Source organism: Nostoc sp. (assembly GCF_036917975.1).
Classification (GTDB): domain Bacteria; phylum Cyanobacteriota; class Cyanobacteriia; order Cyanobacteriales; family Nostocaceae; genus Nostoc.
Window position 1 is genome coordinate 1 of record NZ_JBALEJ010000097.1, and the last position, 57,671, is coordinate 57,671.

Genomic DNA, 57,671 nt, shown 5'->3' on the forward strand with positions numbered 1-57,671 from the left:
TAAGGGCACATCCGGTATTAGCCACCGTTTCCAGTGGTTGTCCCAGACCTGATGGTAGATTCTCACGCGTTACTCACCCGTCCGCCACTAAATCCGAAGATTCCGTTCGACTTGCATGTGTTAAGCATACCGCCAGCGTTCATCCTGAGCCAGGATCAAACTCTCCGTTTTGTTGTGTTTCGAGTTTGTGGCTCTGAAAAAAATATTTTCCAGAATCCTAGTTACAATTTCGATTATCTTTTTGGGAAATCCCAAAACTAAAATCTTTTGACGAGGATTGGTTTTTTTCTTAAGCTTTCAAAGTATTATGTTTTTTAGGTTCAGCGGTCGTTTGCGTCTTTCGCTTCCCGACTTAACTAGAGTAACTAGTCATCCCCTAGTTTGTCAAGGGGTAAATTTATTTTTTTTCTAAAAGGGCAAATCGCTTGACTGGCAGTACTTTCAGATGAATTGCTTCAGCAACGAGAGGGAGGCGAAAACAAAGTGGCTAAACTTGGCTGTGTGAATAATGCGAGTTGAGTGATTATCGAAAAAGGCAGGAGATAGTATTGCTAGAGGATTTATCCTGAATTCTCATGCCTGAACTAGCTATATATAAGTAAGAGCAGAATTGTTGTGGAGCTTGTGGTTTAAGACTCCTATTCTATAAGTAACGCATTTACGCGATCGCCCGCCACCCCTGCATTTCTGGAGCGTTGGGAATGGAAGATAGGCGTTACAGTGAGTCTAGCGCTGTAGAGGGGCTTCAAAATTTATAATGATTTTTTGAGAAAAAGCTAAAAACTAGACTAGGCAATAAATACAGATGATCCGACCGCGCAAGGTCTTTGCTCAACATTGGCTCAAAAGTGAAAAGGCGCTCAACGCAATTATAAAAGCAGCAGAGTGTACGGAAAGCGATCGCTCGGCCAACGCCGAAGGCGATCGCATCCTGGAAATTGGCCCTGGAACCGGGATTCTGACTCGTCGTTTATTACCTTTGGTGCAATCTCTGATTGCAGTTGAAATAGACCGCGACTTATGCCAACTGCTATCAAAGCAGCTTGGTAAGACTGAAAATTTTTTACTGCTGCAAGGCGATTTTCTCACTCTAGATTTACCATCTTATCTGGCAGCCTTTCCCAATTTCCACAAGCCAAATAAGGTAGTAGCCAATATTCCCTACAACATTACAGGGCCAATCATTGAGAAACTACTGGGTACGATCGCTAACCCCAATCCCGAACCATTTGACTCTATAGTGTTGCTGGTACAAAAAGAAGTAGCAGAAAGGTTATATGCTAAATCAGGCTCAAAAGCATTTGGAGCGTTGAGTGTGCGGGTACAGTATTTGGCTGAGTGTGAGTTAATCTGCACAGTCCCAGCAGCCGCATTCCAGCCACCGCCAAAAGTGGATTCAGCAGTGGTGCGATTGCGTCCCCGAAAAATCGAAATACCAGCGCTTAATCCCCGACAGTTGGAGAATTTCTTAAAGTTGGGATTTGGTGCCAAGCGAAAAATGTTACGAAATAATTTGCAATCAGTTATAGAACGCGATCGCTTGAGCCAATTACTGGAACAATTAAAAATAAATCCCCAAGCTAGAGCCGAAGACCTCAGCGTTCAGCAATGGGTAATTTTAGCAAATGAGTTGGGAGTGGGGAGTGGGGAGTGGGGAGTGGGGAGTTAGGAGAATTCCCAATGCCCAATGCCCAATGCCCAATGCCCAATATCCAATTCCCCACTCTCAGAAAATGCGTTCTTACAGCCTAATTGCTCCTGCTAAAATCAACTTGTATCTGGAAATCATTGGCGACCGCTCCGATGGCTATCACGAGTTAGCCATGATACTTCAAAGTATTGGACTTGCAGACGAAATTGATGTGCGTTCTATTAGCACTGAAAATATCCGTGTTCACTGCAATCACCCACAAGTACCGACAGATAAAAGTAATCTGGCATACCGCGCGGCAGAATTAATGGTGAGGCAATTTCCCGAAGCCTTTGCTAAAAATGGAGGCGTGGAGATTAGTATCAACAAACAAATTCCTGTTGCTGCTGGGTTGGCTGGGGGTTCGACAAATGCAGCAGCGGTGTTGGTAGGGATAGATTTACTGTGGAAGTTGGGATTAACTCAGTCAGAATTAGAGGAGTTAGGAGGTACACTGGGTTCAGATGTACCATTTTGTGTGGCGGGTGGAACTGCGATCGCTACAGGTAGAGGTGAGCAACTTTCTCCACTGCCAAGTTTGGATAGTATATACATAGTGTTGGCAAAATACCGCAGTCTGGAAGTTTCTACCGCTTGGGCATACAAAACCTATCGACAGCAGTTTGGTCATTCTTATATTAGAGATAGTGACAACTTAGCAGCACGTGCTAATGCAGTTCACTCAGGAGCAATAGTAAAAGCTATTTTGAATAAAGATGCGGGAGAAATTGCCCAAAAACTGCACAATGATTTAGAACGCGTAGTATTGCCAGCCTATCCCCAAGTCTTGCAACTGCGGGAAATTTTTGCAAATCAGGAAGGCGTTTTAGGAACAATGATGTCTGGTTCTGGGCCAACAGTATTTGCTCTTTTTGAGTCTCAACAGCAGGCAGAAAAAATTAAGCTGCAAGTTCGGGAAGCAATTGTTGATGAAGACTTAGAATTGTTTGTGACTCGGACAATTACACATGGTATTCAGGTGGCATCTTCAGTTTAAATAAATTTTTATAGCGGTTCCCATTCAGATGAGGTACAACATTATACCGCAAGGTGTAGGGGCACGGCACTGCCGTGCCCCTACGGGTGTACCTTACTAGGTAGGGAAATGCTATATGCTTAATTCAAATGGCTAGTAAAGACGCAGAGATGCAATTTTAAGGACGATTAGCTAAGGATAATAATTATTTCCTAATCCTCCAATCGAAAATCTCAAACCTAAAATCCCAAAGATTATGAATGACCAAAACCTCACGCCACAAACAGATGCTAAAGAACAAGTTACAGCGAGTCCGTTACGCTGTTTTACGGGGGCGGTGATTTCTGGAGGAATGGGATTTGCAGCATATTCGCTGATGATTGCGATCGCTACAAATTTTGCAGCTAAACCTGTCCATTCAATTAATCCCTTGGTGGTGAAGATTTCTTCTGCTGTTCGTACTCTGGTTGTTGGTGTAGTTGCTCTAGGAAGTGGGATATTTAGTCTAGTGGCAATTGGTTTGTTGGCTTTGGGAGTGCAATTATTAGTGCAGCAATTGACTAAGCAAAAAAGTAGTGAAAACTAGTAATTTGCTTTAGAGTAAGTAACCTCAAGGCGCAACTAGCAAACCACTAGCGGCTAGGGAACTCCAAGAAATTAAATTATCCAATATTGTGGGGCGGGCGAGACGCCCACCCCACAAGAGTAAATTGGATATTTTTTATTTGGAAGTCCCTTAGGCGATCGCAACTGCAAAGCTTGGGCATTATCCTCATCAGTAGCCTGGATTATTTATACCTTTTAGTTACAGCTAGTAGAGATATCGTTATACTTGGTGAGTCTCTGTATGTAGTGCGATTCTTGACTTTAACAGATTTTGAGTTGACACTTTGTAGACTGGCTCAATATTCAGAAATTTATACGGAATTGATACCAGCGACACTGAAATGGGTAGCAGCAACATTATTTATAAGCAAAGATTATGAACACAAGCCAGAGATATTTTTTACCCTTTATTTTTGTGGCGATGGTCATCAGCCTCAGCAGTTGTAGTTCTAACCCCACTGCTCAGAATATTGACAGTGTGAAGCCATCCCCTAGCGTAGCGGCAACCAATAGCCTGCCGTCTAAGACTCCCAGTCAAATTCCTAGCGTAACTCAGTTGAGAGAAAAATCTCCTAATCAAGAACCTCCTAAAAAAAATACACCTCCCTCATCAACTTCTAAAACTGCCATTAAAACTACCAACGTCACACTATACACAAGTGATGCTCAATGTCAAAAGCTAGTTCCAGAAAAGGTTTCAGTGCCAGCCGAGGAACCAGTGAAAAATGTCGTAAATAAAATCTTAGAAAAACGAGATACAAGCGACTTTAGCTTGTCTGGGTATCGTGTCAACCTCAAAAATGGCATTGCTACAGTTGATTTGCGAATATCCCCTGAGTCAAAGCGGCAAATAGCTTCTCTTTCTAGTTGTGAACAGTTTGCTCTGTTTGGTAGTCTCCGCAAAACCTTAACGAGTAATGCCCAATGGAATATTAAAGAGGTTCGTTTCACTGAGCGAGGTGAGGATATTGTTCTTTAGTTCAATATGGTAGCAAGTACCGTCGTTAGCTAATTAAAAAGATTTTTCAATCTGAACAGCCACAGGAATTATACATCAGCATCTACTAAAACAGTGTATGTTCTAGCTAATTGAAAACAGCTGTAAATAGTGGTATGCTTAAGTTTAGCTCTAAATTTGTAGGAGCAATTCGCGGGTGTAATTCAGTGGTAGAATGTCATCTTCCCATGGTGAACGTCGTGGGTTCGAGTCCCATCGCCCGCTTTAGAAAAAAGCCTTATTTAACAAGCGTTTCAAGGATTTGCTCTGTAAACTCTTGCGTTGAGGAATGAGCGCATTATCCTTGAACTACTCTAGTCCTGATATAAATCCTTGCCCTTCTACTGTCTTGCTCTTGCGCTTGCTTGTGCGATCGCTTTTTGGTTTGCCGTTGTTTAATTTTTCTCGTTCGGCTCGGATTCGTTCTAGTAAGACTGATGCAGGTTCATCATCAGGGTCTTGGGGGACGAGTTCACCCATGAAGGCTTTGGCGAGAATAGATTGATTGAGTTGATTTAGTTTTCCTTTTGCTTGTTGGTATTGTTGTTCAACATTAGTAATAAGCTCTAAGAAAGACCGCACAATTTCTACTATTTTTTGCTGTTCAACTAAGGGTGGTAAAGGAATAGGAGCTTCAGTGATAGCTGTCATTGATATTCGTTGATGTCCTGCTGTTGATTTAGCATGGTCTGTTATTAAGCTACGTAATAATGGAGTTGCAAACCATAACTCGCTATAAGTTGAAAACTCTCTATCTATAAGTTTTGCTCTAAAAAGACGGTCAGGATATTGAATACGACGATTCGCTAAGTCTCTAACAAGCGCACAATTTGCCACATATTCAATACTTCCACTCAACCTAGTAAATAATAAATCTCCATCATTTAGAAAGTTATCCTCATTTTCATTTTCACTTTTAGTGAGATATCGAATATCTGTAAGGTCAACGGAACAAGACCTTACACTACTTGAACGCAAAATGGGATAACTTGAAACTTCATCTTGAGGAACTGCTGTAGAACCACTACGAATTGAAGTTATTAATTCCCCAAAGCTTACCCATTGCCATGTATTTGGAATTGGTGTAATTTTATCCATTTCCAAAACAATAGAACTAGGTGTTGCATTTGATTTACGTTTATGTGTTTGTTTATTTTTTGCCCTTATCCTCTGCAATAACATCGAAGCAGGTTCAACGTCTGGGTTTTGTTCGCGCCAGTCAGCTGTTAAATCGCCTCGGAAGGCTGCGGCGAGGACGGATTGGCGGAAGCGATCGCACAACTGAGGTATACTGTCTAGTGCTTTCTTGGCTTTTTGGGTGCGATCGTTCAACTCCTCAATTTTGGTAACAATCCGCTTTTGTTCGTTAAGGGGTGGAAGTGGAATTAAAAATTGCTTTAGACTTTGAGGAGACAAGTTAGGCTGTAGTGTTTCAGATAAATTTGTATTAACCTGATTTCTAAAAAAGTCTGATTTGCTAAAAAATAATAAAAGTTTTTGGGAATATATCTTATATGGCTTTATTAAAGCTACTCGCTGATTTAATAAACCTATTGGTGCATACTCTGGATAAAGACAGGCTTTAACAGTGTTATTAGTTATTGGACGGGTAAGAGCAATAAGAAGAGTTTTAGGTATTACTTGAAATTCCGAATATTTGTCCAAAAAGTCTTTCGGCAAGTACTCTTGTTGTTTATATAAAAATGTACCATAACTGATGTTGGCAATTTTAATAGCAGGAACACCTTCATCACAAAAATCAGTACTCTTGAAAGCATATCCTGAAATAATTTGACATAAATTGTCTGCCTGTACCCACTCCCAACCTTCAGGCAATTCAGTTAATTCTTCACTCATTCCAATCAATTCCATTAATCCTCATCCTGTCCTAAAAACAAACCTTCTAAATCCTGATACCCACTAACAACACGTAAAATTTAAACATCTTCCTCAATTACAAGACTTTAAGCTTACAAATCTTAATCATTCACCAGCTTGAGTGCGTTTTTGTTGCAGCTTTTCACGCAACCTTTCAAATACCTCTTTTCCATGCAGCACCTCACCCCGTTCAGCCGACTCAATTCCCACCTGAATTTTCTACTGTAATTCCTTAAACCTGCCTTTATATAAATGTTCCCACTCGTCATCTAGCGAGTTTATTTTCTTGCTCAACTTTCTTACTCCCAATCTTCAATTTGTAACCCATTGACTCGACTAAACTCCCTTACATTATGCGTCACTAAAATTAAATTATTAGCCATTGCAATAGCCGCAATTTGTAAATCATAAGGGCCAATGGGTGTCCCATTAGCTGCTAACTCAGCCCGAATTCTTCCAAAAATCGTAGCTGCTGCATCATCAAAAGGTAAAGATATAAAATTATTGAGAAATGCTTCCTGTAAAGCCAAAGTCCTTACAGGATTATTACTACGCATTGCACCGTATAATAGTTCACCTTTCACAACTGAACACACAGCAACATCTTGCGGAGATAGCATTGTCAATCGTTGCCGCACACCAGAGATATGACGATTTAGATAAACAATGCAAGCATTAGTATCTAATAAATAAATCAATCTAACTGCTCCCTTTGTTCATACTCTCCTTGGGGATATCTTTGAATAGGGTCATCAGCTAAACAACCAGCTGTCTGTTCAAAAAAACCTGGAGGCCAGCCTTTACCTTTAGGCGTAGGATGTTGAATTTTGTCTTTCTCTTGGGACTTGATTCTGAAGTGAAGAAACTCCACAAAATCTAAAACTTCCTCTTGTTTATCTTGGGGAAGAGAACGCCAGTATGTTAATAATTCTTGTTCTGCACTCATTACTATTCACTCACTAAGATTACTCATGTTTCTATTCTAAAGTTGGCATCCCCACAGAAGAACTAACAGCCTCCGCCGCTTCTTCCCCTTCCAGCAATATCATTAAAGCTTCCATCTCCTTGGTTGCAATTCGCAATTTCTCCATAATCTCAGCAGCTATCACCTCTGGCTCAGGTAAATTATCCCCTGATTGCAAACTTTCATCGCGTAACCAAGAAATATCAAGGTTTTCATTACGTTTTTCAATATAATCCCGTGTAAAACACCGAAAACGTTCATTCTCTCCTAAATCTACACGAGGATGATTGCCATTGGGGTCATCTCCATAGCATTGCTTAAACTCAGCGAAATGCTCACGAGTTAAAGGATAACGCTTACCAAAACTGGGCATATTGGTTCGCATATCATAGAACCAAACTGCTTTGGTGTTGTCTTTCTCGGTTGTGCCACGTTGGAAAAATAAAACATTCGTCTTCACACCCTGAGCATAAAATATCCCAGTGGGCAACCGTAAGATTGTATGCAAATTGCACTTATTCATCAAGTCAGCCCGAATTGCTCGTCCCTGTCCATCCTCAAACAGTACGTTATCGGGTAAAACCACAGCCGCCCGTCCCCCTGGTTTGAGCGATCTGTATATGTGCTGCAAAAACGCCAATTGCTTATTTGAAGTGGGATAGGTGAAATCATCTCTCGAAGGTAAACCACCCCCCTTTTTTGTGCCAAAGGGCGGATTAGTGAGAATTACATCTGCTTTCGCTAGTCGCTGTCCTTGTGACGAAAGGGTATCACCTAAATCTACAGCACCCTCGATTCCGTGTAACATCATATTCATCAACAGCAAGCGGTGAGCATCCTGCACCAACTCCATGCCATAAAACGCCTGATGCTGCTGGAATGATTGCTGGGCTTCTGTCCATTCAAAAGGGTCATGGTGTTGACGAATATAGCGATCGCCTGCAATCAAAAACCCCCCAGTACCCGCAGCAGGGTCTTGTATCAATTCTCCTGGTTGTGGCTTGATGAGGGCAACCATGCAATCAATCAAAGGTCTAGGGGTGAAATATTGTCCCGCACCAGATTTCTTCTCATCCGCGTTTTTCTGGAGTAGCCCTTCATATAAATCGCCAAACTCATCTCGATGCTCGGAAAACCAGTCCAATTCATCAATACTGGTAACAAGCTTTTTAAGGATGCGCGGTATTTTGAGAGAAGTTTGAGCATTAACAAAAATTGCCTGTACCCGTTGAGAGGAATTTTCAGAACCCAACATCAGTAAGAGCGATCTATAAAATATTAGTTGCTCCGTCTCACCCTTATTAACCAAATCACCCCAACGATATCCCTCTGATAATTGCTTTTCAGTCCCCGTCTCCTGTGCCATCTTCAAAAATAGCAGATAGGTTAACTCTGTAACATATTGTAGATATGTAACACCATCATCTCGGAGAACGTGGCAAAGGTTCCAAAGCTTTTGAACAATATCGGAGGTAGCTACCATAATTTAATTCGTAATTCGTAATTCGTAATTTTGGAGAAAGTTCATCGGAGTTCAAGGGTAAGTAGGATAGTCCACAAGATTCATCCCGCTTGAATATCTTAGTTGCCTTTGCGTCTTTGTATGAGATATTTAATTAGCAACATCCCAAATATTTTTGTGAATCTGGATCACAATATTTTCTAAATCTCCGCCAAAAACCTTATTGAGTCTTTCAAATCCGCCACCTTGGGTTTTAAATTCCCCTTTATCCAAAGCTTCCCGATCGACGATTGTTTCCGCTTTCATCTGTTTGCCAATGCGTTCTAACCACTTGCGTTGAGGAGAAGTCCAAGGCTGACTGGCCAGAATTTTTTTCATAGCCCGATCTACCCGTTCTGCGTAGGGAATCAAAGCATCACCCAAGGTAGCCTGACGGATAAAGCCAATGATCGAAGCAGCAATATCTTCATTGGTAATTTCTCGCCATGCAGTTTTTAGGTTAATTTCTGTATATCCTGCCGTATATAGTCCTATTTGTAGTTCCTTGAGTTGCGCTCTAGTCAACTCACGGGGACGCTGTGTAACAATCATTAAAGCGGGAATCTTGTTCATGTTCTCTAACAAGAAAGCTCTAAAGCTATCTAAATAATCTTCTGGACGTTCGGCATTGCCATAACCCCGTTCAATAGCCACTAACTCATCAGTATGGCGAGAAACCAGCATTGGCACAGTTCCACCATCTCGAAGATCCAGAATTTGAGTGATCGCTTTTCTTTGTTCCCACCATTCCCTTACTTGCTGTGGTGTACTTTGCTTGAGATAAGAAACCATATTTGATAATGGCATTCCGGCGATCGCTTCTAACTGTTCTTGATTGTTAGGACTCAAATGCCTGCGTTTGCGCTGAATTTTCACCAGTAGTTGGTTAATGACTGTTTCTAAAGCATCAGGATTTTTGACTGTTTCCAACTCCTCCACCAATTGAGTAAAGGAAATATTGGGGTTAACCACCACAGGTTTCATACTGGAGACAGGAGCGATCGCTTCATATAATCGCACTGCATCAAAAATCCGAAAGACCTCTTTGTTGATTTCATTACAAAGACGGGTTGCCCTTCCCAACATCTGCTCGTAGAGAATGCGGGAATTGACGCGACGAATAAACACTAAATTACAAATCGCGGGAATATCAATTCCTGTGGTAAGTAAGTCTACGGTAACAGCTACCTTGGGATTAACTTCATTGCGGAACTTGCGAATCAACTCTAATGGCTTATCTGCATTGCCTGTAATTTTGACAATTGCATCATCTTCCACACTGCCATAGATAGCCTGAAACGCTTGTTTAAGTTGGTTAACCACAATATCTGCATGAGCGTCGGTAGCACAGAAAATCAGCGTTTTTTCTGGCAGCGATGGGTCAATATGCTGGGCTAAGGCTTCACAAACAACTCGGTTAAAATCTTCTGTAATTACTTTGCGGTTAAACTGTTCTACCTCAATTTTTACCTCATCAGGCGCATGAACTAAGTCAAGTTGCCCAGTTTGGGGATTGAAAAATTCCATTTGCTCACCAGGATTCCAAACCATCCCCTCGTCAGATAACTTTGTCCTAATCTTGAAAGGTACTTCATGGTCAATTAACCAGCCATCTATGACAGCTTCTCGATAGCTGTAGATGTAAACAGGTTCACCAAAAATTTGGGTGGTATGCAGTGCAGGAGTTGCAGTTAAACCAATTTTTACAGCGTCGAAATGCTCCAACACTCGACGGTATTTTGAGACGTAATCGTTAAAATCCCGAAACTCTAGTTCGCGATCGCTTAATTCTCGATCTAGTAAATAGCCCCGGTGACACTCATCCACAACAATGCAATCATACTGGTCTGGTGTAATTACAGATGCACTATCGGAGGGGTAGAGAACTCGTTTAACCATACCTTGCACCGTGGCAATATGCACTTTGGTATCCCGATCGAGTTCAATATCTTTGAGATCCTTAATCTCGAAGATATCAGCAAAACTTTGTAGGTTCTCCATGCGGGAATCTTTAAAGGCATTGGAGGTTTGTTCTCCTAGTGCAGTGCGATCGACCAGAAATAAAATGCGCCGAAATCGCTTGGTTTTGAGTAACCGATACACTAAGGCAATACAAGTTTTAGTTTTGCCTGTACCTGTTGCCATTGCTAACAGTAATATCCGTTGTTCCCTGGCTAGGGCAGACTCTACAGCTTGAATGGCACGAATTTGATAATCACGCAACTCTAGCCCATAGTTAAAGCCTTCCTGGGTTAAACGAGTATTTGCCTGGTCAATATCTTGAGCTAAGGCATCTAATAATCCTTGAGGACTGTGCCATGTGGCAAGGCATACCCGCAGATTAGTTGGACGGCGCAAATCACAGAACCAAATCCCACTCTTGGTCTGAAGCTGCTGCAAATACGGTCTACCATTGGTAGCAAATACAAAGGGCACTTTGTAGTTTTGCCAAGACCTACTAGCCAAAAATTCCTCACCTAAAACTTGGAAACCTTCACTGTAGCGTTTGGCTTGGTTCAATGCTCCTTCAGAGACATCTTTACTCTGACGCTTGGCTTCTACTACTGCGACAATTTGCAAGCCACAGAATAAGGCATAGTCGGCTCGTCCATTAGCGGTGGGATATTCTGCGATCGCTAAATTTCTTCCCTTGTGAGGATGTACACCATTTTGATAAGTCAATTCTTCTGAATCTGCTTCCCATCCAGCCGCACGTAATTGAATATCAATCAGTCGGCGTGTCTCCCTCTCATCCAGCAGCACTCCACTTTCAGCGACTTGGGCTTGAGTAATTGTCTGCTGAATTGTTTGCTGTGACTGGTTTTGAGCTTGGGCTTGAATTTCTGCTAAATGTTGTAATACCTCTTGCACTTTGGCTTGGGCTTCCCGTGCTAAATCTTCAGCAGAGGTGCGTCGTTGTGCTTCAGTTTCTGCAATTACTAAATGCCTTTGCGCTTCTTCTCGCAAGCGTGCTAATTCTGCTTTGAGTGTCTCTGTCTCTATTTTTGGGTCAGGTGGAGGAATAAACCCACCTGGATCAAAATTGCGACCTCCACCAAAAGCGCGATGAAACCAAATCCCCAACGCACGAGCATATTTCAGCCCACTTAATGCTGTGCGGTGATTGCCAGAAAGCTCATGAGTCGCCTGATTACCAATTTTTCGCAACTCATGAAACAGACGATCTACTTCACCTTTGATTAAACCGCGATCGCGCAACCGATTGAGTAAATCAATCTGCCGTTCATCTGCTACCTCATAAAGCCCAATATTGGCTGCTGCTAATTGCGCCAGCAATTCACCAAACTGCCGCAACTTAATCAAACAAGTATTGGGGTCATCGGCAAAATATCGCTCTGCTAAAGCACCCAAGCGCACAAGTTGTTGATCGTGGACTGCAAGAAATGAGAAGTTTAACGACTCTGGCATATCGGCTTATAGAAAAGCACCCTGATTTTTGTGTTTAGAGTTACTTAAAAAATCTCAGTAATTCTAATCCGGTCTTATCAACTAAGTTATAACCCAATACAGTTCAGTTAAGCATTTCTTTCTTCTCTTTGCGTCCTTGGCGGTAGCCTCCGGCAAGCTGCTCCGCGTCTACGTTAAAAAAATTGACTTTGACAAAGAGTTTTAGTCTTAACCCAAGCGTATTGGGCTTTGGCGTTAAGTTGACGCCAATAGACAGATGTGCCCCCCGACAAAGTATCCACCCAATTGAAATCTGAGGAATTTATAGAAACACATCTATCCTATGAGGTATTTTATACAAAAAATAAATAAATATTCACATAGTTATTTAAAGATGATGTAATCTCAGCGTTCAAAATCAAGGCTGTAAAGCTGAGAACTCAACGCCTTACCGTCTATTGGAGGTAACAAAAGTAAAGGAGAAATGTCAGGATTAGAAGATGTACCTTTGGGTAATGATGTCAAGTGGGTGAAATATTTATTAATATTATTAATAGGAAGTGTAAATTCGGCGACAAGAGTCCGAAAAGATTTCTCATGGCGTTATTTCGCACCAATCACCAGATTCTTCACCAACGGAGCAGAAGATCATGAACGACCAGCAACCATCAGACTCTAAGCAATTCGTCGGGAATCTCAAGAATGGTATTTGGCTGTTTGGCCTATCGTCCTGGGTATTTGGCATTACCGATCGCAGTATTGCTTCATTTGCAGATGGCTATCTATCTGCTTTGGATTTGACGCAACTATTCACAGCTGCGACGTTTTTTGTAGCGTGGCTATTTTTAAAACCGACATCCAGAGTTTAAATTAAGCAACTGATTGAATATCCAGTCACTCTTGATGCCAGTCTGATCAAGATGCCTAAGTTGCCGATTTTGCTTCATCCTACCTCTGCATCCAAGAAAAGCGTAGTTAGATTGCGTCTTTTTTTTGCGAAGTCAGAGTTATAGCTCCTGTGATTTTGATGTATCTAGAAAAATTTTTCTAATTTTCTGGAATTGATTACGCTCATGTAGTAGTCTCTATCAGATTACCGATTTATACTGAAACTCTATAACGAACTTTCGGGGAATATAACCCCATTTCGGATTAAAAGCCCAGTCTTCATGGCTGGGCTTTTGACAAGTAATTAAAAAAATTGGGGTAACTCTGGAAAATCCCAGAATTACCCCGAATTTTAACAGTGATGAATTAAAAACAGTTTTTAACTCATCACTTCTCATGAAATTAGGCAAAGGCGGCGGTTGTCACGTCGTTATTTGACAGAATTTCTTGCAACTCTTCAGCGTCTACGGTTTCTTTATCAACCAGCATTTCCGCTATCTGATCTAAAATGTGGCGGTTACGCACCAACACTTCTTTAGCGCGTGTATAGGCTACATCTACAAGTTTGCGGACTTCTTCATCAATGGCGGCGGCGGTTTCTTCAGAAAAATCGCGCTCTGACATGATATCTCGTCCGAGGAACATGTTACCTTGTTGACGACCAAGGGCAACAGGGCCTAAGCGATCGCTCATCCCAAATCGGGTAATCATCTGACGAGCAACACGGGCTACCTGTTGTAAGTCGTTAGAAGCACCAGTGGTAACTTCTTCTTCACCAAAGATTAATTCTTCAGCAATCCGACCACCCAAAGCCACAGCCATCTGATTTTCTAGATAAGCGCGGCTGTATAAACCAGTGTCCATCCGGTCTTCGCTGGGGGTAAACCAAGTTAAACCACCTGCACGACCACGAGGGATGATGCTAATCTTTTGCACTGGGTCATAATCTGGCATCAAAGCACCAACTAAAGCATGACCAGCTTCGTGATATGCCACCAAGGTTTTGCGCTTTTCGCTCATTACTCGGTCTTTCTTCTCTGGCCCAGCTAATACGCGATCAATCGCGTCGTTGATTTCATCCATCGAAATCTCAGTCAAATTCCGGCGTGCTGCCAGAATTGCGGCTTCATTCAACAGGTTGGATAAATCTGCGCCAGTAAATCCAGGGGTACGACGGGCGATTTTATCCAAATCCACATCTTTCGCCAAGGTCTTACCACGGGCGTGTACCTTGAGAATTTCGCTGCGTCCGGCGTAGTCGGGACGGTCTACCACAACTTGACGGTCAAAGCGACCAGGACGCAATAGGGCTGCATCTAGGACATCAGGGCGGTTGGTAGCGGCAATAATGATAATGCCTGTGTTGCCTTCAAAGCCGTCCATTTCTGTAAGCAACTGGTTGAGGGTTTGTTCCCGCTCATCGTTACCACCACCTAAGCCTGCACCGCGTTGACGACCTACGGCGTCAATTTCATCGATGAAGACGATACAAGGAGCATTGGTTTTAGCTTGTTCAAATAAATCGCGGACGCGGGATGCACCCACACCGACGAACATTTCCACAAATTCTGAACCAGAGATTGAGAAGAAAGGTACACCTGCTTCACCAGCTACGGCGCGAGCTAGGAGGGTTTTACCAGTACCAGGAGGGCCAACTAACAACACACCTTTAGGAATTTTTGCACCAACGGCGGTAAAGCGATCGGCGTTTTTGAGAAAGTCTACGACTTCGTTTAATTCCAACTTGGCTTGGTCAATACCAGCGACATCGCCAAATGTCACCTGAGTTTGGGGTTCCATTTGCACTCTGGCTTTGGATTTGCCAAAGTTCATTGCTTGGCTGCCTGGGCCACTTTGAGCGCGACGTAGCAAGAAGAATAAGCCAACCAAAAGCAATACAGGGAAAAATAAGCTGCTCAGTGCCTTAAACCAAAATCCTTCGTCGGTTTGGGGCAAAACAGAAATATCAACACCTTTAGAAGTCAGAGTATTAATCAAGTCTGGATCGTTGACTAAGGTAACAATCCGTTTCGCTGGGTCATATTTGGGTGTAACCAGTGCTGTGGAGCGGTCTGCACTCAAACTGACTTTTTCTACTCTGCCTTGCTGAACTTCTTGAATAAAGCGACTGTATCGCCATGTCTCTCTGCTTTGGGGTTGTTTGTCAAAAAATGCTGTTCCCAGCGCAATGACGACAATAAACAGCAGCGCGTACAGCCCTGCATTTCTCCATCTTTTATTCACTAAGGTCTATCCTCCGGTATTTTTCGCGCCTTACCTCTCAGTGGCCGCTTTGCGCGATCGCCTAGCGTCTCTGATCACAAAGGTGATTATTAAGAATTATGTTAACTTATCTTAAGATATAACAAATTTGGCGTGACTGTCATGCTGAAAAAAGCTCCCTTATTAGCTGAAAACTTTGATGGTAGGGATTATATTGTAGCGACCCTGAAGGCTGATGAACGGTATGAATGGGAATAATTTCTACCACACTATTAGTGTAGGCGATCGCTTCAAATCTCTGGACTAACTCGACGCTCCAAGTTTCTTCTCGCACTTGCTGCTGGTGGTTTTGCAACCAGTTTACAAGTTGCGATCGCCCAATTCCTGGTAAAATTCCGGCCTTTATTGGTGGCGTGTACCAACTGCGATCGCACCATCCCCAAAGGTTGCCTGTACTGGTTTCTAGCCAATTTCCTAGAGTATCGATTAATATTGCTTCTTGAGCATCTGAGCTAGTTTTTGCTAACCAAGCGCTCAAATAGTTGCCAGTTTTATGAGAGGGGAGAGAGCGAGAAAATTCTGAACTAGCAACGGCACACACAATTCCAGTTTTTTGTTTTTCTGTCAAATTTTGTGGTAATAATCTACCAGTTATCCATTCCCGTCCATCGGGAAAGAGGGTAATTCTGAGAATGGGGAAGTGCGTGAGTAGAATTTGAGCGCCTTTGCGTAGACGGTTCCAATCTGGTTGCTGCCAACCAAAGGTTTGTAGTGAGAAAAGTAAGCGATCGCAGTGTGCTTGCCAATTGGTTAAATTACTATCTAGCGAGTTCTGATAAACTCGCAATGTTGTAAAAACAGTCGCCCCATAAAGTAAACCCGGATCGTTAATGTTTATTTCTAGGGTTTGAGAGTGAACTAATTTGCCGTCATACCAAAAAATATTATTTGTCACAACCAGATTATTTATCGCTACAACTCCATTGAAAAGTGATGACTTGTAATGCTCATACGCTGCATGAGATAAAATCTGTGGGCTGCAAATCGCTGAACGCCAGAATCCAGACTCAGATGTTTACAGTCATGATTTCTGGCATATTCAATTATCCACTGAAATAACTGTTGACCATAGCTATGCGATCGCTTCAACTCATCAACAACTAAATCATCAATGTATAAAATTTTTCCCGATGATAAACAACTATAAATCCGAAATCCAGCGATCGCTACAGCTTGCTTTTCTACTTCCAAAAATGCAAGTTTATATCCTTCTTGCATTTGATATCTAACTTGTTCTACAAACTTAGTCGGCTCTTGGTGAGGGCGCAACTGGGAAATCACAGCAAAACACCCTAATATGTGAAAGTCAGATTCAGCCAATTGTATTGATATCATTATTATCCTACTAAATCATGTGTGAGAAAAATTCAACAGATTGCGTTATGACTAATAATTTAATCTTTAGGGGGAAATATAATTTGATGAGTACCTTCAGGAGTTGTAATTACTTTACCTCCCAAAACTTCAATTTCGCTAATTGCACGTTTTTGAGTCCTCTCATCAGCCTGATTGTTTAAAACCATTGCCCAGGTAGAAATTTGAGCATATTTACTGTTAGGATTTCGACTCAAAAATTCAGCAGTTCTTTGAGAAGTATTAGCGATCATCTGACTTTCTGCATCTGAAAATTTGCTCGCCCATTTTGCCGCCGTTGCAAAAGACTTTTGGGCAGCTTTAGCATCTCCCAAAAATAATAACTCATCAATTCCTTTATAACGCCACACGTAATAAGACTTTTCGGGAACCGATGGAGATAGTGATTTTAAGCCTTTCTCTGATATTGCGATCGCGCGTTCTGGCATGGCAGCATACAATGAAGTACTGACAGAAAGGCTGCGATACGCTGCTAAAAATCGCGGGTCATATTTTAGAATGATTTCAAAATATTCTGGACTTAAACTATAACCTGTTTTATCCCGAACTTCATCATCTCCAAAATATTGTAGAAAGTTGAGATATACTAAGTCTGCAATGAAGTTATCATAACTAAAACTAGGCATTTTTTGGAGAAATTTCAGACGGAGATTTTCAGATTTTATTTCTTTTTCTAGAGTTTCTAAAGAGGCGGATTGTTTGCGATTTATTAGTTTTTGCAATTCGGGAAATTGAATCAAGCCAACTCCTAAAATACACGCACAAATTACAACAGGTGTAATAATAGCTTTACGCGATAACAACAACATATCTTTCTTGTTTTCCCAGGCATAAACAACTTATTGTATATAACTTACAGCGCTTCCGGCTATTATGCAATACAGTTTTTCTCCTTGCCCTCTCCTATCAAAGCTTTCAGATTTGGGGATGTACCTCATAGCTGCCGTAAGTGCTGTAATTTTATATAATATGCTTTATGTAAAATTACTCAGTGATAGAGTAATTAGAATAACATTTACGATCAAACAGATAAAATAAGTATATTATCGAACTCAGTATAAAATACTAAGTGTTTACTGGAAATTTAATACTCAATACTTCAAAGTATAAATTTTGCCTGCTAACTGCCAGTATTTGGAACAACAAGTTCTGAAAATTTTAAAGCTTCTTTGCTTTTACTTAGTTTTATTAAGCAAAGCTGGTAAAATTTTCAACATCATATAAAATGAGGTTTTGTTGAAATTTAAACCTTTTCCCTCTAGAAGATTATGGTAAATACTGTAATTACAGATAACTTGGAAAGTAACGGACTAGCTGTTAGTGTAAAAAATAGTGATTTTAAAACAATAGTTACTAATCTTAATGCTGATAAAAAGGGACTGGATGTTGACGAAATTATTAATGCTATCAAAACAGTAATCGTTGAAGTTATTGATTTAAAAATAACTACTTGGGTTGCAGAGTCATCAGAACAGTCACAAAATGAGATAACATCGGCATCGGCTAAACCAGGAAATCGAATATATACTCGAATTAATCTTGTTAATGGGGATATCGAAAATGAAATTGGGAGTCAATTTACTGATAGCGGCCCCTATAAAGAAATTCGCGAATTTCATTTAACTCAAGTTAAAGACAGTCGGGAGATTATTCACAAGAATATAGAAAGCGTGGAAAAATTGTATGGATTTTTGATGGAAATAGTTAAATCTCACAAAAAACCACAACTGTAAGCATTATTTGTTAACTACTCATTCAAACTAAAGCATCGACAGCAACCTAGTGCAAGAAGGCAAAAGTAAAAAGGCAAAAGTAAAAAGAAAGAATGCTTATTTTGTAAGCTTTCTGGCTATTTTAAATGGGTGGTTTATTTACGCCGTGCTGTACTAGCAACATCTTTAGGTTCATTTGCGTATATCTAGCTATCAACACAAAGCTACAGCCAGATTAGTCATAACTATAAGAGGATGAGACATTATGTCTAATGAGATTAAAATTAAAGACCGAAATGTTATTCAGGCTGACAACCGAAATGGTACTCGATCTGAAGATATTCAAAACAAAGCTAGAGGCTTGTTAAACAATTTAGTATCGTCTGTACAGACATTAGTTTCTGACATTACAGCTTTAGAAGTGAATACGATGATTGTGGATAAGATTAATGCCTCAAAGTTTAATGCTTGGGAGGCATATCAAGAGATTTATTCTATACATGACCCAGATTATTTTGATGCCAAAGGGGTTCCAAAAGAAGGTTCTCAAGCTCAAGAACTGCGTAAGCGCTATAAAAGTCTATTTGACCAACTTGAAAGAGAATATTTTTACCTTCTGCTTGAGGAGAATTCTGGTTTTTATAATCCGCAGGATGATAGAGTAAAACGATATCGTCAGAGGCTTGAATACGCGAAAAAATATCAACAAAACTTTGTTGAAGCCGATGAAAAGAATGTGAAGCTAGCTGAACCAATACTACCTGCTCCAACTCCCGTTCTTGATGATAAAGATGGAAACAACCAAGAAGATTGGATTGAAAATTTTAAAGAAATTCAAAGACTTTTAAATAATGCTAGATTTGTTCGGACTCTACGTAAAATGACTGAACTAAAAGCTGCACTTGATAGTAGTAATGTTACAAGTACCAAAATTGATATTATTTATGCTCAAACTGTCATGCAGATAGATGGAGATATTATCACTCGTTATCATAAAGAACTGTTTAGTTTATCTGAAGACGCTAAAAACTTAATCATTAATACACATAATCAAGGAGTAGTTTCTGGTGAGAAGCAGTGGCGTGGAACATTTAGTTTTTTGATTAATTTGGTACAAAGTATCGCAAATTTCTCTCGATAATGAACGCTGATATAGCAAAAATAGATCGCCAAACTGATGTTGCACTCTCTCTTTCTCTACAAGTTCCTCAAGGCGATCGCTTTGAAGTTAAAGTCGATCGAGGACAGTGTAGTTTTTACCTAAATGAGAGAGTTGTAGAACAGATTCAGCAAGCGCAAAAAATTGGTATTTCTCTATATATTCCACCAAAGCTGATAATTTCTCTCTGGTATTACGCCTGCTTCAGTAAAAATATTGTAATTGAAAACAAAAAACAAATTACTGAAAAACAGTTTAATAAAGTTTTTTACTTTATTGTGATAGTTAATCTTTTGAAACTATTTTTGAGTAAAACGGCACGGGACAAAATAGCGTTACAGCCTGGAGTCACCTTTAATTCTTACTATCAGCAGCCTCAATCAAATTCAGATACTTATAAAGAAGAAGACATCATTTTACAAAGCACCATTCTTCTTCATGGTGATATATTTAACAAAATTAAGTGGAATTTTATGCAAAATTCCAACTGCTCAATAATTATCTCGGCTCATTATTGGCTGACTGAACAAGTATTAAGTTCCTTTCGGACTAAATTAAATCTGCTAGTTTGGGAGGTAGCTTCGCTGTTTCCTGCTGCGTTAGTAGTCTACAATCTGTATCCAGCAAATTTGATGATATCAATATTTGCTTGGATAGGCTTCACTATATTATTTGCAACTACCCGCTATGTACTTGTCAGTCAATTGCAAAGACATACTTCTATCCACTCTAAATTTATAACTTGGTGGGCATGGTCGCTAATTTGTCTTATCCCTAGTATTTTTATTGGTGCTGCTAGCGGCTTTAAAAATGTTAATGCATTATTATTACCCCTTTTGTCACTTATCGCTCCAAAACTTGCGGAGTATATTTTAAATTTTACCGGGCCACGAGTTGGGAAACTACTCATCCGTCGGTTCCTATCATTTTGAGTATATAGCAATCCGATTTGATTTCTGAATCACTCGTAGAGGTAAGGGACTGGGGACTGGGAAGAAGGAATAAAGGTGTACTGAGTTTTGTTCAAAAATCAAATATGAGTCCTATATAAATAATAAATTTAATAATTCTTTTTTTACTGTTTCAAAATTTGCCAACATTGTTGAGCGATCGCCCAATCTTCTTGAGTATGAATAACCAACACCCGCACTGCTGAATCAGGTGTAGCGATATCCTCATCCACAGGCTGCTGTTGATTTTTTTCAAGGTCTATTTTTAGTCCAATAAATCCAAAGGCTTCACAGGCGGCTTGGCGAATTTCTGGAGAGTGTTCACCCACACCTGCTGTAAACACTAAAGCATCTAATCCACCTAAACTAGTAAGCATTGCGCCCATGCTAGAACGCAAGCGATGCACGTAGATATCCCAGGCCAGTTGAGCGCGGGAATTACCTTGAGCAATCGCTTCTCTCACCTCGCGCATATCACTAGATACACCCGAAATTCCCTTTAACCCAGAATCTTTATTTAATACATCATTCAACCCTTCTACAGTGTAATTACAGTACTGCAACAAGTAAATCAGAATCCCCGGATCAATTGAACCAGAACGACTACCCATCATTAATCCTTCTAGGGGCGTGAATCCCATCGTAGTATCAATACTGCGACCGTTTTTAATCGCCGCTAAAGAGCAACCATTACCCAGATGGCAGGTAATTAACCGCTCAGATGCAACATCTCGACCGAGAATTTGGACAGCACGTTGAGAACAGTATTGGTGACTAATACCATGAAACCCATAGCGACGGATACCTTGCTCTACCCACTGATATGGGCCAGGATAGATTACTGCTGCATCGGGTAAAGTGCCATGAAATCCGGTATCAAATGCTGCTACTTGGGTGACATCTCCTAAGATTTTTTCAATTACTTCGATGCCTTCCAAACTCACTGGATTATGTGCTGGAGCAAGCTTAGATAAATTTGCGATCGCCTTTTTGACATCCTCCGTAATTACTACACTATCTCGATAATCTTCTCCACCATGTACGATCCGATGCCCCACCACATCGATTTCTGACAAGCGATCGATTACCTTGGTAGCATCACGATCAAGTGTATTGAGCATATAGGTGAGATGCGCTTGAGGAGAATCACCAGAGATTGATTTTTGCAGCGTTCCACCGGTAGCAGTTTTCACCTCAATTTCTGCCACAGCCCGATCTTGAGTCCAGGTGATTTTCCCTTCCCAAAGGGGTTGGGGTGCTTGGCTGGGGAGAGCTTCATCTGCAATTTCATACAGGCAACTCTTTTGGCTACTCGATCCGGCATTCAGTACCAATATCTTCATAGTGACAACAAAAAAAGACGATCTCCTTTAATCGTGTCACTAATTCTAGCTTTATGCTTAGTATAGTTTTGCGTAAAAGCGTAGCATTTTTAATGCAGGAGAACACATTAACAATGCGTCCAAAGTGGTTCATCATTTCTTTTGCCTTTTTACTTTTTACTACCCCTTCGGGGCGGGAGTAGGGAGTAGGGGAAGAAATTAGCCCTCGATTTAGGTTTAAAGCCTCGCCCCTTGTGAGCGGTCTTTTAACTCTAAGCCGAGGCACGGGCTAAACGCCCCGCTACCGCTAACGGAACTCAGCACTCTTCATCCACCTGCATGGGTTTCAAATTCTTTGAGTCCGCGTAGGCGGACTAACCTCCGGGTTCTCCAAAGGAGTAGGTTTGTGTAGCCGCAATTTCTATATTTGCTTGTTCTATGTCTTTGAGCATAGATAACTAAACTTTTCTAGCTTTAATTTACATTCAACTAACAGCTAGGATGCTTACTAGCATTACTTTTCCTCATTTTAAATTTTGAATTTTGAATTTTGAATTTTGAATTATTTAATATGCCTTGTGGTGGAAGGCTTTAGCAAAAACTTTAAGCTACTGTGTAAAAGTAATCATAAAGGATTTGTTTCAAAGTAATTTATACAGCTTTGAAATGAACTTTCCATTAAATCAGGAGTACAAAATGAGCCTTGAAGATCGCGCAAAAGCTGCCGCTAAAAATGTTGAAGGTAAAGCCCAAGAAGCATTAGGAAATATCACTGGAGATCCAGAAGATAAAGCAAAGGGTAAAGCAAAACAAGCTGAAAGCGAAGTACGTAATGGGATTGAAGACGTAAAAGATAATGTGAAGAAAAATATTGACTAAGAATTCATAATTTTTTTGCAGAAACTCTAGGAATATAAATGGGGTGGATTCCATTTTTGCAGAAAAATATGAGTTGTTTGAGAACCAAGCAAAACTTTTTTGATATTCCCTGAGCAAGGAGTAGAGAATAAAGTAGTAGCTTGATTAGCAGAATTTTTGTAGAGGCGTAATTTATCACGTCTCTACACTTTCCAAAAATTTTAAAATTTAGTTATGCTTGACAAGATACAAGATACCCGACTTCCTGAAGAAGTCGGGTATTTGAGCTTTTTGGTGTTCTGCTCTAAAGTATCATGGTTATTGAACCGGGGGATTTAAACCCACGGTACTCGGTTAAAGCACAAATTCTGCGATCGCAATTTCCTCTGCATCTAAAATATGCTTCACTTGATAATGGCTTAAGGTCTATTCCTCCTGACCAGGGACACACCATTTATTTTTCTTCACTCCCCAGTTTCGTGAAGGAAGACTGCTGCAATCCGACTTGATGATAGTAGTTGCTTAGTAGCCAGCCATATAAAGAGTGGAATAGTCTTAGCATAACGACTGAAAAGGCGGCGTGGTTCTTGAATACATCGATACAGCCATTCAAGCCCTAAGTCTCTAACTATGCGGGGTGCCCGCTTGTAAATTCCTGCATAAACAGGGAAAACTCCACCCAGTCCAATCATTACAGCTTGTATCTTGCCCTTATGTTGAGCTATCCAATTTTCTTGTTTAGGACATCCCAGAGACACTAAGACGGCACTAGCACCACTAGAATTAATCTTTTTCACCAAAGCTTCGTCTTCAGTTTCAGTCAAGGGACGAAAAGGTAGGGGTTCCATCGCCGCAATCTTCACCTGCGGAAATTCCTCCTCTAACCTTTTTCGCATCTTAGAAAGAATTTCTGTTTGGGAACCTAAAAAGAAAATACTAATATTTTGTGTTTGAGTTAGCTGACACAATGCTAAGAAAATATCCATCCCTGCTACTCGGTCTTGGTAAATAGCTCCCATTTTCCGCATCATCCATACCAGAGGCATACCATCAGGAGTAACTATATCTGCATTTCGCAATATGGTAGCAAACTCTGGATTCCAATGAGCTTCAATGAGCATGTGTACATTTGCTACATATACACTTTTACTCTCACGCCTACTCGCCCACTTCAGTATTGTTTCTATCTGGTCGTCAAAGCGTAAAGCAGTAATAGAAAAATCAAGCACTTTTTTAGTAGGTAGAAGCACTCTCGCCACAATCAATAACTCCTGTGTCCAAGAAAAAAATCCATAGATTACATAGACCATTCCGAATATTGAATAATTCGCATCGGATCACTCCTGACTTTTTGTAGGCTTGTGTCATCGTTGGAAATTAACACATGGAGATGCAATTGCCTTCTTAGTATACTTTTGACTCAATCAGTAATATTGTAATTATTTCCTGCTGTGTCCTAGCTTACTGTTTTAAGTTAGGGATTTTAGACGCAGTGTGACAAATTCATACTTCCTTCATAATTAATTTTTGATTAGTTCATACAAACATTATAATTGCGATAAATTTCTATAGATATGTATTTTATTTAGTAATATTTACTACATACAATGCTTGCGTCGCCAAGCAAAATGCCAGACAAATCTACCGATTTTGATACGTAAGTATGCGCTTAAGAGGTTTAATTGAAATTTAGTATATTTTAAGCAATGTAAAATAATTTTTTCTTATAGATTTCCAAATCTATTACAGATTGAATTTATTCTCTATGTTAAAAAATACCTTGCCTAAATTTTATTTTTTTCCTAAATAAAAGCCCAAAAAACAAGGGGAAGATAAACTTATCTCCCCCTGCTCTCTCGTTTTTGTTATTGTCTGGTTTGTTACTTTCCTTAAGTCTTTGCCGTAGCATTTGCCTTTGTTTTTTGAGTTGCCGCTTTCTGGCAGAACCGCCTCTACCTTTATCATTCCTACCTTCTTTCCGGGGAGATTCCCATCTTTTCAGGCGCATAAGTTTTTTAACCTCTTTAGCACTTGCTTGGTAGTGGGCAGGAGGAGAATCGAACTCCTATGACCGTAAGGCCGCCACATTTTGAGTGTGGTGCGTCTACCAATTCCGCCACCCGCCCTTATATCCAACCTTAACTAGTATACACTCATTAAGTGATTTTTTAATAAATCTAAAAAAAATTATTTCTCAAAGTTTTGCTGGAATAACAAACAGTTTTAATAATTTTCCCGCTTAAGACTTGGCAAGCTCAATAAACTAGGGTCGATATCCTGTAGTTTGGCACAGCCGCTAAGTGCCATTCCCACATTTAACTCATCTTGCAGCAATGAGATGATATGAGATACGCCGATTTGTCCTGCTACCGCTAGTCCCCACAAAATAGGTCGTCCGATTAGTACTGCTTTTGCCCCTAATGCCAGAGCTTTAAGAATGTCTGTGCCCCTACGAATGCCTCCATCCAACAGCACTTCTACTTTACCATCTACTGCTGCTACTATTTCAGCTAGGGCTTCTATTGAAGCGATCGCACCATCAAGTTGTCTACCGCCATGATTGGAAACAACAATTGCTTTGGCTCCATATTCTACAGCCCGCACAGCATCATCTCCCCGTAAAACTCCTTTGATGACTAAAGGTAACGGAGACAAGGACTGTAACCATTCCAAATCGTGCCAAGTGACTGCTGGATTTAGCTGTTGGGCAAAATAGGTAAATAACCCAGATTCGCCTTTTTCATGGGAAATATCTAATCCTGAGATGGTGGCAAGATTAGCCAGATGTAAGTCTTGGGGTAAAGCAAACTCATTACGTCTATCTCTCTCACGCTGTCCGAGAACGGGTGCATCTACAGTTAGACAAAGTGCTTTGTAGCCTGCTTTATAGGCTTTTTCTACCAAAGCACGAGTCAATCCTCGGTCTTTATGAATGTAAAGCTGGAACCATCGCAGAGAATCTGGAAACTGATTACATGCAGTCGCCACTTCTTCAATGCTCTTTGTTGCCATTGTACTTAATACCATGCCTACACCAGCTGATGCGGCAGCTAGGGCCGTAGCAACTTCTCCGTCTGGATGGGCTAGACATTGAAAAGCCATCGGCGCAATTAACAAAGGTAGTTGCAGGGGTTGTCCTAAAATGGAGGTAGTTAGATTGCGATCGCTCACATCGACCAATATTCGAGGTCGCAGCTTGACTCGTTCAAAGGCAGCACGATTATCTCGCAATGTGATTTCGTCCCAAGCGCCACTGCTATAGTAATCAAGTGTCGTTTGAGACAGATGCTCTTTTGCTAGCTTTTCGTATTCAAAGAGGTTGATGGGTTGAAAGCGATCGTTGTTGGAAAAGTAGGTAGACATTATTAAATTTAAGCATAACTTTTGTTCGTAGTCGGCGATTTATCGCTCTGCATAAGATTTTAAATGGCTAGAGTCACTTTCTACGAGCTTTAATTTAATTAAGCCCTTCTACTTACTTACAACTTTCAAGGTAGCGGTTGTGAGTTCATAAATGGGATATTTTTTAATCCGAGATTTATTTAGTCAAGTGGAAAACCTAGTATTTCTGCCTGAATTATTCTAAAGGAACCTATTTAGTAATTCGTCTCTGGATAATTGCAGCAATAAAGGAGTAAATTCTTCTGGAGATAATACCAATAAAGGTTCAACGATTACTCTGAGTTCTGCATCCAAAGAACCAAAGCGAACTCGCAATAAATTTTCTATAACATTACGACGTTCTGCTCGGATTCCTTCTTGGATTCCCTCTTGGATTCCTTCTTGGATTCCTTCTTGGATTCCTTCTTGCTTAACTTCTGCTAGTTTTTGCTCGTAAATAGGTGATAAGCGCATAATTAAATCTCTGTCTTCCTCGTCTATATTTTGATTGAATTCTAAGGTAGTCTTTAAATTCAATAATAAATCAATAGCTTTGGAACGTAAGGGATTATTTTGAGGAAGCGCTTCTAGTTCATCTATGGCTTGTTGCTGGACTCTTCCCTTACCTAAAATTCTCAACCATAGTGTTTCTTGTGTACATGGTAATTGGTGAATCGCCACAATTGTTGTTCTCAAATAATCGCCTAAAAAATGTACTCCATCTCCCCAATTTTCTTCATTTAGCTGAGTTCTAAAACCATCCAATATGGATTTAGAAGCTGTAGGTGAAAAAATCCATAGGCGTGGTAAATCTGATTCTGTAATCCGACTTGTATCACCTTTACTCTGACGCTTTACTTCAGCGAAAATATCAAATAGCTTATTCATACAGCTACGAATTTCCGCAATTGTAGCCGCATTTCTAAATGGTTCAATTAATGCAGGTTCAGCCGCAAATTTTCCTAGCAGTCCTAATTCTATTGTATCGCTTGCCGATTCGAGTGAAGGGACAAAATAAACATCAACCTCTCGGATTTCCGCCGGAACTTTCCGACTTGTTTCAACTTCACCCAATGGTTGTAACAATTCTTTAAGATAGTCTTTTGCGAACTGGTCGTAGGGAAACCTGGTCATTAGCTGATTTTTTGGCTGTACCAATATTTTATCTGAGTGCGTAGACACATACTTCCAGAACAGCTTGTTGCCAGACATCAAATTTATAATGCCTTAAGACTACTACTAAAGCTTTACTAAATATTCTGCATTTCTGGTGAAAAAGAATTGTTTTGACGTAGCACTGCTACGTCTCTACAAGGATTCTGGGTAAAGCATATTTAATTTCTGGAAATGTCTAGTAGATGAGAAGGATCTCGCCTTACCCTGCACAAAGCATAAAAGTGGTTGTGATTAGTAACTCTACCAATTGCGCCATCCGCCTTTGGGTGCAACTTCATTATTAGTAGACTTCAGTCCGTGAGTTTGCAAAAGAGTTTGATATTCTGTGGTGCTTGCCCAACGGTCAATTTCTCGCGCCCGTAGCACTGGCACTGGATGGGTTAATTGGGCTGTACGGGCAGCTTTAACCATTTCACCTAGTTCGGTCTTACTAATATCATCGTAAGCGCGGGCTTGAGCAACAAAGGCATCGAGATTCAGTTGTGGCGCTAAGGTGGGGGAACCACCTGCCAACTTCATCAACACTGACATGACAACTTTGGGATCTTGGGTTGCTAGTAATGCGGCGCGATCGCAGGTAAACTCAGCACAACGTACCCATTCTAAAAGCTGTGCCTGTATGGCTTGGGCAACGAAAGTGCCAACATTGGGCACAATTGCCGCAGCTAATATTAATAAATTTACAGGAGTCAAGTAAACGCTATGATCGCACTTGAGATGCCCCAACTCATGAGCAATTACTGCCTGTATTTCCTCTGGTGTGAGCATATCAATCAGGGAAGTATGTAGCACCACAAAGGGCTGTTTACCCCGTACAGCAAAAGTATAGGCGTTGGGAGCCGGATGTTGCCGGACGTACAACTGGGGAGGATCTATATCCAGGATTTTACAGGCATCTAACAACAATTTGTATAAATCAGGCAGTTGCTTTTCACCCACCAGAATACTGGAGGCAATATTTTCCACGTAGAAAACCTGCTCTGCCATTGGCCCAAGCCAATTTCGCACTAACATATCTATGCCTGGTATCTGCTTGAGCGCTCTGGTAGCTTCCAGGTCTAATGGATGACGAAATGAGTCAGCTTTTAAACCAATCAGCGGGGTTTTGAAGAAGGACATAGTGCAACAAGCTATAAAAAACACAACTATGGAATCTGGCTGGATAGATAAACAGCCTCCCACAGTTAGTATAACGATTTCAGTAGGGGGTTTCCTTTCCTGCATACTCGTAACTTTCGGTATCACCCCTTTGCTGCATACGCCTACCGAGCAAACTCTATCCTTTAGTGTTCGTTGCAGTTAATCTTGATTGGACACACTAATTCACGCTCGGAAAATTCAATGCGCTTTGGTTTTTTTACTTTATGTGTTCTCGCACTAGCAACAACAAGTGGGCAAGCCGCTCAGTCTCCCAAGATCCCAGCACTGGTGATGACCAGCCCGGATTCTGCTTCTGCCAACTACGAAGATAAATGCAGCAACGGCAGCAACCAAGACCAGTTTAATCGCGATCGGTTTCTTAAACTTATGCTTGCTGATAAAAAATCAAAGCTATCTCAACTGAAAGTAGCTCTCCTCAATGAAATTAAACAAAGTGGTGATGAGCCACGAGGCGAGGGTGTCCATATTGGTGAATGGAATCAAACCTTCCATGACCGAAGTGGTTGTGGCACAAACACTAACAGTTACTCAGCATTTGTTGTCACCGTAACTGGTGGAAATGCAAACCATACGGTCGTGAAATACCTGGTCACGATTGATGACGACGATAACGCAGGCAAAAGAACCCTCAAAATCCGCGACATCCGCCCAATCAACCTACGAAATGATAACTGACCGAACAAGGCAAAAGTAAAAAATGAAAGGGAGTGGAGAGTAGGGAGTGGGGAGTAGGGCATTAGTGTCAACTTAACGCGAAACCGCTTGTCCGCCGGGAATTGAAATTCCCGCATAATAGCGAAAGTCATCTGAAGATGACTAAATATCGCCAAAAATCTCCAGTCTACTTCAGTAGACTTAAGCTAAAAGCCCGAGAATTTATTTTTGAAGTAATAAGTAATAAATAATGAGTAATGAGTATTACTTATTACTTATTACTCATTTATTTATTCCCTGGCGGGCATGGAAGCCAACAGATATTTCCAGCTTAAGTTGACACCAATGAATCTCTACTCTCGACTCTATTAACTAAAAAACCCAGTTGCTATATGAAACTGGGTTAATCAAGTTATGGGGATATTTTTTGTCTAATCTAGAAAACCCATTAGGCTTTCAGAATTGTCAATCTCATTTGGTGCTATGGGACGATTCCCAAAGGTGGAATAACTGTCAGAAATTGCCAATGAACTTGAGGCAATTGGACGAATCCCAGAGAGATTTATACTTTCAACAACTTGGAATGTATTAGCACCAATTGGACGAATACCCATTGCGTTATAGGTTTCAACTACTTCCAAGGTACTGGTGCTAACGGGACGCACCCCAGCAATTGAGAGGTGTTCAGCAACTTCTAAGTCGCTAGCGCCTATAGGACGAATTCCAGAAATGGCGAGTGTTCCAGAAGCTCCTACTGGCAGTTCAGTAACTTCCTCGACTTGATCTGCATTCAAGCTCTGGTCTTGTTGATTTTCAACTCCCTCTGTAGTTTCCCCTGGGGACTTGGCAGGCTTTTGCCGAGAACTGATTGCTTTGCCAGCGCTGCTAATAGTCATAAACGAAGACCTCTGGTTTGTTAATTGAATTTTACAATAATTAAGGAAAGATGAAATTTTTTTCCCATATATCCTAGAGTTTAACCTTAAAAAACCTCATATAGATATAAGAATCTTTAAAACAGATACATAAGTAAATTTAAATTAATAAGTTTTATAAAAATTTATTACTAATTTTTTAGTCTAACAAGCCAGCTACAATGGATACAGGGCGGAATCATCACCATGAGATAGGGTATTTACAGCAAAACTGTATGACAGAATTTTGTCTTCAAGCTCCCTTTAGTCCCACAGGCGATCAACCACAAGCGATCGCTAAACTTTCTGCTAGTATCCAATCAGGCAATCGTTACCAAACTTTATTAGGAGCCACTGGAACTGGTAAGACATTTTCAGTAGCAGCAGTTATTGAGAAAATTGGCAAGCCTACTTTAGTTCTGGCCCATAATAAAACCCTGGCTGCACAGCTTTGTAACGAGTTGCGGGATTTCTTTCCCAACAACGCAGTCGAGTATTTTGTCAGCTACTACGATTATTATCAGCCAGAAGCGTATATTCCCGTTACCGATACTTATATTGAGAAAACGGCAGCGATTAATGATGAAATAGATATGTTGCGGCATTCAGCGACGCGATCGCTGTTTGAACGCCGTGATGTCATTGTGGTTGCTTCCATCAGTTGCATCTACGGTTTGGGAATGCCAGCAGAATATCTGAAAGCTGCCATCCCCCTTCAGATAGGTATGGAAGTAAATCAGCGTCAAATTTTACGAGATTTGGCAAATGTTCAATATAGCCGCAACGACATAGAAATGGGTCGGGGAAAATTTCGCGTCCGAGGCGATGTTTTAGAAATTGGCCCAGCTTATGAAGACCGAATTATTCGCGTCGAATTCTTTGGTGATGAAATTGACGCAATTCGCTATATTGATCCGGTGACAGGGGAAATTCTCAAAAGTTTGGAAGCGGTAAATATCTACCCTGCGCGTCACTTTGTCACCCCAGAAGAACGACTAGAAGTAGCTTGTCATGACATTGCAGCCGAGTTAAAACAGCAAAAACTAGACTTAGAACAAGCTGGGAAATTATTAGAAGCGCAACGCATAGATCAACGTACACGCTATGACCTAGAAATGCTGCGCGAAGTCGGTTATTGCAACGGCGTTGAGAACTATTCCCGTCACTTAGCAGGAAGACAAGCTGGAGATCCACCAGAATGTTTAATTGATTATTTTCCGAAAGATTGGCTATTAGTTATCGATGAATCTCACGTTACCGTACCACAAATTCGTGGTATGTATAACGGCGATCAAGCGAGAAAAAAAGTTTTAATCGATCATGGATTTCGGCTTCCTAGTGCTGCTGATAACCGTCCTTTGAAAGCTGAAGAATTTTGGCAAAAGGTTAATCAGTGTATTTTTGTTTCTGCAACTCCCGGAAATTGGGAATTAGAAATTTCTGAAGATCATGTAGTTGAGCAAGTGATTCGACCAACTGGAGTGGTCGATCCAGAAATTTCTGTGCGTCCCACAGAAGGACAAATTGATGATTTATTGGGAGAAATTAAAGATAGAGCCGATCGCCATGAACGAGTGTTAATCACCACATTAACTAAGCGCATGGCGGAAGATTTAACCGAATATTTACAAGACCACGGTATCAGGGTACGGTATTTACATTCCGAGATTACTTCTATTGAGCGCATTGAGATTTTGCAGAATTTGCGCGAGGGAAAATTTGATGTTTTGGTTGGTGTGAACTTGCTGCGGGAAGGCTTAGATTTACCGGAAGTTTCCTTAGTAGCAATTATGGATGCAGATAAAGAAGGTTTCCTGCGAACCGAGCGTTCCTTAATTCAAACTATTGGTAGAGCTGCGCGTCACGTCCAGGGACAAGCGATTTTGTATGCCGATAATATGACAGGTAGCATGATTAAAGCTATTGATGAAACAGATAGGCGGCGGGGGATTCAAACGGCACATAATCGACTGCATGGAATTACACCACAACCGATTGTGAAAAAATCAAGTAATGCGATTTTGGCTTTTTTAGATGTATCTCGGCGATTAAATGCAACCGACTTGAAAGTTGTCGATGAACATATAGATGAACTGCCATTAGAACAGATTCCAGGGTTGATTACTCTGTTGGAAGCGCAGATGAAAGAAGCGGCGAAGAAACTGGAATTTGAAGAGGCTGGGAAATTGCGCGATCGCATTAAGCATCTGCGGGATAAAATGTTGGGACGTTAACAAAAAAGAGTAATTATGCTTGATAAGGCTTAGTGAAGGAATCGCCCTTCTTTTTTGATTTTTTATTTATGTAGGTTGGGTGGAGTGAAACGCAACCCAACATTACCACCAAATTTTATGTTAGGTTACGCTATCGCTGCACCCAACCTACAAAACTGAGCGACAAAGTGGAATTTGTGATGATTCCCAACACAGCGCATTTCCCCATGTTGGAAGATGTACCAACTTATCTGCAACGGGTACAAGAGTTTTTGCAAATTCATACCCCACAAGCACAAGTGGGATAACTGATAGCAGTTTTTTAAACAGTTAAGTGAACCTGTGTGATACCTTGACGCATTTTATATTGTCGCCTTAACCAAGACTTTTTAATTATTTTACGGAGTAAGGGAGCAAGTTGAATCAACAGCGAACGCAGCAGTGCATTTTTTCGCAGTTGTTCGCCTTGTTTAGCTTCCGCTAACTGGAGTTGCTGGGCACGGATAATTTCTGGCTCACGTTCCGCTTGGATTTGCGATAGTGCAATGTCAATATCCTGGTGTCCACTTTCTTTGTAGAACAGTGGCACAAGATGATTAGCAGCGACAATTACATCACGCAATGCGAGATTAATTCCTTGAGCGCGGACAGGAGACATTGGGTGTGCAGCGTCACCTAGAAGCAGTACCCCTGGTGCGTGCCATTTGGGACAATAACCAACGACAACAGAAAGCCGAATGGGCGATTCGATGGTGTCTGCATGATTACGGAAATGCTCTGCTAGCCATGAGGGTGATAGGGAGGCAAAAATCTCTGCCCAGTTGGTTTGTTTCCAGTCAGTGTTTTCAGTTGCGGACATCACCCAAGCCAGATGCAGTTTTCCTGACTCTGCTCCGTGAAAGATGCTAAATACGCGATCGCCATTTACAATTGTACGAAACACATTATCGGCTGCAAACTCAGGGCTGGCGGCAAGTTTAAACCAAAGAATATCAATATTTTTAGGCTGGCGTACCAATTCCAATCTTACACGTTGTCGCACAAGGGAATTTCGACCATCTGCCCCAATCACTAAGTCAGCAGCAAATTCTCTCCCATCGGTAAGTAATACACCTGCTACACGTTGGTTACTCCACAGCAAATCCTTTATAGGAACACCCTGAATGAATTCAAACTCATCATTGGTTTGAGCTTCCGAAATCAGTGCTTTGAGCAGTGGTGGTTGTGAAACCAGTGTACAGGGTCGGGTTGCCCCCATTGGTTCATCAACTCGAAACAACTGCTTATCCTGTATAAAGAATTCCCACGCGTCAAGTTTTCGATGGGGAATATGCTCTAACAATGCCGATAGACCCATTTGCTCTAGTGCATCTAAGCCACTGGGCATTAATCCTTCACCGCGAAATACACGATGAAAATCTTTTGCTGCTTCAATTAACGTTACAGCAGTACCACGTTTTGCAAAGAGCAGTGCAAGGGTTGCACCTGTTGGCCCTGCGCCCACAATTACAATCTGCACTATCCCATCCCTCCTATATCAATTGCTCTTAAAGATGTTGGTCGAATTATCTTGAGATTAACTCAAACCCAGTTCTCGTTTTAGCAAGTTAATTGAGTTAGCACCGATATAATTTTCAACCTTAATCAGCTTTGGTGGACGAATAATATCTTCATCAGATGCTTGCACAGCTGCTTGCACAGCCGCAAAACTGGCTTGGTCACTGATGATTACCTCAGCCCGTTTAACCATTGCCTGAAGTTTATAAGCATCTTTTGGTTGCGAAGTCATCACTAATAGCTCATCCCCCCGCAAACCGTGGAGAATGACTTCTGCTGCTCGTGCAATCCCGGAACTGAGGCTGACTATGCCTACACAGTTTTCTTTTGGTAGGGTTTTCAAGATGCTGAGTTCCTTGCTGTAGTCGTAGATATCGAGAGGAATTACCCGTGCAGCTTTTGGAGCTGCGATCGCTTCCACATTACTGATAAAATACCGACTGGTGACGACTGTCGCAGAGGTAGTTTTATCTAGCACAGCTGTTAATTCTTCCATTGCTACCAACTGCACTGGTATTTTTAGCGATCGCTCTAATTCATACACCATCAATTCACCAGCACCCATATCATAAGATGGCACTGCAACCAGTACCCGCGCACTACAACGCAAGCGCCAGTCAATTTCTGCTAAAAATAGCTCTCTAGCTTGATTCAGTGAACATCCTTGTGAGAGTAATTCGTCAAGTGCTTGCTGGACAACTTGATATGTATTAGGATTTTGTTTGAGAATTGGTGATTGCAGCCTACTACCGCCCTCATGACCTTGGGCACGAACATAAATACCCGAACCAGCCATACTTTCAACAAATCCATCTTCTTCTAGTTGACGGTAAACCTTACTTATGGTATTACGGTGTAACCCCGTTTGCATTGCTAACGCCCGTGTGCTTGGCAATTTGTAAGCAGGGGGATATTGTCGAGAAGCGATCGCAAATCGGATTTGATTAAACAGCTGGGTTGATGCGGGAATTTCGCTGTCTGGCTGAATACGGAATTGAATCATCACCAAACCTCCTGAATACTAAGTGGGGAGTGGGGAGTGGGGAGTGGGGAGTGGGGAGTATTTGTTATTTTTATACTTAACACTTTTAACTCAGCCTCCTTTTGTGACCAGCTACATTTGCTACATCTCAAATATATTTATTTACATATAAAGTTTTTCTGATACAAATTTTTAATGCGCTCACTATTGGTAATTGATAATTTAATTAGAAAAAAGCTAGGCATACTGGCATAGTTATATCAAATAAACACACGGCTAATCACACGGCACTGGTAAAAATTATTATGACAGAGCAAGCAATAATTACCACAACAGTTAATCTTTTGCAAGATAGTATTCAAGTGTCTGCTTATTTGGCGGAACCAAAAGAATCTGGTTCTTACCCAGGAGTGGTGGTATTACAAGAGATTTTTGGTGTCAATGTTCACATTCGGGAAGTTACAGAACGGATTGCCCAACTTGGGTATGTAGCGATCGCGCCTGCACTTTTTCAACGTATTGCTCCTGGTTTTGAAACCGGATACACACCCGGAGATATTGAAACGGGTAGAAACTACGCTATGCAAACTCAAGCCTCAGAGTTATTGAGCGATATTCAACTAGCAATTGACTACCTCAAAAATCTGCCCCAAGTGAAAAAAGATGGTTTTGGCTGTATTGGCTTCTGCTTTGGCGGTCATGTCGCATATCTTGCAGCCACCTTGCCAGATATTAAAGCTACAGCTTCTTTCTATGGTGCTGGAGTTACCACCCGCACGCCGGGAGGTGTAGCTCCTACTGTCACCCGTACCAGAGAAATCACAGGTACTCTCTATGCCTTTTTTGGTACAGAAGATGCCAGTATCCCAGCCGAACAAGTAGACGAGATTGCAGCAGAGTTAGAAAAATATAAAATTCCTCATCGTGTGTTTCGCTACGATGGAGCTGATCACGGATTTTTCTGTAACCACCGTGCCAGTTATAATCCTAAAGCTGCGGACGATGCTTGGGAGCAAGTAAAACAACTCTTTGGTCAACTAAACTGAAGCATACGCAGCCAAGTTCGTCATTGGTCATTGGTCATTGGTCATTGGTGAATAACAAAGGACAAATGACAAATGACAAATGACAATCTAAACTTCAGTTGCACCATATCAAATAACAACTAATCTTCAAAAGTCATGAATTCCGAATCGAAACTTTCTCAAACAGCCAATTCGCCCTTTACAATGGACGATTTTGCCAAAGCACTAGAAAAACACGACTACCAATTTCAAAAGGGACAGGTTGTACATGGCAAAGTGTTCCAACTTGACCATGATGGCGCTTATGTTGATATTGGTGGCAAGTCGTCAGCTTTTCTGCCACGCGATGAGGCTTCTTTGAGAGCAGTTACCGATTTATCGGAGGTGCTGCCATTGCAAGAGGAAATGCAGTTTTTGATTATCCGAGATCAGGATGCAGAAGGTCAAGTCACCCTTTCTCGAAAGCAGTTGGAAATTCAGCACATCTGGGAACGACTGGCCGAAATGCAGGAGAATGCTCAAACTGTACAAGTACGGGTTACGGGTGTGAATAAAGGTGGTGTCACCGTCGATATTCTTTCTTTGCGGGGATTTATCCCGCGATCGCACCTAGCAGAGCGTGATAATTTAGAAGCACTCAAAGGTCAAAATCTGACTGTGGGTTTTTTGGAAATTAATCGTAACACCAACAAACTCATCCTTTCCCAGCGTTTAGCAACCCGTTCTAGCAACTTCAGCTTATTAGAACTAGGTCAATTGGTGGAAGGTAAAGTTACTGGCATCAAACCTTTTGGTGTATTTGTCGATTTAAGTGGAATGAGTGCCTTGCTTCATATCAAGCAGGTAAGCCAGAAATTCATTGATTCTTTAGAAAAAGTATTTCAAGTTGGCCAGCCAATTAAAGCTGTAATTATCGACTTGGATGAGGGTAAAGGGCGAGTTGCTCTTTCTACCAGAGTTTTGGAAAACTTCCCTGGCGAAGTGCTAGAGAATTTCGATGAGGTCATGGCTTCGGCTGAAGCGCGTGCTAATAGAGCTAATAATAAAGCCTCTGAATAGTTTTGAGGTGGGCTGCTTGCACAAAGCGTTTAAATCCCTCTGCATTTACAAAGATGTGGGGGGATTTTAAATTGTGAAAAGTTTTCCCAGACTTATTTCTACCTCTGGCTGGAAATGCGGGTAAAACAAGAATTTTAGTCAGCTTTAGATGACTTTCGCTATTAGCCGCAGAATTTATTCTGAGGCGGATGTGTGTGCAATACCAACATTCTGCAATGATGCAAATACCTGAGTTCAGAATCTTACATTTGAACCCATCACCCGCCATAGGTTGGAAACCTACGGCTAATAGCGAAAGTCCTCTGAAGAGGACTAAACAAGAATTTACCTAACTGTTATGACTCGTTCACCCCGAAATCTTCAACCTGGATTTTGCTATCACATCACCACTCGCAATACGGTTCGGTTAAAGCAAGAGACGCGATAAATCGCCGTCTTTACAATAATCAGTCCTTTGTAGAGACGGCGATTTATCGCGTCTTTGCGATTTAGGGCGTGTCATCAAAAAACCTTATCCGAACCGTATTGCATCTAAAAAATGGATCAAGTCGAATTTAATAAGCAAAATAGCATTTGACTTACTCAAAAGGAGCTTTTACTTTCTCAAACCCCAGTTTACTTTCTCATTTTGGTGTTTTCCGCAAGCAAAATAAGCTTTTACTTTCTCAAACTCCAGTTTGCTTTCTCATTTTGGTGTTTTCCGCAAGTAATCAAGCGCATTGAGAAAGCAATATGCTTGATTGCTGACTCATCTCAGTAATTCACACACTTGTGACAACTATCCCTTTGAGATTACTTCTCTTTATCTTTATCTAATGCTTCTTGGATTGCACGACGGCAAAATTCTGGAGAATCATCCTTTGTTGATAGTTCTTCCTTCATTGTTTTTGTGACACGTAAGTTAAGACGCTCACTTAAAGGTTCTTCCCTCTCTGATTTAAATGGTTTTAAATTTTCTGAATGACCTTTAGGGTTAGGCATTTTCTTTATCTTTATCTAATGCTTCCTGGATTGCACGACGGCAAAATTCTGGAGGATCATCCTTGGTGGATAGTTCTTCCTTCATAGTCTTGGTAATGCGTAGATTAATCCTCTCTGTTAATGATTCTTCTCTATTTGATTTAATTGGTTGTAAATTTTGTGGGTTCCCTTTAGGATTAGGCATTATTGAGAAATATAAATAAGACTTGATTTACTTGGTGCCAAAACAATAGATTGTTTTTTGGTGGTTGCTACAACTTGCCGGAAGTACAACCACCAATATCCAATATCAAAAATGGACACTACTATTTTATGTTCACGCGTTCCGAACTTGAAATCAAGACTATTAAAGAATTACGCGATTTGTGTCGTAGATACGGCATCAAACCAACTGGGAATGCAGGATACAAAACCTCATACATCGTAACTCTGATGGCATTTCCACTTTTAGCGCTGCAACAAATGAAGCAAGGTAGAGGGTTAAAATTTCCTAACTTTAACGCTATCCAGATAATCAGTTCTGCTATAGATGAGATGAATTCACCTACAGATGAGCAAGCAGCACTAATTCGGATAACGCTGGAGGGCAGGAAAATGAGCTATCCTGACCGATACGACCAAGAGAACCTGCTCAATTTGCACAAGGCTAAGATGTCGCTTGAACAAGCTATAAACTTGTTGAGCCAGTAAAACTAATCTCATTAACCTATCCCCTGCATCTACATAAGATATGGGGGATAATTTTTAGAGTATTAAAATAAATAAGGTGTGACTTATTGGTGTGAAAATATCTTGAGCATGGTAACAAAGTATAAAAATATGCTCATATCTCTATTTAAGTATTGCTCAATAAATTTTGAGCATATATCGAGCATTTTGACAACTATAAACGCTGTAATTATTCAATTTAGGTATTTATATGTTTTTGGTAACTGGAGCAACCGGAGGAATTGGTCGCAGAGTTGTGCGACTCTTACGACAACGAGAACATTCTGTACGGGCATTTGCCCGCCTTAACTCACGCTACAGCGAGTTAGAACACCGTGGTGCAGAAATTTTCATTGGTGACTTGCTAGAGGAAAAAGATATTCAGAAAGCTAGTCGGGGTGTCCAGTACATTATCAGCGCCCACGGTTCTGATAGTGATGCCCTATCTTTAGATTACCGCGCCAATATTGAACTTATTGACCAAGCAAAAGCCAATGGTGTAGAGCATTTTGTCTTTATTTCCGTATTGGGAGCCGATCGCGGATATGAAGATGCTCCGGTTTTCAAAGCCAAACGAGCAGTAGAGCGATATTTGGTAGCTAGTGGCTTAAATTACACTATTTTACGCCCAGCTGGATTAGCATCTAACTTGCTGCCACTGGTAGAACGGTTTCGGGAAACGGGATTGTATCTGCTGATTGGCGATCGCAAAAACCGTACCTCGATTGTCAGTACCGATGATTTGGCAAGGATAGTGGTAGATTCTGTGACAGTTGAAGGCGCTCGTAACCAGATTTTACCCGTCGGAGGGCCGGAGATTTTATTACGAGAAGATATTCCCCGGGTTTTTGGTCGGATCTTCACCAAAGAACCAGTAATAATTAACTCACCACTATTTGTTGTTGATGGGTTACAGGGTGCATTGGGTTTATTTAATCCCCAAATTCAAAAAGCTTTGGGAACTTACCGCACATTGCTAGCAAATGAATTTTTCTGTACAAAAGATGAAATTGCCAACTTAGAGGCGATTTATAACTTCCAGTTGGAGACATTAGAAAATTTTTTGCGGCGCTATTTAGCAGTTTGAAGAGTCATTGGTCATTGGTCATTAGTGAATAACAAATGACAAATGACAAAGAACAAAGAACAAATAACAAAGGACAAATGACAAATGACAAATGCTGCTCAAGCACGTCAGACAAAAGAGCGATTCGCCCAACCAGAGGAACAACTCACTTATGAATTGGGCAAAGCAGTACAGGAATTGCCACCCCTGTACACTAGATTATTAGCAGGAACGATGAGCGTCGTCGTATTTGGAGCGATCGCTTGGGCGCACTTCTCGCAAATAGATGAAGTAGCAACAGCACCAGGGGAATTAATTGCTTCCACACAGGTAAGACCGGTGACATCCTTAGGTGGAGGGTCAATTGTCGCTGTGAAAGTACAAGAAGGCGATCGCGTTACTAAAGGTCAAGTTCTGATTCAAAAAGATCCAGACTTGAAAATAACCGATGTTTCCCGCCTAGCGAAATCTACCAGATTAATTCAAGATGATTTGCAACGTTTGGATGCAGAACGCACCGGAGGTAAAACTGCTGGAACGAAACTGCAAGATGAACTTTTAAACTCTCGCCTGCAAGATTACCAAGCACGTCAAGCAGCGGCGGAAGCAGAAGCAAATCGCCAAATGGCACTTGTCGATCAAGCCAAAGTTCGCTTGACGCGATTGCAAGACAACTTAGTTAATGCCAAAAGCAGCTTTGCAAATGCTCAAACCAACCTTGCCAACGCAGATAGCATCCGAATTAAAATTGAAAGCAATTTGACTCTTGCTCAAGAAAGGGAAAAAAGCCTACGCACTCTAATTACTCCTGGCGCTGTCCCTCGTGTCGATTACATAGATGCTCAAGAAAAATTAACTCGTGCAAAAACAGAAATCACTAGAGCGCAAGATGAAGTGACCAATGCCCAGAATAAAATAACAGAGGCTCAAGATAAAGTCACATCATTAGAAAAAGATACTGCTGCCCAAGTCCAAGAAATTCACCAAGCAGAACAAGCTTACAAAGCTGCACAAAATCAGGTTCAACGTGTAGTATCAGAACGCCAAAGTGAAATTTTGACGCAATTTAATAAGCGTAAAGAAGAACTCACAACTGTTCAAGGTCAATTAGAACAGGCGAGAAAGCAGCAAGCTTTAGAAACGATTGAAGCTCCCGTTGCTGGTACTATTTACAGAGTCAAAGCCACCAAGGGGCCAGTACAATCAGGTGAAGAATTGGTGTCAATTTTGCCGGAAGGAGAAGAAATGCTCCTAGAGGTGAAAGTTCTTAACCGCGATATTGGGTTTATTCGTCAAGGAATGAAGGCAAAAGTTAAAATGGCCACTTTCCCCTTCCAAGAATTTGGCATTGTGGAGGGCGAAGTCGTGCAAATTAGTCCAAATGCAATTATTGATAAAGAATTAGGCTTAGTTTTTCCAACAAGAATTAAGCTAAGTAAACACTCAGTAAACGTTCGGGGTCAAGAAGTAGAATTTACACCAGGGATGGCTGCTACAGGTGAAATTGTCACTCGGAAGAAGTCAATTTTGACATTTATTACCGAGCCAGTAACACGACGATTCAACGAAGCATTTTCAGTTAGGTAGGTTTGTAGTATCTGCTGTTTTTATCGCTATTACAGCTATTTTCAGGTAAATAGACCACGTGGTAGGGGCACAGCAATGCTCATTGGTGTCAACTTAAGTTGAAACTCCTTTAAAACCTCGTTTCCAGCCTCAGGCTAGGAAATGCTGCTTCTGGCGGCTCTGCCGCCAGCAAGGGAGGCGGAGCCTTTAGGATGGCATTCCCAGTCTGAGACTGGGAACGAGACAACTGTTCGGTTAAGGCAAGAGACGCGATGAATCAGCGTCAAGACAAAAGACTGATTATTGTAGAGACGCCGATTTATCGCGTCTTGGAGATTTATAATTTTCATCAAAAAACCTTAACCGAAGGGTATTACTATTGGTTCTGTATTGGAGTCAACTGGAAATCATTATAGTTTTCAAGCAAGACCAAAGAATTTTCTATACTGTTCTATTTGTTTTTGCATCCCCTCTAGTAGTTTGCCATAATCAATATTATTCTCATCTTCACTGCTATCCACATTGATGTTCCCCAGAATTTTCTCATAGTTTTGGACTTGCGACCATAAGTCTGGATTGGCTAATGCCTTATTTCCTTCGGCTGATATCAAATATTTTGCAGTTTCCGTTATTGCCTGACCAATCACAGGATTAAAATCAGAATTATTCAAACTAGCGATAGTTTCTGGTGTCAGATATTTTGTAGTTTCTGTTATTGCCTGACCTATTAGAGAACTAACATCGGAATTATTCAAACTAGCGATAGTTTCTGGTGTTAGATATTTTGCAGTTCCGATAATTGCCTGACCCATTAGAGAACCAAAATAGGAAGTATTAAAGCTAGAACTTGTTTGTGATGTCAGATAATTTGCAGTTTGTCCATATATCCCTAGCAATTTATTATCAGACATTACCTGCCTTGCCAGAGAACTGACATTAGAAAAATTAAAACTAGAGCTTGTAGTTTGTGTATTATTTCCTGTGGTTTCTGCAATCACCTGACTCGCTAGAGAACTGACATTAGAAATATTTAAACTAGAGTTTGTCGTTTGTGTACTATTTCCTGCGGTTCCTGTGACAATTTGACGTACTTGGGCATCAGTCAGGTTAGGATTAGCACTAAGCATCAGGGCAACTATACCAGCAACGTGGGGAGTAGCCATAGAAGTGCCGCTATAAGTGGCATATTGATTATTTGGAACTGATGAATAGACTTTAACTCCTGGGGCTGTAACATAAGAGATTTCATTGGTTCCAGAGCGGTTAGAGAAGTCAGGCATGTTATTATTTCCATCTACTGCCCCAACGGCAATTCCCGACTTGTAGGCATAGCGCGCGGGATAACCGGGTAATGAGTCACCATCATTACCTGCTGCCATGACGACAATTACTCCTTTGCTGCTGGCATAGTTAATGGCTGACTCTAAAGTGCGATTGGAAGATCCGCCTCCTAGACTGAGGTTAATTACATTAGCTCCATTATCCACAGCGTAGTGAATGCCTTTCGCTATGGAACTATAGGAACCAGAGCCAGAGTCGTTTAAAACTTTGACCGACATAATTTTGGCATCGTAAGCAATACCAGTGACACCGTAGTTATTATTTTCTCCTGCGATCGTGCCAGAAACATGAGTTCCATGACCATTTTTATCTAGAGTATTGTTGTTATTATCAGAAAAATTCCAGCCGGAACTATCATCAACATAGCCATTGCCATCATCATCTATACCGTTACCTGGAATTTCTTTGCTATTTGTCCAAATATTATTACTTAAATCCTCGTGGTTATAGTCAACTCCAGTATCTAAAACAGCGACAACAACACCTTTACCCGTGTATCCCTGTGCCCAAACTTCTGGTGCTTTTACAAGGTCTGCTCCCCAATTATTGCCACCAAGATCGGGAACATCAGCAAAGGTATTTTGACCAATAGCTCTAGCCACTGCTGCTGCTCCATTAATTAAGCCATAGCCATTAGTGGAGTTATAATTCTCTGCACTAAAATCATTAGTAATAGCGTTACTGGTATTTTCGGAGTCACCATTATTTAGCAACTGCACATCAGCATCAGTTGATTTATAGCTACTACGTCCGCTAAATTTGAGGTTGTAGTAATCTTTTGTATAAAAGCTATCTAAAGAGGAAATTGAAGTGGTATTTAGCTGTTTATTTGAGAATGCATTGTTATTAGCATCATCAATAGACATAAGTTTTGGTTCTCAAAGATAGTAATTATTTCTTGACAGATTGAAGCGTTAAAATCTTTACAAAAAAAAGATTTTAAAGTGTGAATAAGCTTCATTGTCAATAATTACTATGTAATCTCAGAACAAAATGCTAATTCTACTACTAAAAAGCATAATCAATAGTGGAATGTTTGTTAATGTCTTAAATTTGTAGGAGTTTAAGTATAAATTGGTAGAATAAAAAAGTAATTGCATTATGCTTCTATAGCATTTCCAGACAAGCGTAAGGCACTGCCCATTGGTGTCAACTTAAGCTGAAATTCCTTTAAAACCTCGTTTCCAGCCTCCGGCTGGAAATGCTGCTCTTGGTGGCTCTGCCGCCAGTAAGGGAGGCGGCAGCCCCAATGACGGCATTCCCAGTCTCCGACTGGGAACAAGATAATTGCATAAACTGGGCGGGCAAGATGCCCACCCCACAAGAGTTATGTTTAATTTCTTACTCAAAGATGGCTAATTATTTTGAGTATGTTTCTGAGCATTAAGACTTGAATTACCAGTTCCATGTGCTATTTCAGAAGAGCGAAATTGCTCACCGACAAATGTCAATGAATCGGCTAAATGTTCCCGCCAGTATTGCCAAGTGTGACTGCCAGGAAACTGACGAAATGAATTTTGAATTTTGAGTTTGTTTAGCACTTTAGTAAATTGTTCGGCTTCGTCAATTTCTTCACTATCTGATGTGCCAGAATCTAGGTAAACTTTCAATCTTTTTTGAGCTTTTAGAGGAACGTTTTTAATATAAGATATTGGGCTATTTGCTGGGCCACTTTTATCATGAAAATAACCACTATGACTAAATAAAATCGAGAAATGATCTACGTTGTGTAATCCGACATTGATTGCACCCCAACCACCAGAAGATAAACCACCTATTGCCCAAAAATCTGGATTAGTTAGTGTACGATAACGGCTTTGCACAACTTTTACTAACTCATTCCCCACGGCTGTGGAGACTTTACCGTTGGGGCCATCGATATATTGAGAGTCCCAGTAGGGGCTAGAGCCGCGTTTGTCGTTGCCATCTGGTGTAATGATGATGCTGGGTGGCAACTTACCTGTAGTATAAAGTTGTTCCACAGTTTTGAGAGCTTGTCCTTTGTTCTGATTAAACCAATCATTGGGGTTTCCATGTCCACCGTGGAGAAGAAAGATTACAGGATAGCTTTTTTTTAGGTTTTTTTCATAGCCAGGAGGTAAAGAAACGCCATAAGTGCGACTTCCACCCATTGCTTTACTATTGTAGGTTTCAATTTTGTAGGTTAGGAGAGTAGCTTGGGTTGGAATAATGGGAGGCGCTGTTTGTAAATTTTGCGGTTGTAGTGGTTTTGCAACGACACCTTGGGAGAAATTACAGCCAACTAGGGTTAATACTGAAAATAGCAAGAGAATTTTAGATTGTTTATAGTTCATCTTTGAAGGGTATTGGCCAAAAAAGGCATTATTGGGTAGTCGGTGCTTGCCTTCAAAAGCTTATGCAAGTGATATGTCAATGCTGTGTCAACAGGATGGAAACTTTACGACTGGTTGTAAATTAAAAGTCAAGAGTTAGGATAAGTTTCTTCACGATGCTTAAAAAATTGCGACTCAATTTCAGTTCTTTGTTTGGCTTGTTGTTGCTGGTACTTTCTTTGTGGGCGATCGCTAGCGAATTACGTCAGTATAATTATCGTGATATCCTCAATTCTCTAGCTGCTATTCCCAAAAGTCGCTTAAGCTGGGCGATTTGGCTGACTGCTTTGGGCTATCTAGTGATGATTGGGTACGATATCTTAGGTTTTCACTACATTAATCGTTCTTTAAGTTGGAATAAGATAGCTTTCACTAGCTTTATTAGCTCTGCATTTAGTAATACCATCGGTTTTGCTTTGCTGACTGGCAGTGCTATCCGTTATCGATTTTACTCAAGTTGGGGAGTGTCAGCAGTTGCGATCGCTCAAGTAATTGCCTTCGCTAATTTTACCTTTTGGTTGGGGATGTTTGCCGTTGCTGGGTTAATATTTGTGATCAACCCTTTGACAATTCCTACACAACTACATTTGCCTTTTGCAACAGTACGTCCCATCGGTGTAATTTTTTTGCTGTTGATTGCTATTTACTTGTTAGGAAGTATTTTTATTAGACAACCATTAACTATTCGTCAGCAAGAATTTCGATTTCCTTCCTTGCCAATATCCCTAGCTCAAATTGCAATTTCTAGCTTTGACTGGATTCTGGCTGCGGCGGTTATTTATGCGATACTTCCTAGCAATATACCTTTGTCTTATCTAGACTTTTTAGGAATTTATTTACTAGGAATGTTTGCAGGTGTTGTTAGTAATATTCCTGGCGGTTTAGGTGTATTTGAAACTGTGATTTTGCTGTTTATCTCTGATAAAATTTCGGCGGCGGCAGTTTTGGGTTCACTATTAGCTTATCGGGGAATATACTATTTTTTACCTTTGCTGATTGCAGCAGGTTTGCTGGGAATATATGAAATTAGATTTAGAGCCGATAGGTTAAAAAATATCAATAAATTGTAAAGTTGAGCTTCAGTATTACTACGAATAACAAGATCCCCGACTTCTTGAAGAAGTCGGGGATCTGAACCTTTCTATTTTAATTTAGAGAAACTAAGTAAAATCTGTAACTACTATTGATTTTCAATGCGGAATCCTGCGGCAGAAATTCCTAATTTTTGCTGAGGCGATCGCTAATTTAACTCCATAAAAATAGTAACAGCTTATTTGCAAATTTTGAAGTAGATTTCCATAAATCATCATCAAAATTCCGTTTTCCTATTTGAGGAGAGAAATAATCATGAAAAACAAAGTATTGTTTGGTGCCATCTTTATGGCAACTTGGGTAGGGACATTAATTCCTAGCGCTTTTGCTGCCTCACTCTGTTCTGTGGGACAAAAGGCTGAGGTTCTTTGGAAACAAGCATGGTATCCAGCAACGGTACTTAAGGTTAATAATGATAATGAAAAGTGCTATATTACCTACGATGGTTACAGCAGTTCTTGGAATGAATGGGTTGATGCTGAACGCTTTCGGACATCATTTCAAGCTGGAGATGCAGTAAGAATTTTGTGGAAGGGTAAATGGTATCCAGGACAGGTTTTAGAAGTTAGTAACAATCTTTATAAAATTACTTATGATGGCTACGATAGCTCTTGGGATGAGTGGGTTGAACCTGCAAGGGTAAGTAGATAGGGAATATTTCACTTTTATAAGTTTAAAGGGACGATTTCACCTGTTGGAGTCGTCCCTTTAAATTTAAAAGAGTAGTTAGAAACCGCAGCTACTCACCCCTAAAAGATTGGTTTGGCGTTGCTTTCCCGCCCTGAAATAAATTTCGGGCTAATAGCTACTGTCCGTTGAAACGGACCCAAATCAGAGTAATGAGGAATCATGGGTTAGACCCTATATTAATTCGCCAACAGTCTCATTCCATTCGCCCTAGCTCTGTTAAACTGAGAATCATAAGTGAAATCTCGTATACTTTGGCAAACTTATGGAGCCAGTATCACTGACAGCAGGTGCGATCGCAACTTTGGTAATTATCAAAGCCTTTGAAAAAACTGGTGAAATCATCGGTGAAAAGGCTTGGAACGAAGGCGAAAAGTTGTTAGTTCTGCTGAAACGCAAGGAACCTAGCACGGCGAAGGTTATCGAACAGGCTAAAACACAACCTTTAGATTATGGTCAAGCTTATCTCATTGGGCAGCAAGTAGAGGAAGCGGCGAAGAAAGATCCTGAAATTGCTCAAGCTGTGGAAGCTGTAGCCAATGAAGCACAACCTCAACTGACGAACACTATTATTGAAAATTGGCAGGGGATAAATATTAAAGGTGGAACTAATACCATTTCTGGTAACACCTTCAACTTTGGCTGACTAAAGTCACCCCAAGGGGAATCGATAGTTTCTACTGAAATACCGCAAAATTTGCCCCTGAGTGGGGTGCTGGAGTTTGTCGGGCGTGAAGAAGAATTGCAAAATCTTCACCAACTTTTGCAGGATAATAAACAAGTTGCGATCGCAACAATAGCCGGGATGGGTGGAGTTGGTAAAACAGAACTCGCCTTACAATATTCCATCAAGTACCGCGAAACATATAACGGTGGGCTTTGCTGGTTGCTACCAAAATCTGGAGATGTGGGCATTCAAGTTGTGCAGTTTGCCAGAACACAGCTTGATTTAAAGCCGCCAGAAGATTTTGATATCATCGCCCAAGTACAATATTGCTGGCGACGTTGGCGTGAAGGTGATGTGTTGCTAGTGTTGGATGATGTCAGCGACTATGAGGAAGTCAAGCCTTACCTACAGGCGTTACCTCCTCGGTTTAAAGTGCTGATGACTACGCGCCAGAAGTTGGGACGCATCGCACAGTTATCTTTGGATGTGCTGCAACCAGAGGCGGCGCTGGAATTATTAAGGTCTTTACTCAAAGAAACACCGGGGCGAATTGAAAAAGAATTAGCTTTAGCAAATCAGTTGTGTGAGTGGCTGGGATATTTACCCTTGGGTGTGGAATTAGTGGGGCGCTATCTGGCGCGGAAACAGGATTTATCTTTAACAGAAATGTTGCGGCGGTTGGAGAACAAGCGATTAGATGAGCGTTCTCTGTCTAAATCTAAGTCGGAAGCTGATATGACAGCACAACGAGGTGTGTTAGCAGCCTTTGAGTTGAGTTGGCAAGAATTAGAGGATGACGATAAGCAATTGGGTTGTTTATTGAGTTTATTTGCCGCCGCACCCATCCCTTGGAAGTTGATGGAACAGTGTTTATCAGATAAAGATGCCGAATATTTAGAGGAAATTAGAGACGAGCGCTTGCTAAATCTGCATTTACTCCAGCGCAAAGGTGAGGGAATCTATCAACTGCATCCACTGCTACGGGAGTTTTTTCAATATAAGCTTACAGGTTTAGATAAGGGAGAGGAATTAAAGCGATCGCTTTGCCGGGTAATGGTAGCAGTTGCAAAAAAGATCCCTTACACCCCTACGCTTAAGCAAATTACCGATGTCACCCCCGCAATACCTCATATAGCTGAAGTAGCGAACAATCTCATTCAATACCTCAGCGATGATGATTTAACTTTACCTTTTATTGGTAACGCTTGGTTCTACAGTGGTCAGGGTTTGTATGATATGAATACCAAGGAAAATATAACGAAGCCGAACCCCTTTACATCCAAGCTTTAGATATTTTTGAGCAATGGTTAGGTGCAAATCATCCCAATACTGTTACTGTGCGTGAAAATTTGGCATATTTGCGCGATCGCCTCCCCCCACCACAGTAAAATTTGACTTCTGGGCAAAGCGTACCGTGATCAAACTGAAAAATGCGATCGCCTGGACTAAAATTCATATTGAACTAAGTAAAAATGCCATTTGACTTACTCAAAATGAGCTTTTACTTTCTCAAAAGCAGCTTTGACTTACTCAAAATAAGCTTTTACTTTCTCATTTTGGTGTTTTCCGCAAGCAAAAGCAGCTTTGACTTACTCAAAAGGAGCTTTTGCTTTCTCATTTTGGTGTTTTCCGCAAGTAAAATAAGCTTTGACTTACTCAAAAGGAGCTTTTGCTTTCTCATTTTAGTGTTTTCCGCAAGCAAAAGCAGCTTTGACTTTCTCAAACCCCAGTTTGCTTTCTCATTTGAGTAATTCACGCATTTATTTTGGTATATCATTGAGCCGAAAGCTATTATGCAGTTGTGAATGATGAAGAGCAATGTCTCCCACAACAAAAAATCAGCTACGATAAATCATATAATTATCTTCACAAACACAAAAATGTTAATTACATACACTGCAAAATATACAAAAACTAATAGCGGATATATGGGACAACTTATTGAATGGCAAGAAGTCATCACAGAAGGAGAAACCATAGAAGAATGTAGAGCTATGTTACAAGATGCAACCAAGGAAATGGTTCTTGCCTATCGTCAACAAAATAAAGAAATTCCCACAGGTGGTTCTTTGCTGGAACAAATTCCTATAGATATCTGAGTGTGTCAGTCAAACGAAAAGAGCTAATTAAATACTTAGAGCAAAATGGCTTTTATTTATTAAGGGAAGGAGGAAATCATTCTATATATACTAATGATATCAAAACTCTTCCGGTAAAACGGCATCGTACCATTGATCGTATTACTGCTAATGAAATTTGTAAACAAGCGGGTTTATCACATAATTTTTAACTGCCACTTAGAACCGTCGAAGGTAATGAAGTTTTGGGCAGCTTGTAAACTAAGTGAAGGTGACTATTTGCAAGTTAAAGAAAAACTATTTGCTAAAGAAACGGTTGCCAGCTTATATGCCAAAATCAAAGAATTTCAAGATAATGAGACTCTACTTTAAAGTGTAAATTGACAAGCGATCGCTCTTAAAGACGCGATAAATCGCCGTCTCTACAAAAGATTCATTCTTGTAAAGACGGCGATTTATCGCGTCTCTTGCCTTAACGGAAACGTATTGGATTATAAAATATACTTGCCATCAATAAATATCACTCAAACCTTGAAGGTTCAACTATGATAGCCTCACCCCAACAAAATTACGTCACCGTTGAAGAATACCTCCAAATGGAGGAACAGAGCAATATCAAGCATGAATACATCGACGGCTACATCTACGCAATGGCTGGAGCGCTAGATCCACACGTTACCATTGCGGGAAACCTTTTCGCTCTCCTCCGTAATTATGTGCGCGGCTCCGGTTGTCGTGTTTACATCGCTGACATGAAAGCCAGAATCGAATCTCTGAATCGCTTTTATTATCCCGATGTGATGGTTACTTGCGATCGCCGAGATCAAGAAACGCCAGGTTATAAAAGATTTCCCTGTTTAATTGTCGAAGTTTTATCTAATTCTACCGAAGCCTTTGACCGAGGCGACAAATTCGCTGATTATCAAACACTGGAAAGTCTGCAAGAGTATGTTTTAATTAATACAAAACGTCAGCGAGTTGAGTGTTTTCGCCGCAATGAGCAAGGGTTATGGGTTTTACAATCTTACACAGCAGAGCATCAATCATTTCGACTCAACAGCGTGGATTTTGAGGAAACAATGGCAGCACTCTACGAAGATGTGGTTTTTGAATAATCAATTATCATAGGGTATTCGACGCAATATTTAGTAAAATATATAACTGATAAGCCTTGAAGGCTTCCTAACCAGGTGGAAGCGTTGATGAAAGCAGGCACAATTGATTAAAAAAAGTTATGGCGCTCATAGTTCAGAAATACGGTGGTACATCTGTCGGTTCAGTCGAACGTATTCAAGCTGTTGCACAGCGTATTTATAAAACTGTTAAAGCTGGAAACTCTATTGTCGTAGTGGTTTCGGCAATGGGCAAAACCACCGATGGACTCGTCAAACTAGCTACTGAAATTTCTCCAAATCCTAATCGCCGGGAAATGGATATGCTGCTTTCTACTGGCGAACAAGTAACTATTGCCTTACTCAGCATGGCTTTGCAGGAACTCGGACAGCCGGCAATTTCCATGACTGGCGCTCAGGTAGGAATTGTTACCGAAGCCGAATACAGCCGCGCTCGAATTCTGCATATTGAAACTACTCGCCTCAATCGCCACATAAATGAAGGTAAAGTAGTTGTAGTAGCTGGCTTCCAAGGCATCTCTAGCGCCGGAGAGATGGAAATTACGACTTTGGGTCGTGGTGGTTCTGACACCTCAGCAGTGGCGATCGCAGCCGCATTAAGAGCGAATTTATGCGAAATTTATACAGACGTTCCAGGTATTCTCACTACAGATCCCCGCTTGGTTGCCGAAGCCCAGTTAATGGATGCCATCACCTGCGATGAAATGTTGGAATTAGCTAGCTTGGGCGCAAAAGTGCTGCATCCCCGTGCTGTGGAAATTGCCCGTAACTATGGTGTTCCCCTAGTGGTTAGGTCTAGTTGGACGGATCAACCAGGTACTTGGGTGACATCAGCCAAACCCCAAGGGCGATCGCTCATCAATCTAGAAATTGCCCGTCCAGTGGATGCTGTAGAATTTGACACTGACCAAGCAAAGGTCGCTTTGTTGCGCGTACCCGATAAACCAGGTGTTGCAGCAAGATTATTTGGCGAAATTTCTCGGCAAAAAGTAGACGTAGATTTGATTATTCAGTCAGTTCATGAAGGTAACAGTAATGACATTGCCTTTACCGTCACAACACCAATATTAAAACGGGCGGAAGCAGTAGCAACAGCGATCGCCCCAGCACTGAGAAGTCAATCTAACCCCAAATTTGACGAAGCCGAGGTAATGGTAGAACATAACATTGCCAAAGTTAGCATTGCAGGCGCGGGAATGATTGGCCGTCCTGGTGTCGCGGCAAAGATGTTTGCTACCTTAGCCGAAGCAGGCGTGAATATTCAAATGATTTCCACCAGCGAAGTAAAAGTAAGTTGCGTAGTCGATGCCAACCAATGCGATCGCGCCGTCTTAGCACTCCGTACCGCCTTTGAGATTGAAGCAGGGGAAGAGGGAGCAGGGAGCAGGGGAGAATTCCTCACTTCTAACTCTTGTACAGACGCGATTAATCGCGTCTCTCCTCACTCCCCACCTCCCGTTCGCGGTGTTGCTCTCGATTTGAACCAAGCGCGTCTTGCTATTCGCCAATTACCAGATCGGCCAGGGATGGCGGCGAAGTTGTTTGGATTATTAGCGCAACATAATATCAGCGTTGATATGATTATCCAATCTCAGCGCTGCCGAGTAATTGATGGTGTTCCCAGGCGAGATATTGCTTTTACAGTCTCGCGGATCGATGGGGAAAATGCCAGAGAAATGCTTACCCAAGTAGCGGCAGAGTTAGGATGGGGTGAAGTTGTTTTAGATAGTGCGATCGCTAAAGTGAGTATTGTCGGTGCAGGGATGGTAGGACAACCAGGTATTGCCGCTAAAATGTTTGAAGCTTTAGCCCAAGAACAAATCAATATTCAAATGATAGCCACCTCAGAAATCAAAATTAGTTGTGTTGTGGCACAAGAGCAAGGTGTTAAAGCTTTGCAAGCTATTCACGCAGCCTTTGAACTGGCTGGTAGCGAGAAATTTGTCGTACCAGCGTAAAATCTGACTCAAACTCCCTATCCCAATCTTGGGCTACGGTGTACACACATCTTGGTAATGAAGCCCAAATCCTGGATTTACCCCAATACAGTTCAGATAAGCCAAAAACACTTGTAGAGACGGCGATTTATCGCGTCTCGAAAACCCAAAATTGTTGCCAGTAAACCTTAACCCCAAGCGTATTGGTATTTACCCCCCTTAATCCCCCCTTGGTAACTACGGTATACAAACAAGTCTGAAATAGCTGAACCAAGGTTTTACCCCACCCTAACCCTCCCCTTATAAAGGCGAGGGAACTAGATTTCTTGTTTGCCCCCAGCTTAATAAATAAATATTTATATTTTAAAACCAATAATAATAACACGTAAGCTATAATCGAACAATTTATCAAACTATATTTAGATTGATGGATAGTCATTTACTAGATGGACATTATCAAATACTAAAAGTTCTCAATGATGGGGAAAAAGAAACAACCTATCTAGTTGAAGATGTTAATCTTCCTAGCAGCCAATTTATCGTAAAGCAGTTATCTCCCCCTAATACCAATCCTCAAACTTTAACAAGCTTACACCGCTTATTTGCCAGTAAAGCAGCAACTTTAGAAAAACTCGGACAGAAACACGAGCAAATTCCAAAGCTAATTGCTTATTTTGAAGAAAATGAAGAATTTTATATAGTCCAAGAATTTATACCTGGGAATCCTTTAAATAACGAAATTATCCAGGGACAACCTTTGAGAGAAGACCAAGTAATTACTCTTTTATCAGATATATTAGAAACCTTGGTTGTGATACACAGCTATGGCATAATTCATCGAGATATTAAACCAGCAAATATTATTCGCCGTGAATCAGATAAAAAGTTAGTTTTGGTTAATTTTGTTACTGTTAATGAAGCCATCACTAATACTGTTGAAAATTCCGAGTATATGCCGATAGAACAAGTTAATGGCAACCTCAAATATAACAGTGATATATATGCTTTAGGTATGGTTGCGATCGCAGCACTGAAAGGTTTACCTGCAAAGGAAATATCTAATTTACAAAAACAGAAAAATAAGCTGACAGGTGAAATAATTTGGCGCGACAAAAATCTCAAAGTTAACCGAAAATTAGCAAAAATTATTAATCGAATGGTGCGTTTTGATTATCGTAAGCGTTACCAGTATGCAACGGAAGTTTTAGACGATCTGAAAAAGATAACAAATGTTGATGACGATCAACAAAAACAGCTTCAAAAAAAATTATTACTAGTTCTAATTGGAATAATTGTCTGTATCACCCTTGGTGTTGCAGCCTGGCAATTGAAATCGCCCAAACCTGTACGTGATGCTCAACAGACATTGTACCAAAAGGGAGAAAATAAATATGAAGAAGGAAACTATGAAGGAGCAATTGAAGATTTCAATCAGGCTATTAAATTAGATCCGCAAAATGCTTTGGCATATAATCGGCGAGGTGATGCTTATTATCGATTAGGAGATTACGAGCAAGCACAAGCAGACTCTAGCCAAGCCATTTTACTCAATCCTCAATATGCTAATGCTTATTTTGACCGAGGATTTGCTTTTTCGGAATTAGGCAAATACAAAGAAGCGATCGCAGATTATACTCAAGCAATTAAGTTAAATTCTAAAGATGCTTATGCTTACTATGGGCGGGGATTAGCTCGTACTGAATTGAAGGATAATAAAGGTGCAATCGAAGATTTTAGCAAAGCGATCGCTCTCAAGCCGGAGTATACTGAAGCCTACTTACAACGAGGGATTCTCCATCGTCGTCTCAGACAAAGACTTGAAGCTATTCAAGATTTTGACAAAGTAATTAAGATTAATCCTAGTGATGCCAAAGCTTATTATCAAAGGGGTTTAACTCAATCGATTAATAAACAAAAATATGCAGCCCTTAAAGATTATACAGATGCAATTAACATCAATCCCAAATATATAGAAGCTTATCTTAATCGTGGTGATATTTACAGTGATTTGGGCAATCAAGTAGAAGCTACTGAAGATTACAACACTATTTTACAGATTGACCCGAAATTTATGGCAGCTTATATTCACAGAGGTATTCACCGCTTTTCTTTTGGAGATTATAAAGGCGCTATTGAAGATTATACCGCAGCCATAAAACTAGATATAAATAATCTAGCAGCTTACAACAACCGTGGTAACGCTTATCTCGAACTGGGAAATAAAAAAGCTGCAAATCAGGATTATTCACGAGCGATCGCAATTAACGCTAACAATGCCTTAGCCTATTATAATCGGGGCGTGATTCGCACCAAGCAGAAAAATAAATCGGGTGCGATCGCAGATTTTAAAAAAGCTGCAAAACTATTCCAACTGCAAGGGGAACAAGATAGTTATCAAGATGCACGGCGGGAAATTGCAATTCTGCAAAATAATTCAGCCCCAGCGACAACTACGCGCCCTAAATCTGGGAAAATAGAAAAAAATTGAGCCACAATTCAATATAATGTTGACTGTCAATAAATTCCTCTTTAAGCTCTATACTCTGTGTCCTCTGCGTCTCTGTGGTTAAACAAATTACTTTTAAACCGCAGAGACACAGAGAGCGCAGAGAGAAAAAAGAGATTTTACGAGTCACCTTGAAAGGGCTAGTCCTTACTACTTAGCGTTATATAAATTATTGCTCAATATGAGTCACCGTATTTTTTCACGACTCAATTAGGATTGCTATATGCTAATTCTCCTGACTTTTTATCCAGATAAACTGGAAATATTTACTAGTAGGGATGTCGATACGGTACTGGAAAGAATTGATGGTTATCACAAGATTTGGTTGCGTTGTGTTCACTTCCGCGATCGCACTGGAACAGCCAGAATTATCAAGCACTTTGGACTCAATCCATCTCGTGTTAACATGATTTTTAACCATTCCCCTCTAGGAATTGATGAAGACGTAGAAGATTGTTTATTTGATAGCTATGAAATCCTAACTTCTCAAATAAAAAATCATGAGTTTGAGGTGGTGCGTGGCAATATTGTCGTTGGGAATAACTTCATTATAACTTTTGAAATCACTGAATTAAAAATTTTAAGTGTTTTAGCTAATAATCTCCAAAAGCGAACTCTAGATATTCAAAACTTGGGAATTGACTATCTTTTTTATCTCATATTTAAAGATATTTTAAATAATTACGAAACTGTATTTACTTATATTTCTAGAAAACTTGATGATTTAGAAGATGAAGTTTTAGATAATTCTGGTGATGAATCAACGTACCAAAAAATTGCCACTATGAGGCAATCTACTCGTTCTGGACGCCGTAATTTTCAAAGCATCAAGTTACTTATGGCGATTATGGATAATGAAGATTTCCAATGGATCGGCCAGCCAGTGAAAGAATTATTCAATCAAGAATTGGTTCATCACGTTGATAAACTCTGGCAAGAATATCAAGCTATAAGAGCCTGGATGTCAGAATTGATGGAAATTCAACGTGATAATATTGCTAGTAAAACAGGCGAACGAATTAATCGTCTGACTATCCTTTCGACAATATTTTTACCAATCACTTTTATGTCTGGTTTCTATGGTATGAATTTCAAATATATGCCGGAATTAGAACAACCTTGGGCTTACCCTATGGTAATTTCTATGATGGCATTAATTGTAATTGGCAGTATTTTCTATGCAAAAAAACAACGTTGGTTGTAGTATCTATAAAGTTATGAATAAAAAGATCCCCGACTTCTTCAAGAAGTCGGGGATCTGAGCCTGTCAGTGGAAAGCAAATCAAATAAGATTACTATTATATATATTTTCTGTAAGTAGGCTGAATCAACCCTAAATCGGTAAACAAACGTGAACCTACCATTGATTATTCGTGCTGAAGAACACAACGAAAAAATCGCAATTGTGACAACGGATGGAGCATTTACCTATCGGGATTTGCTACACACTTCCAGTCAAATAGCAACAAGTCTTCTTCAAAATACAGAAGATTTACAACAGCAGCGAGTTGCCTTTCTTATTCCGCCTGGGTTTGAGTATGTAGCTACTCAATGGGGAATTTGGCGGGCTGGTGGCCTAGCTGTACCTCTGTGTGTTTCCCACCCACGTCCAGAATTGGAGTATGTAATTACTAATTCTGGAGCATCGATTATTATTGCTCATCCTAATTTTGAGAGTATACTGCGTAGTTTACCGCCGCAGGCATCGCTCGCCCAAGAACACAATTTACGATTTATCCTCACCTCAGAAACGCTCCCATCTAATATTGCTCCGCTCCCAGAGATAGATATCACCAGACGAGCCTTAATTCTCTACACTAGTGGTACAACAGGTAAACCCAAGGGTGTAGTTACAACTCATCAAAATATTCAAGCGCAAGTGACTAGCTTAAACACCGCTTGGGAATGGACATCTAGCGATCGCATTTTACATATCCTCCCACTACATCATATTCATGGAATTATTAACGTACTCACCTGTGCTTTATGGGCTGGGGCGGAGTGCCATATATTGAGCAAATTTGATGCCGAAACCGTTTGGAACCGAATTTGTGACGGCGACTTAACCTTATTTATGGCAGTACCAACAATTTATGTAAAGCTAATTACTGCTTGGGAAACTGCCTCTAAGGAACGCCAAAAAAGCATGTCAGAAGGCTGTGCGAAAATGCGCCTGATGGTTTCTGGCTCCGCAGCATTACCAGTTCAAGTTTTAGAAAAGTGGCAAACCATCAGCGGCCATTTTCTGCTTGAGCGCTATGGGATGACTGAAATCGGTATGGCGTTATCAAACCCTTTACACGGTGAGCGCTTGTCTGGATATGTCGGGAAGCCTTTACCTGATGTTGAAGTAAGATTAGTGGATGAGAACAGAGAGTTAGTCCCAGCCGAAACACCAGGAGAAATCCAAGTTAAAGGTCCTGGAGTGTTTCTAGAATATTGGCAAAACCCTGAAGCAACCGCCAAAGCCTTCCAAGATGGCTGGTTTTGTACAGGAGATACCGCCGTAATTGAGAACGACAACTACCGCATTCTGGGACGAATGAGTGTGGATATCATCAAAACTGGAGGGTATAAAGTTTCCGCTTTAGAAATTGAAGAAGTGCTAAGAACCCATCCAGATATTCAAGAATGTGCAGTGATTGGAGTTGCTGATTTAGAGTGGGGTGAACGGGTTTGTGCGGCGTTAGTATTGCAAGAGTCACAATCTTTAACATTAGAAGCTTTCAGGAGTTGGGCAAAAGAGCGATTGGCTGTCTATAAAGTGCCAACCCAAATTTTGATAGTTGAAGAATTACCGCGCAACGCGATGGGGAAAGTGACTAAACCAACAGTGGTTGAGCTATTTTGCTGATAGCGATCATTAA

The 57,671-nt window shown here is 40.8% G+C and carries 50 protein-coding genes, 2 tRNA genes, 1 rRNA gene and 2 pseudogenes; 31 read left to right on the top strand and 24 right to left on the bottom strand.

Features of this window, described 5'->3' with window-relative positions; all coding sequences use genetic code 11:
- A 16S ribosomal RNA gene (locus tag V7K76_RS29535) occupies positions 1–171 on the bottom strand; the annotation flags it as partial.
- Between the two features lie 634 nt (positions 172–805).
- On the opposite strand from V7K76_RS29535, the gene rsmA reads away from it, so the two are divergent.
- The 5 genes from rsmA (at position 806) to V7K76_RS29560 (ending at position 4,494) form a co-directional block, all read left to right on the top strand.
- The gene (rsmA, locus tag V7K76_RS29540) at positions 806–1,669 is read left to right on the top strand and encodes a 16S rRNA (adenine(1518)-N(6)/adenine(1519)-N(6))-dimethyltransferase RsmA (protein WP_334775459.1); all 864 of its coding nucleotides are present in this window, start codon (positions 806–808) and stop codon (positions 1,667–1,669) included.
- Between the two features lie 64 nt (positions 1,670–1,733).
- Entirely contained in the window at positions 1,734–2,687 is a 954-nt protein-coding gene (gene ispE, locus V7K76_RS29545; protein WP_334775466.1) for a 4-(cytidine 5'-diphospho)-2-C-methyl-D-erythritol kinase, read from the top strand.
- Between the two features lie 235 nt (positions 2,688–2,922).
- The gene (locus V7K76_RS29550) at positions 2,923–3,252 is read left to right on the top strand and encodes a DUF3082 domain-containing protein (RefSeq protein ID WP_334775458.1); all 330 of its coding nucleotides are present in this window, start codon (positions 2,923–2,925) and stop codon (positions 3,250–3,252) included.
- Between the two features lie 396 nt (positions 3,253–3,648).
- Positions 3,649–4,251 carry a sporulation/spore germination protein gene (locus tag V7K76_RS29555; protein ID WP_334775457.1) on the top strand — a complete coding sequence of 201 codons (603 nt, stop codon included), beginning with the start codon at positions 3,649–3,651 and terminating at the stop codon, positions 4,249–4,251.
- A gap of 171 nt (positions 4,252–4,422) precedes the next feature.
- Positions 4,423–4,494, top strand: a tRNA-Gly gene (locus V7K76_RS29560).
- A gap of 84 nt (positions 4,495–4,578) precedes the next feature.
- Here V7K76_RS29560 and V7K76_RS29565 read toward each other — a convergent pair.
- The 5 genes from V7K76_RS29565 to hsdR form a co-directional block, all read right to left on the bottom strand.
- On the bottom strand, positions 4,579–6,126 hold the full coding sequence (locus tag V7K76_RS29565; RefSeq protein WP_334951644.1) for a restriction endonuclease subunit S: 1,548 nt from the start codon (positions 6,124–6,126) through the stop codon (positions 4,579–4,581).
- Positions 6,127–6,446: 320 nt separating this feature from the next.
- The gene (gene vapC / locus V7K76_RS29570) at positions 6,447–6,845 is read right to left on the bottom strand and encodes a type II toxin-antitoxin system tRNA(fMet)-specific endonuclease VapC (protein ID WP_334775455.1); all 399 of its coding nucleotides are present in this window, start codon (positions 6,843–6,845) and stop codon (positions 6,447–6,449) included.
- On the bottom strand, positions 6,842–7,093 hold the full coding sequence (locus V7K76_RS29575) for a hypothetical protein (RefSeq protein ID WP_334775454.1): 252 nt from the start codon (positions 7,091–7,093) through the stop codon (positions 6,842–6,844). Before V7K76_RS29575 ends, vapC begins: the two co-directional genes overlap by 4 nt.
- Positions 7,094–7,124: 31 nt before the next feature.
- On the bottom strand, positions 7,125–8,594 hold the full coding sequence (locus V7K76_RS29580) for a class I SAM-dependent DNA methyltransferase (protein ID WP_334775453.1): 1,470 nt from the start codon (positions 8,592–8,594) through the stop codon (positions 7,125–7,127).
- Positions 8,595–8,723: 129 nt separating this feature from the next.
- On the bottom strand, positions 8,724–12,041 hold the full coding sequence (gene hsdR, locus V7K76_RS29585) for a type I restriction-modification system endonuclease (protein WP_334775452.1): 3,318 nt from the start codon (positions 12,039–12,041) through the stop codon (positions 8,724–8,726).
- Between the two features lie 463 nt (positions 12,042–12,504).
- Here hsdR and V7K76_RS29590 point away from each other — a divergent pair, with 463 nt between their 5' ends.
- Both V7K76_RS29590 and V7K76_RS29595 read left to right on the top strand, forming a co-directional pair.
- Positions 12,505–12,699 carry a hypothetical protein gene (locus V7K76_RS29590; protein ID WP_334775451.1) on the top strand — a complete coding sequence of 65 codons (195 nt, stop codon included), beginning with the start codon at positions 12,505–12,507 and terminating at the stop codon, positions 12,697–12,699.
- The gene (locus tag V7K76_RS29595) at positions 12,671–12,889 is read left to right on the top strand and encodes a hypothetical protein (protein WP_179067842.1); all 219 of its coding nucleotides are present in this window, start codon (positions 12,671–12,673) and stop codon (positions 12,887–12,889) included. Before V7K76_RS29590 ends, V7K76_RS29595 begins: the two co-directional genes overlap by 29 nt.
- Positions 12,890–13,310: 421 nt before the next feature.
- Here V7K76_RS29595 and ftsH3 read toward each other — a convergent pair whose 3' ends face one another.
- The 4 genes from ftsH3 to V7K76_RS29615 all read right to left on the bottom strand — a co-directional run bounded on the left by ftsH3 (position 13,311) and on the right by V7K76_RS29615 (position 17,374).
- Positions 13,311–15,152 carry an ATP-dependent zinc metalloprotease FtsH3 gene (gene ftsH3 / locus V7K76_RS29600; RefSeq protein ID WP_179067843.1) on the bottom strand — a complete coding sequence of 614 codons (1,842 nt, stop codon included), beginning with the start codon at positions 15,150–15,152 and terminating at the stop codon, positions 13,311–13,313.
- Positions 15,153–15,291: 139 nt separating this feature from the next.
- Positions 15,292–16,086, bottom strand: coding sequence for an aminotransferase class IV (locus V7K76_RS29605; protein WP_334775450.1), 795 nt, complete (start codon positions 16,084–16,086; stop codon positions 15,292–15,294).
- Positions 16,087–16,103: 17 nt separating this feature from the next.
- On the bottom strand, positions 16,104–16,526 hold the full coding sequence (locus tag V7K76_RS29610) for a GNAT family N-acetyltransferase (protein WP_334775449.1): 423 nt from the start codon (positions 16,524–16,526) through the stop codon (positions 16,104–16,106).
- A gap of 59 nt (positions 16,527–16,585) precedes the next feature.
- Positions 16,586–17,374, bottom strand: a complete 789-nt coding sequence (locus V7K76_RS29615; RefSeq protein WP_334775448.1) for a hypothetical protein — start codon at positions 17,372–17,374, stop codon at positions 16,586–16,588.
- Between the two features lie 459 nt (positions 17,375–17,833).
- On the opposite strand from V7K76_RS29615, the gene V7K76_RS29620 reads away from it, so the two are divergent.
- The 3 genes from V7K76_RS29620 (at position 17,834) to V7K76_RS29630 (ending at position 20,368) form a co-directional block, all read left to right on the top strand.
- Positions 17,834–18,298, top strand: a complete 465-nt coding sequence (locus V7K76_RS29620) for a hypothetical protein (RefSeq protein ID WP_334775447.1) — start codon at positions 17,834–17,836, stop codon at positions 18,296–18,298.
- A gap of 244 nt (positions 18,299–18,542) precedes the next feature.
- Positions 18,543–19,418 carry a hypothetical protein gene (locus V7K76_RS29625; protein WP_334775446.1) on the top strand — a complete coding sequence of 292 codons (876 nt, stop codon included), beginning with the start codon at positions 18,543–18,545 and terminating at the stop codon, positions 19,416–19,418.
- Positions 19,418–20,368 (top strand): hypothetical protein, encoded by a 951-nt coding sequence (locus tag V7K76_RS29630; RefSeq protein WP_334775445.1) that lies wholly within the window; start codon positions 19,418–19,420, stop codon positions 20,366–20,368. The genes V7K76_RS29625 and V7K76_RS29630 overlap by 1 nt, the downstream gene beginning before the upstream one ends.
- A gap of 143 nt (positions 20,369–20,511) precedes the next feature.
- Here V7K76_RS29630 and V7K76_RS29635 read toward each other — a convergent pair whose 3' ends face one another.
- The gene (locus V7K76_RS29635) at positions 20,512–21,729 is read right to left on the bottom strand and encodes an acetate kinase (protein WP_334775444.1); all 1,218 of its coding nucleotides are present in this window, start codon (positions 21,727–21,729) and stop codon (positions 20,512–20,514) included.
- 675 nt (positions 21,730–22,404) lie between these two features.
- Here V7K76_RS29635 and V7K76_RS29640 point away from each other — a divergent pair.
- Positions 22,405–22,587, top strand: a complete 183-nt coding sequence (locus tag V7K76_RS29640) for a CsbD family protein (protein ID WP_334775443.1) — start codon at positions 22,405–22,407, stop codon at positions 22,585–22,587.
- 443 nt (positions 22,588–23,030) lie between these two features.
- On the opposite strand, the gene V7K76_RS29645 is transcribed toward V7K76_RS29640, so the two are convergent.
- The 5 genes from V7K76_RS29645 to V7K76_RS29665 form a co-directional block, all read right to left on the bottom strand.
- Positions 23,031–23,828 carry a WecB/TagA/CpsF family glycosyltransferase gene (locus V7K76_RS29645; RefSeq protein ID WP_334775465.1) on the bottom strand — a complete coding sequence of 266 codons (798 nt, stop codon included), beginning with the start codon at positions 23,826–23,828 and terminating at the stop codon, positions 23,031–23,033.
- A gap of 780 nt (positions 23,829–24,608) precedes the next feature.
- Positions 24,609–24,692, bottom strand: a tRNA-Leu gene (locus tag V7K76_RS29650).
- A 97-nt stretch (positions 24,693–24,789) separates the two neighbouring features.
- The gene (locus V7K76_RS29655) at positions 24,790–25,929 is read right to left on the bottom strand and encodes an alpha-hydroxy acid oxidase (RefSeq protein ID WP_334775442.1); all 1,140 of its coding nucleotides are present in this window, start codon (positions 25,927–25,929) and stop codon (positions 24,790–24,792) included.
- 219 nt (positions 25,930–26,148) lie between these two features.
- Entirely contained in the window at positions 26,149–27,081 is a 933-nt protein-coding gene (locus V7K76_RS29660; RefSeq protein WP_334775464.1) for a hypothetical protein, read from the bottom strand.
- A gap of 282 nt (positions 27,082–27,363) precedes the next feature.
- Positions 27,364–28,242 carry a M48 family metallopeptidase gene (locus tag V7K76_RS29665; RefSeq protein WP_334775441.1) on the bottom strand — a complete coding sequence of 293 codons (879 nt, stop codon included), beginning with the start codon at positions 28,240–28,242 and terminating at the stop codon, positions 27,364–27,366.
- 186 nt (positions 28,243–28,428) lie between these two features.
- Here V7K76_RS29665 and V7K76_RS29670 point away from each other — a divergent pair, with 186 nt between their 5' ends.
- Entirely contained in the window at positions 28,429–28,959 is a 531-nt protein-coding gene (locus V7K76_RS29670) for a hypothetical protein (protein WP_335030338.1), read from the top strand.
- A gap of 410 nt (positions 28,960–29,369) precedes the next feature.
- On the opposite strand, the gene V7K76_RS29675 is transcribed toward V7K76_RS29670, so the two are convergent.
- Positions 29,370–29,834 carry a hypothetical protein gene (locus tag V7K76_RS29675; protein WP_334775439.1) on the bottom strand — a complete coding sequence of 155 codons (465 nt, stop codon included), beginning with the start codon at positions 29,832–29,834 and terminating at the stop codon, positions 29,370–29,372.
- 254 nt (positions 29,835–30,088) lie between these two features.
- Between V7K76_RS29675 and uvrB the strand changes: the two genes are divergently transcribed.
- Positions 30,089–32,086 carry an excinuclease ABC subunit UvrB gene (uvrB, locus tag V7K76_RS29680; protein WP_334775438.1) on the top strand — a complete coding sequence of 666 codons (1,998 nt, stop codon included), beginning with the start codon at positions 30,089–30,091 and terminating at the stop codon, positions 32,084–32,086.
- A 152-nt stretch (positions 32,087–32,238) separates the two neighbouring features.
- A pseudogene (locus V7K76_RS29685) lies at positions 32,239–32,373 on the top strand (alpha/beta fold hydrolase); the annotation flags it as partial.
- A 14-nt stretch (positions 32,374–32,387) separates the two neighbouring features.
- On the opposite strand, the gene V7K76_RS29690 reads toward V7K76_RS29685, so the two are convergent.
- A complete protein-coding gene (locus tag V7K76_RS29690) occupies positions 32,388–33,587 on the bottom strand; it encodes an FAD-dependent monooxygenase (protein WP_334951647.1) in 1,200 nt (399 codons plus the stop codon).
- A gap of 54 nt (positions 33,588–33,641) precedes the next feature.
- A complete protein-coding gene (locus V7K76_RS29695) occupies positions 33,642–34,625 on the bottom strand; it encodes a GntR family transcriptional regulator (protein ID WP_334775437.1) in 984 nt (327 codons plus the stop codon).
- 284 nt (positions 34,626–34,909) lie between these two features.
- On the opposite strand from V7K76_RS29695, the gene V7K76_RS29700 reads away from it, so the two are divergent.
- Together V7K76_RS29700 and V7K76_RS29705 are read left to right on the top strand one after the other, a co-directional pair.
- Entirely contained in the window at positions 34,910–35,650 is a 741-nt protein-coding gene (locus V7K76_RS29700) for a dienelactone hydrolase family protein (protein WP_334775436.1), read from the top strand.
- A 135-nt stretch (positions 35,651–35,785) separates the two neighbouring features.
- Entirely contained in the window at positions 35,786–36,688 is a 903-nt protein-coding gene (locus tag V7K76_RS29705) for a S1 RNA-binding domain-containing protein (RefSeq protein WP_334775435.1), read from the top strand.
- Positions 36,689–37,480: 792 nt separating this feature from the next.
- Here the strand turns inward: V7K76_RS29705 and V7K76_RS29710 are convergent.
- Together V7K76_RS29710 and V7K76_RS29715 are read right to left on the bottom strand one after the other, a co-directional pair.
- Positions 37,481–37,669, bottom strand: coding sequence for a hypothetical protein (locus V7K76_RS29710; RefSeq protein ID WP_334775434.1), 189 nt, complete (start codon positions 37,667–37,669; stop codon positions 37,481–37,483).
- Positions 37,662–37,853: a hypothetical protein gene (locus V7K76_RS29715; RefSeq protein ID WP_334706085.1), complete on the bottom strand. Its 192-nt coding sequence runs from the start codon at positions 37,851–37,853 to the stop codon at positions 37,662–37,664. Before V7K76_RS29715 ends, V7K76_RS29710 begins: the two co-directional genes overlap by 8 nt.
- Positions 37,854–37,981: 128 nt before the next feature.
- On the opposite strand from V7K76_RS29715, the gene V7K76_RS29720 reads away from it, so the two are divergent.
- The 3 genes from V7K76_RS29720 to V7K76_RS29730 all read left to right on the top strand — a co-directional run bounded on the left by V7K76_RS29720 (position 37,982) and on the right by V7K76_RS29730 (position 41,030).
- A complete protein-coding gene (locus V7K76_RS29720) occupies positions 37,982–38,359 on the top strand; it encodes a hypothetical protein (RefSeq protein ID WP_334775433.1) in 378 nt (125 codons plus the stop codon).
- A 229-nt stretch (positions 38,360–38,588) separates the two neighbouring features.
- Positions 38,589–39,464, top strand: coding sequence for an SDR family oxidoreductase (locus tag V7K76_RS29725; RefSeq protein WP_334775432.1), 876 nt, complete (start codon positions 38,589–38,591; stop codon positions 39,462–39,464).
- A gap of 84 nt (positions 39,465–39,548) precedes the next feature.
- Entirely contained in the window at positions 39,549–41,030 is a 1,482-nt protein-coding gene (locus V7K76_RS29730; protein ID WP_334775431.1) for an HlyD family efflux transporter periplasmic adaptor subunit, read from the top strand.
- A 134-nt stretch (positions 41,031–41,164) separates the two neighbouring features.
- On the opposite strand, the gene V7K76_RS29735 is transcribed toward V7K76_RS29730, so the two are convergent.
- From V7K76_RS29735 to V7K76_RS29745, 3 genes are all read right to left on the bottom strand, one after another.
- A complete protein-coding gene (locus V7K76_RS29735; RefSeq protein WP_334775430.1) occupies positions 41,165–41,359 on the bottom strand; it encodes a hypothetical protein in 195 nt (64 codons plus the stop codon).
- A 69-nt stretch (positions 41,360–41,428) separates the two neighbouring features.
- The gene (locus tag V7K76_RS29740; RefSeq protein ID WP_334775429.1) at positions 41,429–43,216 is read right to left on the bottom strand and encodes a S8 family peptidase; all 1,788 of its coding nucleotides are present in this window, start codon (positions 43,214–43,216) and stop codon (positions 41,429–41,431) included.
- A 489-nt stretch (positions 43,217–43,705) separates the two neighbouring features.
- Entirely contained in the window at positions 43,706–44,665 is a 960-nt protein-coding gene (locus V7K76_RS29745; RefSeq protein WP_334775428.1) for an alpha/beta hydrolase, read from the bottom strand.
- A 155-nt stretch (positions 44,666–44,820) separates the two neighbouring features.
- On the opposite strand from V7K76_RS29745, the gene V7K76_RS29750 reads away from it, so the two are divergent.
- The 12 genes and pseudogenes from V7K76_RS29750 (at position 44,821) to V7K76_RS29810 (ending at position 57,658) form a co-directional block, all read left to right on the top strand.
- On the top strand, positions 44,821–45,774 hold the full coding sequence (locus tag V7K76_RS29750) for a lysylphosphatidylglycerol synthase domain-containing protein (protein WP_334775427.1): 954 nt from the start codon (positions 44,821–44,823) through the stop codon (positions 45,772–45,774).
- 277 nt (positions 45,775–46,051) lie between these two features.
- Entirely contained in the window at positions 46,052–46,447 is a 396-nt protein-coding gene (locus V7K76_RS29755; RefSeq protein WP_334775426.1) for an agenet domain-containing protein, read from the top strand.
- 301 nt (positions 46,448–46,748) lie between these two features.
- Positions 46,749–47,129 (top strand): hypothetical protein, encoded by a 381-nt coding sequence (locus V7K76_RS29760; protein WP_334775425.1) that lies wholly within the window; start codon positions 46,749–46,751, stop codon positions 47,127–47,129.
- 66 nt (positions 47,130–47,195) lie between these two features.
- Positions 47,196–48,538: pseudogene (locus V7K76_RS29765) on the top strand (NB-ARC domain-containing protein).
- A gap of 492 nt (positions 48,539–49,030) precedes the next feature.
- Entirely contained in the window at positions 49,031–49,249 is a 219-nt protein-coding gene (locus tag V7K76_RS29775) for a type II toxin-antitoxin system HicB family antitoxin (protein ID WP_335030340.1), read from the top strand.
- Positions 49,250–49,251: 2 nt separating this feature from the next.
- Complete coding sequence (locus V7K76_RS29780; RefSeq protein WP_334775421.1) at positions 49,252–49,440, top strand: type II toxin-antitoxin system HicA family toxin; 189 nt, start codon at positions 49,252–49,254, stop codon at positions 49,438–49,440.
- Positions 49,400–49,600, top strand: a complete 201-nt coding sequence (locus V7K76_RS29785) for a hypothetical protein (RefSeq protein WP_334775420.1) — start codon at positions 49,400–49,402, stop codon at positions 49,598–49,600. The genes V7K76_RS29780 and V7K76_RS29785 overlap by 41 nt, the downstream gene beginning before the upstream one ends.
- A gap of 173 nt (positions 49,601–49,773) precedes the next feature.
- Positions 49,774–50,343, top strand: a complete 570-nt coding sequence (locus V7K76_RS29790; RefSeq protein ID WP_334775419.1) for a Uma2 family endonuclease — start codon at positions 49,774–49,776, stop codon at positions 50,341–50,343.
- 119 nt (positions 50,344–50,462) lie between these two features.
- Positions 50,463–52,319 (top strand): aspartate kinase, encoded by a 1,857-nt coding sequence (locus tag V7K76_RS29795; RefSeq protein WP_334951628.1) that lies wholly within the window; start codon positions 50,463–50,465, stop codon positions 52,317–52,319.
- A 406-nt stretch (positions 52,320–52,725) separates the two neighbouring features.
- Positions 52,726–54,786 (top strand): tetratricopeptide repeat protein, encoded by a 2,061-nt coding sequence (locus V7K76_RS29800; RefSeq protein ID WP_334951626.1) that lies wholly within the window; start codon positions 52,726–52,728, stop codon positions 54,784–54,786.
- A gap of 241 nt (positions 54,787–55,027) precedes the next feature.
- Positions 55,028–56,008: a magnesium transporter CorA family protein gene (locus V7K76_RS29805; RefSeq protein WP_334951624.1), complete on the top strand. Its 981-nt coding sequence runs from the start codon at positions 55,028–55,030 to the stop codon at positions 56,006–56,008.
- Positions 56,009–56,155: 147 nt separating this feature from the next.
- Complete coding sequence (locus V7K76_RS29810) at positions 56,156–57,658, top strand: acyl-CoA synthetase (RefSeq protein ID WP_334951622.1); 1,503 nt, start codon at positions 56,156–56,158, stop codon at positions 57,656–57,658.
- Positions 57,659–57,671: the final 13 nt, after the last annotated feature.

Excerpts from the sequence above, each read along its gene's own strand:
- V7K76_RS29580 (WP_334775453.1), bottom strand. The coding sequence starts at position 8,594 with ATGGTAGCTACCTCCGATATTGTTCAAAAGCTTTGGAACCTTTGCCAC.
- V7K76_RS29720 (WP_334775433.1), top strand. The coding sequence starts at position 37,982 with ATGTTCACGCGTTCCGAACTTGAAATCAAGACTATTAAAGAATTACGC.
- V7K76_RS29740 (WP_334775429.1), bottom strand. The coding sequence starts at position 43,216 with ATGTCTATTGATGATGCTAATAACAATGCATTCTCAAATAAACAGCTA.
- V7K76_RS29795 (WP_334951628.1), top strand. The coding sequence starts at position 50,463 with ATGGCGCTCATAGTTCAGAAATACGGTGGTACATCTGTCGGTTCAGTC.
- V7K76_RS29705 (WP_334775435.1), top strand. The coding sequence starts at position 35,786 with ATGAATTCCGAATCGAAACTTTCTCAAACAGCCAATTCGCCCTTTACA.
- V7K76_RS29760 (WP_334775425.1), top strand. The coding sequence starts at position 46,749 with ATGGAGCCAGTATCACTGACAGCAGGTGCGATCGCAACTTTGGTAATT.
- V7K76_RS29625 (WP_334775446.1), top strand. The coding sequence starts at position 18,543 with ATGTCTAATGAGATTAAAATTAAAGACCGAAATGTTATTCAGGCTGAC.
- V7K76_RS29615 (WP_334775448.1), bottom strand. The coding sequence starts at position 17,374 with ATGTTGTTGTTATCGCGTAAAGCTATTATTACACCTGTTGTAATTTGT.
- uvrB (WP_334775438.1), top strand. The coding sequence starts at position 30,089 with ATGACAGAATTTTGTCTTCAAGCTCCCTTTAGTCCCACAGGCGATCAA.
- V7K76_RS29750 (WP_334775427.1), top strand. The coding sequence starts at position 44,821 with ATGCTTAAAAAATTGCGACTCAATTTCAGTTCTTTGTTTGGCTTGTTG.
- V7K76_RS29775 (WP_335030340.1), top strand. The coding sequence starts at position 49,031 with ATGTTAATTACATACACTGCAAAATATACAAAAACTAATAGCGGATAT.
- V7K76_RS29805 (WP_334951624.1), top strand. The coding sequence starts at position 55,028 with ATGCTAATTCTCCTGACTTTTTATCCAGATAAACTGGAAATATTTACT.
- V7K76_RS29655 (WP_334775442.1), bottom strand. The coding sequence starts at position 25,929 with ATGTCTACCTACTTTTCCAACAACGATCGCTTTCAACCCATCAACCTC.
- V7K76_RS29595 (WP_179067842.1), top strand. The coding sequence starts at position 12,671 with ATGAACGACCAGCAACCATCAGACTCTAAGCAATTCGTCGGGAATCTC.
- V7K76_RS29700 (WP_334775436.1), top strand. The coding sequence starts at position 34,910 with ATGACAGAGCAAGCAATAATTACCACAACAGTTAATCTTTTGCAAGAT.
- V7K76_RS29785 (WP_334775420.1), top strand. The coding sequence starts at position 49,400 with ATGAAATTTGTAAACAAGCGGGTTTATCACATAATTTTTAACTGCCAC.
- V7K76_RS29755 (WP_334775426.1), top strand. The coding sequence starts at position 46,052 with ATGAAAAACAAAGTATTGTTTGGTGCCATCTTTATGGCAACTTGGGTA.
- V7K76_RS29610 (WP_334775449.1), bottom strand. The coding sequence starts at position 16,526 with ATGATATCAATACAATTGGCTGAATCTGACTTTCACATATTAGGGTGT.
- V7K76_RS29790 (WP_334775419.1), top strand. The coding sequence starts at position 49,774 with ATGATAGCCTCACCCCAACAAAATTACGTCACCGTTGAAGAATACCTC.
- V7K76_RS29630 (WP_334775445.1), top strand. The coding sequence starts at position 19,418 with ATGAACGCTGATATAGCAAAAATAGATCGCCAAACTGATGTTGCACTC.
- rsmA (WP_334775459.1), top strand. The coding sequence starts at position 806 with ATGATCCGACCGCGCAAGGTCTTTGCTCAACATTGGCTCAAAAGTGAA.
- V7K76_RS29665 (WP_334775441.1), bottom strand. The coding sequence starts at position 28,242 with ATGTCCTTCTTCAAAACCCCGCTGATTGGTTTAAAAGCTGACTCATTT.
- V7K76_RS29725 (WP_334775432.1), top strand. The coding sequence starts at position 38,589 with ATGTTTTTGGTAACTGGAGCAACCGGAGGAATTGGTCGCAGAGTTGTG.
- V7K76_RS29745 (WP_334775428.1), bottom strand. The coding sequence starts at position 44,665 with ATGAACTATAAACAATCTAAAATTCTCTTGCTATTTTCAGTATTAACC.
- V7K76_RS29640 (WP_334775443.1), top strand. The coding sequence starts at position 22,405 with ATGAGCCTTGAAGATCGCGCAAAAGCTGCCGCTAAAAATGTTGAAGGT.
- ispE (WP_334775466.1), top strand. The coding sequence starts at position 1,734 with ATGCGTTCTTACAGCCTAATTGCTCCTGCTAAAATCAACTTGTATCTG.
- V7K76_RS29575 (WP_334775454.1), bottom strand. The coding sequence starts at position 7,093 with ATGAGTGCAGAACAAGAATTATTAACATACTGGCGTTCTCTTCCCCAA.
- V7K76_RS29550 (WP_334775458.1), top strand. The coding sequence starts at position 2,923 with ATGAATGACCAAAACCTCACGCCACAAACAGATGCTAAAGAACAAGTT.
- V7K76_RS29730 (WP_334775431.1), top strand. The coding sequence starts at position 39,549 with ATGACAAATGCTGCTCAAGCACGTCAGACAAAAGAGCGATTCGCCCAA.
- V7K76_RS29710 (WP_334775434.1), bottom strand. The coding sequence starts at position 37,669 with ATGCCTAACCCTAAAGGTCATTCAGAAAATTTAAAACCATTTAAATCA.
- hsdR (WP_334775452.1), bottom strand. The coding sequence starts at position 12,041 with ATGCCAGAGTCGTTAAACTTCTCATTTCTTGCAGTCCACGATCAACAA.
- V7K76_RS29635 (WP_334775444.1), bottom strand. The coding sequence starts at position 21,729 with ATGAAGATATTGGTACTGAATGCCGGATCGAGTAGCCAAAAGAGTTGC.
- V7K76_RS29675 (WP_334775439.1), bottom strand. The coding sequence starts at position 29,834 with ATGACTATTAGCAGCGCTGGCAAAGCAATCAGTTCTCGGCAAAAGCCT.
- V7K76_RS29660 (WP_334775464.1), bottom strand. The coding sequence starts at position 27,081 with ATGACCAGGTTTCCCTACGACCAGTTCGCAAAAGACTATCTTAAAGAA.
- V7K76_RS29565 (WP_334951644.1), bottom strand. The coding sequence starts at position 6,126 with ATGAGTGAAGAATTAACTGAATTGCCTGAAGGTTGGGAGTGGGTACAG.
- V7K76_RS29800 (WP_334951626.1), top strand. The coding sequence starts at position 52,726 with ATGGATAGTCATTTACTAGATGGACATTATCAAATACTAAAAGTTCTC.
- V7K76_RS29735 (WP_334775430.1), bottom strand. The coding sequence starts at position 41,359 with ATGAAAATTATAAATCTCCAAGACGCGATAAATCGGCGTCTCTACAAT.
- V7K76_RS29555 (WP_334775457.1), top strand. The coding sequence starts at position 3,649 with ATGAACACAAGCCAGAGATATTTTTTACCCTTTATTTTTGTGGCGATG.
- V7K76_RS29590 (WP_334775451.1), top strand. The coding sequence starts at position 12,505 with ATGTCAGGATTAGAAGATGTACCTTTGGGTAATGATGTCAAGTGGGTG.
- V7K76_RS29715 (WP_334706085.1), bottom strand. The coding sequence starts at position 37,853 with ATGCCTAATCCTAAAGGGAACCCACAAAATTTACAACCAATTAAATCA.
- V7K76_RS29620 (WP_334775447.1), top strand. The coding sequence starts at position 17,834 with ATGGTAAATACTGTAATTACAGATAACTTGGAAAGTAACGGACTAGCT.
- V7K76_RS29695 (WP_334775437.1), bottom strand. The coding sequence starts at position 34,625 with ATGATTCAATTCCGTATTCAGCCAGACAGCGAAATTCCCGCATCAACC.